Genomic DNA, 56,328 nt, shown 5'->3' on the forward strand with positions numbered 1-56,328 from the left:
AGAGATGACAGACTGGGCACCCAACGGAGCTCCTACCGAACAGTGATCTTGGTCGACACGGTTCTAGCAGGAGCTCCGTCCCATTTCAGGCGACTTGACGCGGCCACCCACGGCTCTATCTACACGGCATTGGGGCTAGCCGAGGACGTTCACGATGCCGCCCAGCAGGTGTTCGAGGGCCGAGCGCAGGGGTAGGACGAGCGGTCCCGCGGCCACGGCCACGGTCAGGGCGACGGCCAGCCGCGGGGTCTCCCGCCAGTGCGGGAGGACGCCGAGCACGAGCACCAGCGAGGCGATCACCAGCGGCGGCCCCAGCGCCACCGCCCAGGCCGGCAGCGGGCCGAGCGTCACCGGGGAACTCCAGGCACGGGACAGACCCAGCCAGCCGACCGAGAGGATCAGGCTGAGGTCGATCAGCCGGGGAACCGCCCGGGGCACCCGGATCCGGCCGTCGAGCCCGCGCCGGAACGAGAACACCATCATCAGCACCATGACGGACAGGACGGCCAGCTCGACGCGCATGACGCCCCGGAAGTCGGGCGGGGGGAAGTGCCCGGTGCTGAAGACCCAGGTGACGGCTGCGGCGGGCACACCGAGCAGCACCGACCAGAGCAGGCACATCCGCAGGACCCGGGCCGGAGCGGGCCGCCAGATGCTGCCCGCCGACGGTGCGGGCCGCTGCTGCGTCCGGGCGAGCAGCGCGGCGATCATCGCGTCCTCGGGCCGGTTCTCCGGGCCGTGTCCCGGTGCCTCGCCGCGCCTGCGGAAGCTGTGCTCCAGAATCTCGCGGCGCCGACGCACGATGTGCGGCCGCTGCTCGTGTCCGCGGCTGACGGCGCTGAGGTAGCCGAACAGGAGGAGGACGGCGCCGACCGCCGCCGCCGCGGGCAGCCGGGCGGTGGGCCCCTCGCCCAGGGGCGGCGCCATCCAGGCGGCGGTGAACGCCACGACGAAGACCGCGATCAGCGCCATGCCCCGGACGGCGTCGAACGGGGCCGTGAGGTCCGAACGGCGGACTCCGGCGGACGCGCCCACCACCAGCCAGAGCGCGGAGAGCAACAGAAACTGGGTCGCGACGGCCATCGGCAGCAGGTCCGCCAGTTGCCCGGAGAGGAGGTTCCCGACGGCGGCGCCGAACGAGCGGGCCTGCCCTCCCGCTCCGAACGCGTAGGCCAGCAGGAGCAGCAGCAACTGGGCCACGCCGAGCAGGCGGCCGGTGTCGTCCCAGAAGTCCCGGGAGGTGAGGACGCGCGCGATGGGCCGGGCCTGGACACCCACGAGGACGAGCACCAGCAGGACCGGAACGACGATCACCCCGAAGGAGGTGTACGGGTCCCCGGTGGTCAGATGGATGGGGATGCCGAGCGCGTCGGCGACGTGCTGCCCGCCCCGGATCACCCTCCACATCCACTCGGGCGGGGATTCGTCCGACACCGCGGCGGCGCCGATGACCGTGACCGATCTCATCCGTCCCCCTACGCTCGCGCCCGGAGGGTCCCGCCCTACGGGCCCGCTCCGGCGTTCCGCCTTCGCCCGGACGGGTCGTGACGTCCGGGCGCCGGTCCAAGAATGGCGCTGTGAAAGGTAGTTGGGAACGGCGATCGGGATCCGTTCACCGAGCGGGGACCGTCCTGTGACAGAGCCACCGGCACCGGGGCGCGCCCGGTGCCGGTGGTGCCGGTGATGCGGGCCCGGGGCTGCGGCGCTCTCGAACCCGGGCGCCAGGGTCTCGTCCTCCGTCGGCTACGGGGGCCTCCTGCATGCCGGCCGTCAGACCTCGCCGAACTCGCCTGCCCGGAGGGCGGTGAGGAAGGCCGCGAACTCGGCGGCCGGGAAGACGAGGGCCGGGCCCTGCGGGTCCTTGGAGTCGCGGACAGGTATGAAGCTCCGGAAGTCGACCGAGACCTCGATGCACTGCCCTTCCTGGGCGCTGTGGCTCGACTTGCGCCACGTGGCCGCTGTCAGGTCAACCATTCTCAAATCCTCTTCGAACGCGCCGAATGAACTCGATTGAGGACGCCCTCGACAACGCCTCAACCTGTAGTTCATCGTACTCACCGGCCCAAACCGCCAGTGCTGCTGCGTCGCGCTCCAAGTACCCGCGCCGCTGAGTTTCGCCGTACCCCAGCACTGAGCCGTTGGGCATGGTCAGCAAGGTGATCGGGTGAGCGAAGGGCCGGTCCTCGCCGAGCGTGAACGGCGATACCTGCACAATGATTTGAGGGTGAGCGGCCAGTGTCTCCAGGTGGCGGAGCTGCTCGGCCATGACTGTGGGGCCTCCGACGACGCGGTGCAGGCAGCCCTCGTCTATCACGGCGTGGACGCGCGGCCCGGTCTCGGTGATGCGCTTCTGGCGCTGCAGCAGTAGTTCGATTCGGTCCTCGGCTTGTTGCTGCGTCGCGCGACCTCGGCGCACGCGGGCGTTCTGATAGGCCTCGGCGTACGTCGGCGTCTGGAAGAGACTGGGCACGACGTTGATCTCGAACAGCCTCAGCGCGACCGAGTCCGCCTCGCTTCGCAGGAACTCGGTGAAGCCTTCGAGCAGCACAGATCTGCCTGCCTTGCGCCACTCCCGTTCGAAGTGACCTCGCGTCCCGAATGCTTGATCAAGTCTTCTCGCAAAAGCTTCGGTTGAAGGCTTGCGGCCAGTTTCCACGGCGGACACGTGCACGGCCGAGTAGCCGGTGAGGTGCGCCACGTGCTGCTGCGTCAACCCGCGCTCCTCGCGCCGCCTGCGGAGTTCTGCGCCGAACGCGGCAGCAGGGGATTGCGTCGGGTCAAGCTCCTTGCGATTCATGGTTGATGGCATCTCTTCCTTCGGAGCCGACATGTTGAAGGTATCGCCGACTGTACGTCAGTGTTGACCACCCCAGGTAGTGAACCGACTACAGAAGGGAGTGGCCGCTATGCCGCGAATGAAGTCGACCTCGGCGTATCGTCCCCAAATCGGCGAGATCGTCCGCGACTTGGCCAAGCGAGGGCTGGGAGGCGAGCCGGTGGAGGGCGTCTGCATGGACTGCCTGGCCGGGCTCTACTACCTCCGCTCCGAGCACGGTGGCTGCGAGTGGACCACCAGACCGGAGAGCGTCCAGCGGCTGGACGCCCCCCGCTTCGTCAACGTGCAGCACCCGAGCCCGCCGCGTTCGGTGGCCCCGATCGGAGAGGTCACGTGAAACCCCGACTCGGGGTGATGGCGCCGCTGGTGTACGCCGTCGTCGTGGCGCTCAGCGCACTCGCCGCCCTGGCGGTCGGCTGGCCGATCAGGCACGGACCCCTCGGCCCGTGGCTCCTGGTCGTCGGGCTCGTCTTCGCGACCGGAGTGATCGGTGCACTGCCGGCCCCGGACGGCTGGGTTCCCCGCCACGACGACACGGTGCCGCCGGAAGACACCGGTCGAGATCGCCGCCGCTTCCGCCACGTCCAGAGCCGCGGGCAGTCAGCCTGAGCTCGGATCCCTCCCCGCAACCTACTCCGCTGGAGAACCCGTGATGACCTCCCTGCCCAGGATCCTGACCGACCCGCCGGGCCGGCGCCTCGGCCACCAGGCCCTCATCCTCAACCGGGACGGTGCCGTGCTCCTGATCGGCACCGCCTACAAGAACGGCCTGATGCTCCCCGGCGGCAGCGCCGAGCGCAACGAACTCCCGCACCTCGCCGCCCGACGCCACACCGAGACCGAGACCGGCCTCGCCCTCCCGCTCGCCCGCGTCCTCGCCGTGGACTACGTGAGCATGCAACTCCTGCCCGAGGGCGTGAACTTCGTCTACTGGGGCGGCAGACTCGTGCCGACCCAGGAGGAGATCGTGAGACGCCACCGGCCGCCGGCGGAGATCGTCGAACTCCGCTGGGCCCACCGCGCCGAACTCGGCGACCTGATGGAAGCCGACCAGCACCGCCGGCTGGAACAGGCCCTCGACGCCCTCGGCCGGGGCGCCCACCTGCCCATGCTCCTCCGGGGTGTCCCGGCGGCGTAGGAGTGGTGAACGCATCTGCCCGCCTGGCATGGTGCGCCGGGCGGGCAGATGGCCGTCGATCGCTACGCGTCGGTGGCGGGGTGACCCGGCCCCCGGGGGGTAGTTGTCGGTCCTCTCGGACGAGGAGCTGGCACGGCGGGCCAGGGACGGGCGGAGGCCCGCCCTTGGGACGCCGCGCTCGTGGCGGTCGACGAGCTCCGGCGGCGCTGACCGTCTGCCGGGCGGAGCCCGGTGGGCGAATGCCGTCCGGGCGGTCCGGCGGAAGCTCCGTCACCCCCTCAAGGCGCGCGGGCGCGTGCGCTGACCCTGCGGGGTGCGCGGGGTGCTGGGCGTCGTCGTCGGGCGGGGTGTCCGGGGGGCGGTCAGGACGGGCGTAGGGCGGTGGCGCGCTGGATGAGGTGGTCGACGGCCGGACGGCGTCGGTGGGGGAGGAGGAGGCGGGGGAGCCGGGCCCTGGCCGCGTGGATCCGGCGGGAGGACAACAGCGGGTAGACGTCGAGGAACGCGTGCCAGGAGGCGCACGCGCCCTCGACGTGCCCGGCGGCCAGCTGCCACTCGGCGAGCCGGCCGAGGACGACGGCGCGGGAGCGGGGTTCCGCCCGGGGCCGGCGGGCGGCGGACGTCTCCAGGGACCTGATCGCCCCGGCGGGGTCGCCGAGTTCGGCGCGCACCAGGGCGCGCTGGTGGTCCCAGGACGCGCGGTGGTAGTCGCCGATCGGCGGTGGCGGGCCCACGATCTGCGGGAGGAGGTCGTGGGCGTCGCGGAGATGGCGGAGCGACGCCGCGCCGTCGCCCGACGCGGCCTCGGCGAGGGCGAGTTGCCCCAGCACCGAGGCGCGGAGCCGTGGTGGCGCCGCGCCGATCGGGCAGGCCGCGGCGGCCCGGGCGAGCCGCAGGCTCTGGCGGTGGCGGCCGAGTTCGTACGCCTGGGTGCTCATGGCCCTGAGCACCATGGCCTGGGCGGCGGTGTCGCCGGCGCGGCGGGCGAGGGCGAGGCCGATCCGGTAGTACCAGCCGGCCAGGCCGTTGAGTTCGTCGTCGACGTGCATGAACGCGCACAGGTAGCTGAGCCGGGCGGCGTCGCCCAGCAGGCGCGTGTGCCGCACGGGACCGCAGGGCCGGCCGAGCATCGGGGCCACCGTGGTGCCGAGCAGCCCGGCGAGCGCGGTGCGGGCCTGGCCGCCGCCCTGGGTGCGGTCGACGGTGGCGAAGACGGTCAGCACCTGCCGGAGCACGTCCGGGTCGGTGTCCGGTTCGGCTTTCGGTGAGTGGTCGGACAGGTGGTGCGGGGCGCCGTCCCTCGTCGGACGGACGAGGGCGCTGACGTACTCCTCGGCCGTGAGCGGGCGGTAGGGGAGGAGCTCGCCGTGCCGGTCCGGAACGGCCACCGCCGCGGCGAGGCTGCGGAGCGCCTCCTGGTCGGACACCTCCGTCGGATCCTCCGCCCCGGCTCCGGTGAATCCCGCGTCGGCGAGGGTGACGGTACGCCCGAGGCGCCGGGTCAGGGCGGCGCAGACGAAGTGCGCCGCAGGTCTGCGGGGCGCCGCGCCGGTGAGCCACTGGTGGACGGACGCGCGCCGGTAGGCCAGGCTCGTCCCGGCCTCGGCGGCGGCCCGGTTGACGGCTCGGGCCAACTCCTCACCGCTCCAGCGGGATTCCCCGAGCAGTTCGCGAAGACGGGTGTTGGGAATGCGGCGGCCGGTCATGTCTCCCCCTGGGAGGTCCCGTGGGCCGGACGCGGGGATCCCCGACGGGGAAGGCCCCTGCGCTCACTGGCCATGCTAGCCAGCCCGGCCTCAAGGTTCTTGACAACAAAGAAAATTGACGGCCCCCAAGTCTTGACGGGCCGGAGGCCGCCGGGGGCTCGGTGCGACCGGTGATCGGCGACACCATCGGGGGTACCGGCGGGTCCTTCCCGGAGCGCCCCGATGTGTGGAGGCGGCGCCCGTGATCACCGGCCCGAAGAGTTCCGCGGCGCCCGGCGGGGTGGTCCACATGTTCCCCGGTCAGGGGGACTTCAGCCTGACCCCGCTGCTGCGGATCCTTCCCCGTGTCCCGGCGCTGGCGCGGGCGGTCGTCGAGGTCTTCGACGAAGCCGACACGGTCGCCGCCGAGTTCGGCGTGACGCCGATCGGTCCGCGGCTCGCGGGTGGGCGGGTGCTCAGCGCGGGCGTACTGGCGGGCGAACCGCCCGGAACCGTCCAACTCGCCCTGTTCGGCGTGTCGATGGCGGTGCACCGGGCGTTCGAAGCGGACGGGTTCCGGGCCGACCGGATCCTCGCGGTCAGCTTCGGCGAGATACCCGCGCTCGCCGCTGCGGGGTCCTGCTCGATCCCCGACGGGGCCCGTCTGGCCTGCCGGCTCGGGCAGTTGCTGACCGGGGCGGGCGGCGGCATGACGCTGCTGGGCGCGGCGGAGCACCGGGCCCGCAGACTGATGGCCGAGGCCGGACCCGGGGCGGGATCGGTCGTGGTGGCCTGCGTCAACCATGCCGGGGAGACGGTGCTTTCCGGCAGCCCGGACGGTCTCGCCGCGGTCGAGTCGTCGGCCAGGCGCCGGGGCGTGGTCGTCCACCGGCTGCGGCTGCCGTTCATGAGCCACCACCCGGCGCTCGCCCGGGAGGCCGGCGCGTTCGCCCACTACGCACGGCAGTTGCACCTGGGCCCGCCGCAGCGGCCGGTCTACTCGGCGGTCGCCGGGCGGTTCCACCGGCGGGACACGGACCTGCCGCGGGCGCTGTCCGCCTGCCTGGTCCGCGCCTTCGCGCTGCCCGAGGTGATCGGCCCGGCGCTGGTCGGAGCCTCACAGGTGCTCGAAGCCGGCACCGGCCGGACGCTCACCACCAGCGTGCGGCTCGCCATGCCGCACGTGGTGGCCCTGGCGCCGGTCTTCGACGGCGGGTGGCCCACCGCCGGGACGGGAGGGCACGCGGGCGACCGGGGGCGTCCGTCCCCGCCGGACCTCGCCCGGCGCGGGCCGGGCGGGCAGAGGGGAGAAGGCGTCGTGAACACCGGACAGCGGGACGGGCACCGGCGCGGGGCCGCGGACGTCGTGGCGCGCCTGACGTCACTCCTTCCACCGGGACGGGGGGACGAGCTCGGGAAGGTGCTGGCGGAGGATCCGATCCGGGACGAGCCGGAGAGGCGGGACACGGAGCCGGGATTCACGGAGCAGGGAGGTGCAGAGCCGGGAGGTGAGGAGCCGGGAGGGCCGGCGCGGGGCGGTCCCGCCGACCTGCGGACGGACACCCGCGCCCACCGACGGTTGACCAGGCTGGCCGCCCTGCTGCCGCCCGCCGCCGAGGTGGTCGCCGATGCCGAACTCCTGGCCGCCCTCGGCGAGGCGACGGTCCTCGCCGATCCGCCGCTCTACCAGACGTTCCTCTCCCACTACACGCTGTGCGTCGGATCGCTGGTCCTCCTGGGCGGGGAGGAGGCCGACCCGTCCGGGGCGCTGGCACACGCCCGGACCAAGGGTTCCTTCCTGGTCACCGAGATCGGCGAGGCAGGCAGCCACCTCGGCATCCGTACCGAGGCACGTTTCGACGTGGCGCGCCGCGCGTTCGTCCTCCGCACCCCGGACGAGCGCGCCGCGAAGTTCTCCTCGGTGGCCGCGGCGGGGCTGCCCCAGCAGGCGGTGGTGTGCGCGCGGTTGCTGACACAGGGCCGGGACGGCGGGGTGTTCTCGTTCCTCGTCGACATCACCGGTGCCGAGGGCCGGCCCGCGCCGGGCGTCTCGATCTCGGCCCCGGTCGCCGTGGACGCCCTTCCGCTGCCCTACGGCCTGGTCCGCTTCGACGGCGTGCGCGTGCCCGTCGACCGCTGGCTCGCGGACGGTGCCACGATCGACGACGCCGGAGTGCTGCACGACCCGTCGGCCGGTCCCGACGCCCGCCTCCGACGGACCCTGAGCTGCGGGCAGGGTCTGTGGGCCACCCTGCCCTCGGCCATGGCGGCCATGGCGGGCCGCAGCGCGGCCATGGCCTGGCGGTTCAGCGCCGGCCGTCGGACCCACGGCCGGCTGGCTCCGGGGGTACCCGTCCTGGAGTACCGCACCCAGCAGCACGCCGTGATCGGCGGGTTGGCGGAGGCGTACGCGCTGCGCTGCACCGCACGGGCGGCCCTGGCCGCGTGGGCGGCCGGGCGCGCCGCAGGGCCGGCCGACCGGCCGGAGACGGCGATGACCTTCTCCCCGTGGGCGGGCGTCGACCGGGTGCTCGCCCTCTACAAGGCGTACAGCACGCGGTCGGTGGCCGAACTGATCGACGGCTTGCAGCACCGGTGCGGTGTGTCCGGCTTCTTCGACGGCAACCGGTTCGCGGGGTACCTCGGCTTCGCCCGCGCCTTCGACAACGCGGGCGGGGACAACACCCTCATCCTCCTCGACGCCGGGCGGGCCCTCGTCGAGGAGCGCCCGGTCCGTCCGGCGGACGCGGCCCGCGAGCCGAGCGATCTGAACGACCTGAACGACCTGGGCGATCCGAACGATCTGAGCGAGCCCCTGCACGTGGCGTGGTGGCCGCACGTCGTCGCGACCCTGCAGGACCGGCTCGCCGACGACCTCGCGGCAGCGCACGCGGCCGGCGTCGCGGCCGGGCGCCGGGCGCTGGACCTCTGGAACCCACTGCTGGCGGATGCCCTGGACCTGGGGGACGTCCTGGCCTGCCGGCTGGCGGCCGACGCGGCGGCGGGTGGTGTCGTGGCGGCCGGCGCGGACGGTCCGGGGTGGACCGTGCCCCTGGCCGACGACCTCGCGGCGCTCGCGGGACTCCGCCGGGCCCGGCGGCTGGCCGGGCCGCTGCTGGCGGCCGGCGTGCTCGCACCCGCGACCGTGCGCGCGTTCCCGGCCGCGACGGACGCCCTCTGCGACCGGCTGCGACCCGTCCTCCCGGACATCGTGGACGCCCTCGACCCCGGTCGGGGCCTCGCCCTCTCCGCACTCGACCGGACCGACCACCCCGCCGCACTGCTCGACGCCCACGGCCCCCGTGACGTCGACGGCTGCACCCTCGACACCGGCCCGTGATGCCCCGTGCTGCCCCGTGCTGCCCCCGGTGATCCCCACGGCCCCGTTCCGGGTCCCGTACGGCCACCCGTTCCACACCCCGTTCCGGCCCCCCGGGCCGACCAGAGAAGGAGCACACCGTGAGACCGGACAAGGAGCCCGTGGCGGCCGGGAGGACCTCCTCCGCGATCGGCGTGCTGGGGATGGGCACGTACCTGCCCGCGGAGGTGCGCGGCAACGACGAGATCGGCCGGCTCGCGGGGGTGTCCGCCGAGTGGATCCTCGAACGCACCGGAGTGGTCGAACGGCACGTGGCCGCGAGCGGTGAGGCCGCGTCCGACCTCGCGGCCGCCGCCGTGCTGGCCGCGTGCGAGGCCGCCGGCATCCCGCCGGACCTGCTCGACGTCGTCGTCGCGGCCACCTCCACGCCGGACGAGCTCGGACCGGCGACCGCCTGCCGCGTCCAGGCCCTGACCGGTGCCGTGAACGCGGTGGCGCTGGACGTCAGCGCGGCCTGTTCCGGCTGGCTCTTCGGAGCCAAGGTCGCCCACGACTGGCTCTCCACGACCCCGGGCATCCGGTACGCGGCGGTCGTCGGCGTCGAGGCCTACTCGAAGTTCGTCGACCCCTCCCACCGGGGCACCGCCGTGCTCTTCGCGGACGGCGCCGCCGCCGCGGTGCTGGGCCCGGTGCCCGGGGACGGGGGCTTCCACGGCTTCCGCCTCCGCTCCGACGGCCGCGGCGCGCACCACGTGCTCATCCCGGGCGGCGGGAGCCGGATACCGGCCGGCACCCGGAGCCTGGCGGACGGGCTGCACCACATCCACATGGACGGCCGGGCCGTGCGCGACTTCATCATCGAGGTCTTCCCGCGCATGGTCGAGGAGACGCTCGCCGAGCACGGCCTCGACCTCAAGGACATCGACGCCTTCATCACCCACCAACCCAACCCGCTGCTCCTGCGCACCGTCGCGGCCGGTACCGGCATCCCGCCCGAGCGACTCCACATCACCGGGCATCTCACCGGCAACATCGGCGCGGCCTCCGCCCCGTTCGCGCTGGCCGACGCCGCAGCCCGCGGCCTGCTGCCCGACCGCGCCCGCCTCCTCGTCTGCGTCCTCGGCGCCGGCCTCACCTGGGGCAGCGCCCTGCTCACCTGGACCGGTGCGCCCGCCCTGCGCGCCCCCGCCTCCTGAGGCGTCCGGCGCCCCCGATCCCTCCGGATCCCGACCCTCCGGCCCCCGGCCCCCAACCCCGACCCTCCCGCGCGTCCCGGCGGCGCGTCAGCATCTGAGGAGCCCCGTCATGACCGTCCTCGACCGGTTCCGGCTCGACGGCCGACGCGCACTGGTGACCGGCGCCTCGCGCGGCATCGGACAGGCCGTCGCCGTCGCGTTCGCCCAGGCCGGCGCGCGGCTCGCGCTGTCCGCCCGCACCGCCGCCGCGCTCAAGCACACCGCCGAGCTGGTCGCCGAGTACGGCGACAGCCCCGTGCTCGCCCCGGGCGACCTCGCCGACACCGGGCAGGCAGTACTCGTCGACCACGCCGCCGAGGCCCTGGGCGGCCTCGACGTCGTCGTCCACAACGCCGGGATCCTGCCCGCCGAGCCCGACGGCAGCGCGCTCCTCGCGCCGTTGCAACTCCTCCCGCAGCCGGTGTGGGACGAGGTGGTCGCGGTCAACCTCAACGCCACCGCGGCGGTCTGCCGGCACGCCCACCCGTACCTGGCACGGTCCGACGGCGCCGGCGTCGTGCTGATGTCCTCGGTGGCCGGTCTGGTGGGTACGCCGCTGATGGAGGTGTACGCCGCCACCAAGGCGGCCCAGGTGTCGCTGGCCCGCAGCCTCGCGGTGGGGTGGGCCCGTTCGGGCATCCGGGTCAACGCGCTGTGTCCGGGCTGGGTCCGGACCGACATGACGGCCGCCGTCCACGCCGACGCCGCACTCAGCGACTGGCTGCTCGCCCACGTGCCCCTGGGACGCTGGGCCGAGCCGGAGGAGGTCGCCTCGGCCGCGCTCTTCCTGGCCTCGCCCGCCTCCGCCTTCCTCACCGGGCAGGCCGTCGTCCTGGACGGGGGGCTGTCCGTCCCCGACGGCGGTCTCGCGGGCATCCCGAAGCCGCCGTCCCCGTTCCTCGCGCGATGACGCCCCCGCGCGGCGCCGCGGGCGGGCCCCCGGGCGGTGTGTCCCCGGGCGGCGCGACCACGGACCGGAGCGCGGGCCGGACGGCGCATCGGACGGTGCGTCGGCCGGCGGCGGTGATCGGGGGGATCGGCACCAGCCTCCCGCCGCCGGTGGTGACCAACCGACAGGTCATCGAGCGCGGCGGCCTCGACACCACCGACGAGTGGATCGTCAGCCGCACCGGCATCCACCGCCGGCGGGTGGCCGGGCCCGGTGTGAGCACCGGCGACCTGGCCACCGCCGCGGCCCGCGCCGCGATCGCCTCGGCCGGGCCCGCCGGACCGCGGCCGGACCTGGTCCTGCTGGCCACCACCACACCGGACCGGCCCTGTCCGGCCACCGCGCCGGAGGTCGCGCACCGCCTCGGCCTGGGGACCGTGCCCGCGTTCGACCTCGCGGCCGTCTGCTCCGGTTTCCTCTACGCCCTGACGACGGCCGCCGCCCTGCTCCGCAGCGGGACCTGCCGGGCGCCCCTGGTCGTCGCGGCCGAGAAGTACTCGGCGATCACCGATCCGCTCGACCGCGACACGGCACCGCTCTTCGGCGACGCGGCGGCAGCGGTGCTGCTCCGCCCCGGCGACGTCGCCGAGCCCGGGGCGCTGCTGGAGACCGACTGGGGGAGCGACGGCGGCGGGTGCGACCTGATCGCCGTCGCCGGGGGCGGGGCGCGGCTCCCCGCCCCCGGCGACGGCCTCGGGCGCGAGGAGCGCTACTTCCGGATGCGCGGCCGGCAGGTCTACGCGCACGCGGTGCGCCGGATGGCCGCATCCTCCGCCGCCGTCCTGGGCGCGACCGGATGGCGGCCCGGGGACGTCAGGGCCTTCATCGGGCACCAGGCCAACCAGCGGATCCTGGACGCCGTCGCCGACCGGCTGGGCATCGCGGCGCAGCACCGCTTCGGGAACATCCGCGACGTGGGCAACACGGCCGGTGCCTCCGTGCCGCTCGCGCTGGCGGACGCCGCCGCCCGGGGCGTCTGCGCGCCGGGCGCGCCGACCCTGCTCACCGCCTTCGGCGGCGGCCTCACCTGGGCCTCCGCCACTCTGCTCTGGCCCGACGTCCCCGTGCGGAGTTCCGCCCCGGAGGCCCGCCCACGCCCCCTCGACGGCCGGCCCGACGCAGGGCCCGGCTCCCGGCCGGGCACCCCGTCGCCCGACACCTCGTCGCCCGCCGGCCCACCACCCGCCGGCCCACCACCCGACACCCAGCCCGACGGCGAGCCCGGGAACGAGCTCGCCGACAAGGAGGTCAGTGCCCCGTGAACCCCGTACGCGAACACCTGGTCGCCCTGCTCGTCGGACAGTTCGAGGTCCCCCGGGACGCGATCGGCGACGACGCCGCCCTCGGCGAGCTGGACCTCGACTCGCTCGCCCGCGTCGAACTGGTCGTCAACCTCCAGGAGCACTGGGGCGTCGGCCTCGACGACGACGGCGACTCCGCGGCCGACGTGACGGTGGGCCGGCTCGTCGACCGCGTCCACGAGCTGCTCGCCGAGTCGACCGCGCAGCCCGGGGCACCGGAGTGAGTGCGGCCCGCCCGCCGCTCGCCGTCACCGGGATCGGCCTGGTGACCCCGGCAGGCGCCGGGGCCGGTCCGACCTGGCAGGGCGTCCTCGACGCCCGCGCCACGGCCGCCCCGGACCCGGCGCTCACCGGACTGCCGGTCGGCATCTCCTGCCGGGTCCCGGGGTTCGACGCCAGGGCGCTGATCGGAGGCCGCGACTCCTGGCGGCTGGACCGCGCGACCCACTTCGCGCTCGTCGCCGCGCGGGAGGCGGTCGCCGACGCGGGGCTGAGCCCCGCCGACTGGGACGGCGCCCGGGTCGCCGTGGTCCTCGGGTCGGCCGCCGGGGGCGTGGGCAGCTACGAGCGGGCGACGGAACGGTTCGGTGCGAAGGGGCCGTCCGGCGTCTCCGCGCTGGCGCTGCCCGCCTTCCTGCCGAACATGGCGGCAGGCCAGCTCGCCATCGACCTGGGCGTGACCGGCCCGGTGCTGCACACCGCGACCGCCTGTGCCTCCGGCGCCGCGGCCGTCCACACTGCCGCGCTGCTGCTGCACGCCGGGGCCTGCGACATCGCCCTGGCCGGCGGGACCGACGCGATGGTCACCCCGGTCTGCGTCGCCGCGTTCGCCCGGATGCGGGCGCTCTCCCGCAACCCCGACCCCTCCCGTGCCTCGCGTCCGTTCGACGCGGGCCGTGACGGTTTCGTCCTCGGGGAGGGAGCCGGCTTCACGGTCCTGGAACGCCGGGCCGACGCGGTGGACCGGCGGGCGCCCGTCCGGGCCCTGCTGGTGGGAGTCGGGACGGCGGCCGACGCCCACCACCCCGTGGCACCGCACCCGCGGGCCCGCGGCCTCGAAGCGGCCGTCCGGAACGCGCTGGCCGAGGCGGGCGCGGGCCCGGACGACGTCGACCACGTCAACGCGCACGGCACCGGTACCCGGCTCAACGACAGCGCGGAGGCGGGCCTGATCGAGCGCCTCTTCGCCCGCCGCCCCCCGTCCGTCACGTCCGCCAAGGGGGTCCTGGGCCACACCATGGGCGCGGCCGGTGCCGTCGAGGCCGCCCTGACCGTGCTCACCCTCCAGCACCAGACGGTGCCCGGCACCGCGGGCTTCGCGGTGCCGGACCGGGACACCGCCCGGATCGACGTCGTCCACGGCCGGCCGCGGCGGCAGCGACTGCGCCTGGCGCTCAGCATCTCGGCAGGATTCGGCGGCCACAACACGGCGTTGGCCTTCGTGCCCGCGGGCCCGCGGAGGCCCTGAGCACCCCGGATCGGCCGATCCCCGGACCGGCCGATCCCCTGGGCGGTCATCGGCCTCTGGGGGCGGCGGTCGCGATCCTGGCGCGGTTCGCGACGGGCCTGGACGAGGCCGAGTCCGACAGGGTCGCGGACTACCTGCCTGCCGGTGCCGGATCGACCACCGGCGCGGCCCTGGAGGACCGGCTCCCCGGGGGCGGGCTCAGGCCCTGCGGCCGTCGCCGTCGTCGGGGTCGTCGTCGGGGCCCTTACGGCGGGTGGCGGCGCGGCGGAGCACCAGCTGGGGCAGGACGAGCCAGGTGGTGGTGAACCACAGCAGGACGGCGGCGCTGAGAGCCCAGGCGACGGTGGTGTCACCCAGCGCGGTGCGCAGCAGCAGGAGCAGGGCCGCGGCCATGGTCAGGGCCAGGGTGACCAGGCCGACGGCGATGAGGCGGCCGGCGATGTGGATCAGTTCGGGCTTCAGGCCGCGGCCGGCGAGGAAGCGGTGGAAGGCCACGGGGGCGACGAGTGCGCCGGTGGAGACGGCGCCGAGGAGGACGGTGGCCACGTAGAGGTTGCGGTCGAAGTCGGGCAGGGCGGCGAAGCGGGGGGTGAAGGCGACGCCGATGAGGAAGCCGAAGAGGATCTGGGCGCCGGTCTGTGTGACGCGCACCTCCTGGAGCATGTCGGTCCAGAGGCGGTCCGCCCGCTCTGCGGGCGTCTCGTCTCGGCCGGAGCGCGGGGCGGCGGTGTCGCGGTCCGTGGTCACGGGGGGCCTCTCCGGCGCTGCCGGATGTTCCGGCCCGGCCTTGTTCATGCGGGGTGCCCCGCGTCGATGTCCTGCACGTCGCGGAAGGAGAGCGCCCGCGGGTCGCCGCCGGCTCCGGCACCGGCGGTGAGGGGGTCGAGGAGGAACCCGACGTGGTCGCCCCAGTCGGCCCGGTCGCGGATGCGCCCCGCGAACCAGGCGGCGGCGTCCGCGAGGACGGGGACGCCGCCCGGGCCGGGGGTCCAGGCGACGGAGGCGAACTTGTCGACCTCGTCGCCGGTACGGCCGCCGAAGAGCTCGGCGAGGTCGTGACGCCGCCGCGGCAGCGCGTGGACCGCCAGGACGGTGGCGCGCGACGCGACGGCGTAGGTGTGGTTCGCCTTGGAGATCCACACGGTGAACCGGGGCGGCTCGATCGAGCACTGTCCGGCGAAGCCGACCAGGCAGCCCGCCCGGTCCTTGCCGGCCGCCGCGGTGACGACGTGGACCGGGTAGTCGAGCAGCGCGGTGAACGCGTCGAACCCGCTCATGGTGCCGTCTCCTCTCGCGGTGGTGATGCCCGCGTCGCGCGCCCGGGATTCCTCCCGGCGGGCCCGGACCAGGCCGCGCCCGGTTCGGCGCCCCGGTTCGGAGCCCCGGCTCAGCGCGGCGCCCGCCGGCCCCCGCGCCGGAACCGGACCGCGGCGACGATCAGGGCCACGGCCAGCACCGCGATGCCGGCGAACAGCAGGTAGAGCAGCCCGTCGGCGACCACGCCGACGAGTCCGAGCACGATCGCGACGATGATCAGGAAGAGTACGAGCGCCACGGCCGGCCTCCTTCGGTTCCGTGCGGTGTCCGGCCCGCCGCGCGGTCAGCGCGTCAGGGGCGTCCCGGGGGCCGGTGCGGGCGGCGGCACCGGGTCGGGGCCTGGTCCGGGGATCGGAGGCGACGGCACCGGGGGCACCGGGTCCGGCGGCGCCGGGAACGGCCGGGGACCGCCCGGGGTCGGATCACCCGGTCCGGGCAGCGGGGGCCCCGGCGCCGGGGGGTGGGTGTCCGGGCCGGGCGGGACGGGGACGGTCATGGTCTCTGGTTCCCTTCAGGACGTCCATCGGCGGGTCGCCGATGGCCGGGGCTCCACGTCTACCCGGGGTGCGCCGGTCGACACGGCCCCGCGCCGTCGGGTTCGGTCCCGGCCCGGCGGACGAGCGCCCTGCCGGACCCTGCCGGACCCTGCCGGACCCCGGCGGGCCTCGGTCGGGCGGCTGTCCGGTTGGGCAGGCCGATCCTGGGCAGGCGCGCGGCATGCTGCTGCTCAGACCACCCGGTGTGTACCCGGCCCAGGGCGATACCGCCCTGTTGGCGGAGAGCCTCGCCCGCGAGGGACCGCTGCGCGGAGCACGCTGCCTCGACCTGGGGACCGGCACCGGGGCCCTCGCGCTCGCGGCGGCCGACCGGGGCGCCCGGGTGACGGCGGTGGACGTGTCCTGGCTGGCCCTGGCGACCGCGGGCGTGAACGCCTGGCTCCACCGGCACCGGATCCGGCTGCGCCACGGGGACCTCACCGGACCCGTCCGGGGGCGGCGGTTCGACCTGGTGCTCAGCAATCCCCCGTACGTGCCCGCCGAGCGGGCCGGGAGCCCCCGGCGGGGCATCGCGCGGGCCTGGGACGCCGGTCCGGACGGGCGCCTGCTGCTCGACCGGATCTGCCGGGAGGCCCCCGGCCTGCTGGCGCGCGACGGGGTGCTGCTCCTGGTGCAGTCCTCGCTCGCCGACGTCCCGGAGACCCTACGCGCCCTCGGGCGGTCCGGGCTGTCGGCCGAGGTGGTGGCCCGGCGGCGCCAGGTCTTCGGGCCGGTGATGACCGGGCGGGCGGCGTGGTTCGAGAGCCGCGGCCTGATCGACCCGGGCGACCGGGAGGAGGAGCTGGTGGTGATCCGCGGTGCGTGGCCGGCCTGAGCGGCCCGGACCGCCGGAGCCGGCGGGGACCGGCGGGACGGTTCCTCCGGCCCCGCAGGCCCGGTCGGACCGGGTGCGGCAGGTGCGGCCCGTCGAGCGCGGACCGGTGCTGATCGAGGGCCCGGTGGAGATCGTGCTGCCGGACGGCGCCACGGTCCGCTCCGACCGCCCGTTGGTGGCCCTCTGTACGTGTGGGCGCAGCCGCCGCTACCCGTTCTGCGACACCAGCCACCGCCGCCACCGTCCCGGCGGCTCACCCGCTCCCGTCGAGGGGCCCCCGGCGCACCCCCCGGAGCGGTGACCCCCGGAGGGGTGAGCGGCTCACCCCTCCGGCAGCGGCCCGCCGCGGAGGGAGCTGCGCCCCTCGGCCCACGCCTCCGTCAGGTGGGCGGAGAGCCGGTCCTCGGCGAGCGAACCCGCGGCGATCCCGAAGGCGACGTCGCCGGCCAGCCCCGGCTCCGCCGCGAGCAGCGGGGCGATCACGCCGTGCCGGACCAGCTGCTCGTGCACGGCGTCGGCCTCCACGTGCTCCTCGTAGAACCGGGTGCCGGCCGGTCCCGCGCCGAGCCGCCCGAAAGCCTGCGCGAGGCGCGCGGACCCGGGTGAGGAGGTGATCTCCACGGCGGCGAACTGTCCGACCAGTGCACCCCTGAGCGCCCGGTGGAGGCCGAACAGCGACATCAGGTTGACCACCGCCAGCGCCGGGCCGGCCGCCGCGTCGACGTAGCGGCCGTAGGTGGGGTCCAGACCGAAGTCCGCCATCATCTCGGCGAAGAGCCGGGAGTGGGCCCGGTCCGGGTGTCCGGCGCCGTACTCGTCGTACTCGACGGCCAGGAAGGCCACCTGCGCCGCCCCGCCCAGCCGGGGCGCCGCCCACAGCTGCGGGTCGGCCTCCTTGAGGTGGTAGAGCGAGCGGTGCACCAGGTACTCGCGGGCCTGCCGGCGCTCGCCGCGGGCGAGCAGGAAGTGGGAGGGGCCGGTGCCGGTGCGCGGTTCGGTGAGCAGCAGGTCGAGCAGGTCGTCCAGCGGGGGCGGCTCGCCGGTCTCCTCCCGTACGGCGGTGAGGAAGTGGCGTTCCAGCTCGCGGCGCAGCCGCAGCAGTTCGGGGTCCCACTCCCAGTCGGGGTCGACGCCCTCGAAGCCGCGGTAGTGCAGCTCGTAGCAGACGTAGAGGGCCAGGTGCAGGTCCTCGCCCCACGGGTCGTCCGTGCGGTCCGGGGGCGGCCGGAGCCGGTCCGTCCCGCTGGGCCGGCCGGAGGAGAGGGCGGTCAGAACGGCTTCGGAGAGCGGGCCGCGCGCGGCGGGCGGGCCGGGCGGTCGGGGTGTCTCGATCACGGTGACCTCCTTCGGACGCGGGCGGCGGTCAGGCCGCGTCGGTGCGGGTGGTGCCGGGCGGGGTCGCGTCGGTGCGCGTGCGGTCGGTGCGGGTTCCGTCCGGGCGGGTGCGGACCGGCCGGGCGCCGCCGTCGCGGGCGCCGTCCGGCCGGTCCGCTTCGAGTTCCAGGGTGCAGCACTTGGCTCCGCCCCCGGCCCCGCGGAACTCCGACATGTCGACCCCGACCGGGTCGAAGCCCCGTCCGGAGAGGTGGGCGGCCAGCCGGTCCGCGGTGGAGGGGAGCACGACGTGACGGCCGTCGCTGAAGGCGTTCAGCTCGAAGCGCCCGGCCTCCTCCCGGGTGGCGAGCAGGGCGTCCGGGAAGAGCGACTCCAGGGCCGCCCGGCCCGCCCGGTCGAACGCGCCGGGGTAGTAGGCCGCCTCGGTGTCGCTGAGCACGCACAGCGCGGTGTCGAGGTGGTAGAAGCGCGGGTCCGTCAGCCGCAGGGTGATCACGGGCCGGCCCAGGCGGCGGCGGACCTCGTCGTGCGCCGCGGGCTCGGTGCGGAAGCCGGTCCCGGCGAGCAGGACGCGGCCTGCGGCGAGGATGTCGCCCTGTCCCTCGTTGATGTGCGAGGCCGTGGTGACCTCGGTGAACGCGCGGCCGGTGAACCAGCTCAGGAACGCGGACGCCTCCGGTGCCCGCTCGGGGTGGCGGAAGCGGGAGACCAGCACCCGGCCGTCCACCACCGTCGCCGCGTTGGCGCTGAAGACCATGTCGGGCAGTCCGGGTACGGGGTCGGCGAACTCCACCCGGTGCCCCAGCGAGCGGTACACGCCCACCAGCGCCTCCCACTGGCGGACCGCCCGCGGCCGGTCGACCGGCTGCCCGGGGACCATCCACGGGTTGATCGCGTAGTCCACCGAGAAGTACGTGGGCGGGCACATCAGCAGCCGGCGCCGGCGCGGGGTACGTACGCGGTCGGACATGATGGTCACTCCTCCGGGCTCGACGGCCCCTCGACGGCCCCCGGGCGAGCGTCTGCCCACGGCGGGCGTGTCCAGTCGGACGGGGACGGTGTCGGCCGGGACGGACCGAGACGGTGCCGGTCGGACGGTTTCAGGTCCGCGGACGGGAGCAGACGCCCAGGGACGCCGGCGTGACCAGGGCCGGCCCGACCACGGAGGAGCGACACCATGAGCGCCGGCAAGAAGATGAAGAACGTCGCCGAGAAGGCGAAGGGCAAGGCGAAGGAAGCGGTCGGCAACGCGACCGACGACCCGGGCCTGAAGGCCGAGGGCCGGGCCACCCAGGCGAAGAGTGACGTCAAGCAGTCCGCCGAGAAGCTCAAGGACGCCACCAAGCACTGACCGCCCCTGCGGGTCGTCGGGGTGCCCGTCCCGGGTCACCGGGTGCGGGCCCCCGGCCGCAGGAAGGACAGGAGTACGCGCCCGTCCTACGCTGGAATCTCCACGCGGTGCCTCGCACCGCGCCCCGGCCGCCCGCGCGCGGACCGGGGCCTCGGCAGATCGGACCAGCGGGACGCGGATGTCGGAACCGGAGAGCGAGAGCGCCCGGCTGAGGGCCACCATCGACCGGCTGCGCGGTGAGGTGGAGGGCCAGCGCCGTGCCATGCGCACGCGCGCCGTCATCGAGCAGGCCAAGGGCATCCTGATCGAGCGGATCTCGTGCTCCCCGGACGCGGCGTTCGGCCACCTGGTCCGACTCTCCCAGGACAGCAACCGCAAGCTCGCCGACCTCGCCGCCGACCTCGTCGGCAGCGTCGCGCCGCCGGACCACGACGAGCACGTCCCGGACGCCGGCGGGCACACCTCAGACGGGCACACCTCTGACGGGCACACCACCGGCGCCGCGCCGCCGCCGACGGCCGGGCCGCCCCCGGCCGGGCCGTCGGCCCCGCCGGAGAGGCCCGGCCCGGCCCCGGCCCCGGCCCGGCCCGGGGCTCCCGCGGTCCGAGGCGACTTCGCCGCCCGGTACCACATGGCCGCCTCCGCGCTCGCCTCGGCCGAGTCGCCCGACGAGCTCGCCGCCCTGCTCACCGAGGTGGCCCTCGCCCCGCTGGGCGTCGGTGCGGTCGCCCTCACCGTGCTGGAGCCCGACGGCGCGCTGCGGCTGGTGGCCAGCCACGGGGTCCCCTCCCACCAGCTCAGCCAGTGGCAGCGCATCCCCCCGCAGACGTCCCTGCCGCTGACCGACGCCGCGCGCGGCGGGACCACCGTCTGGGTGAGGCGTTCCGAGTTCGGCGCGCGGTACCCCGACCTGAAGGGAGAGGACCTCGTCCCCGGCGACACCGTCTGCGCCCTGCCGCTGCGCACCGGCGAGCGGCTGATCGGCGCGATGAAGCTCGGCTGGCCCGGGACGTTCCGCGCGGACCGGGCCACCGAGCACCACCTGTCCGCGCTGGCCCGGCTGTGCGCCGCCCAGTTGCTGCGGGTGCTCGTCCCCGGCGGGGAGGGAGCGCCGGTGCCCGCCGGGGAGCCGTGGTTCCGGGCGGTGCTGGACGCCCTTCTCGATCCGGTCCTGATCCTGCACACCGTCCGCGCGCCCGAGGGGAAGGTCACCGACCTGCGCGTCGTGCACGCCAACGCCGCCACCGTCGACCTGGCCGGCCGCACCGGCCAGGACATCACCGGCCGGTTGCTCGGCGAGCTCTACCCGGGCATGGTCGCCTCCGGTGCCTTCCAGCACCTGCTCGACGTCGCGGCCTCCGGTGTGCCCTACCGCAGGGAGGCGGAGCAGTACGTCGAGATCGTCGGCGGCGCCGTCCACGGCTCCACGATGACGCTGCACGCCACGCCGTTCCTCGACGGGATCCTGGTCAGCTGGCGCACCCACGACGAGCAGGAACGCCGGGAGCAGCAGCTGGCCCAGGCCCAGCGGCTGGCCGGCCTCGGCACCTGGCAGTGGGAGGTCTCCCCGGCGCGGCTCGACTGCTCGGCCGAGGTCTTCCGGCTGCTCGGCCTGCCGGAGCGGCCCGCGCCCGGCACGCTGGCCCCGGCCGAGGCGGAGGCCGCCGTCGCGCCGGCCGACCGCGCCGCCGTCCGGCTCCTCGCGGAACGCCTGCTGGGCGGGCTCGCCTCCGCCGCGTTCGAGTTCCGGGTGATCCGTGCCGACGGCGTCGTCCGGACGGTCCGGGCGATCGCCGAGACCGTCCCCGGGAGCCGGGACGGCGACGTGCTCGCCGTGCGCGGCGTCATCCAGGACGTGACCGCCTGGCGGCACACCGAGTGGGCGCTCGCCGACACCCGGGCCAGGCTCGCCGAGCAGGTCCGCCGGACGGCCGTCGAGCACCGCGCCGTCCGGGCGCTCCGGCACGCGCTCACGGACGTTCCCGGCGGCCCGCCCGCGCGCAACCTCGACGTGGCGGCGCGCTACGTGCCGGCCGGGAGCGACCCCCAGGTCGGCGGCGACTGGTACGACGTCCTCACCCTCCCCGACGGGACGGTCCTCACCGTGGTCGGCGACGTCTCCGGGCACGGCCTGCCGGCCGCCGCGGGCATGGCGCAGCTGCGCGACGCCCTGCGCGGCCTGGCCTTCACCGACGCCGGACCGGACCGGCTGCTCCAGCTCCTCAACCGGATGCTCTGCCACCTCGGCGGCGGTTTCGTCGCCACCGCCGTCTGCGGCCGGCTCGACCCCGCCGCCCGCACCCTGACCTGGGCCAGGGCCGGGCACCTGCCGCCCCTGCTGGTCCACGACGGCGTCGCCCGCTACCTCGACCCGCCGCCGGGACCGCTGCTCGGGTCCGACCCGGCCGCCGTCCACCGCAGCACCGTGCTGACGCTCGAACCGGACGACCTGGTGCTGCTCTTCACCGACGGACTGGTCGAGCGGCGCGACGAGGGCCTCGACCGAGGACTCGGGCGGTTGCTCGGGGCGGTCGAGGAGTACCGGGCGCCGGGGCTCCAGGGCTGCCTCGACCACGTGCTGCGCCGGCTCCGGGCCCCCAACCCGGACGACGACATCTGCGTCGTCGGCGTCCGGCTGACCTGAGCGCCCACCCGGGGGGCGGCGCCCGCCCGCCCGGCCGGACCCGGCGGGCGCCGCCGCCCCGCAACCGGTGGCGGGATCGCCGATTGAAGGGCCGGGATCGGGAAAGGCGCAGGGTGGGCCTCCGCACCGGCGGAGAGCGACAACGTGGGGGGTGGAACGGAGACCGTCGTGATCGTCCTCGGAGTCATCCTCCTCGTCATCGGGTTCGTCACCGGTGTTTCCATCCTGTGGACCATCGGCCTCGTCCTGGTTCTCATCGGTGTGGTCCTCTGGATCATGGGCGCAGTCGGCCACGAGGTCGGCGGACGCCGTCACTACTGGTAACGGGGGAGCTGTATCGAGGAGGGCCGCAGCGGTCGGGGCGAGGGGCACCGCCCCGACCGGGAACCGAAGCTCCCGTCCGACCTCGCAGCACCGTGACCGTCCTGCCCGGCGACCGTGCCGGGCGGGACGGCCGTGCCGCGGCCGAGACCGTCCGCCGGTCCTCCTTCGGCGCGGGCCGGCGCGAGGCCGAGCACCACGACGGCCACTACGGACCGGACTTCGCCCGGACCGGCGGCTGGACCTTCTGGGCCTACGGCACCATCCCCGACAACACCCGCTTCCGGGTCGCGATCGACGACCAGCCCGCCAACCCCTGGAACGGACCCCCGTCCGGTGCCCCGGCCGCCGCGCGACCTCACGTCGCGCGGCGGCCGGGGTATACCGGTCGTGCACCGTCGGGTGGCCGCGTACCCTGTCGCGGATGGAGATCCGTATCGCCTCCGACGAGGACTGGCCGACCATCTATCCGTTCTACTCCGCGATCATGGCCGAGGGCCGGTCGTACGCGTTCCCCGAGCGGCAGAGCCTGGAGGAGGCGAGGCCGTGGTGGATGGAGCCGCCGCCGGGGCGGACGGTGGTGGCCGTGGTGGACGGGGTGGTCGCGGGTTCGGCGAAGATGGGGCCGAACAAGCCCGGGCGGGGCGCGCACATCGGGACCGGCTCGTTCCTGGTCGACCCGGCGTACCAGGGGCGGGGGATCGGCCGGGCGCTCGGCGAGTACGTCGTCGCCTGGCACCGCGCGCAGGGGTTCCGCGGGATCCAGTTCAACGCGGTCGTGGAGGTCAACGAGCCCGCGGTGCACCTCTGGACGTCGCTGGGGTTCGAGGTGGTCGGCACCGTCCCGGGGACCTTCGACCACCCCGAACACGGGCTGGTCGGCCAGCATGTGATGTTCCGTCGGCTCTGACGGCCGGGCGCGCCCCGGGCGGCTCCGGAGCGACGCGGCGGGAACCGGGCCGACCGGCCCGGTTCCCGTTCACGGCTTCGCGGCGGGTGCCGCCCGGTCAGCGGCGCAGCGGGCCCTCGCAGGTGTAGTCGGTGGTGCCGGCCCGGCCGGTGGGCCAGACGTCGACCTTGCCGAACCAGCAGTTCATGTCGGCCAGGTTGTTGGCCGCGCCGCCACCGCGGGCGAGGAGGTAGTAGTCGATGGTCCCGGACATGTCCTTGCGGGTCTGCCCGGCGTCGGCGGGGTTGGTGAGGTTGGCGGTGATCCGGCCGGAGCAGGTGAACCGCATGGTGTTGTTCCAGTCGGCGTTGTCCTTGCAGACCGGCGCGTTCTGGGTCGACCGGGTGAAGGCGTCCCGCACCTCGGAGGCCCAGGCGTAGCTGAGTTGGCCGTTGGAGGTGTAGGTGGTGACGGGCACGTACAGGCCGGGGAGGCGCCCGATGGCGGCGTCGAGGTAGGCGGTGTAGTCGCGCTGGAGGCCGGTGTCCCGGCCGAGGCGGTCGCGCCAGGCGTTGTAGCCGGCGAGGTCGTCGGCGCGCAGCAGGCGGTACATCTCGGCGAGCTGGTCGGAGTGCCGTTCGCCGAGCATGTTGAAGAAGGTGGCCGCGTACGGGTAGGCGCGGAACTGGTACCCGGACCAGGTGGCGTGCAGGATCTGGTCGACCGTCAGGCGTGTCAGGCCGCCCCGGTCCTCGGCGGCGATCTGGTCGACCATGGTCCGCCGGGCCCTGACGCCGTCCTTGGAGGTCGAGCCGGCGAAGTACTCGGCGGTGCCCTCGTTCATCGTGAAGGTGGCGTCGGAGGGCCAGCGGTCGGTGTAGCCGGTCTCCGGGATGGCCCAGCGGGCGTTGAGGTAGTGGGTGTACTCGTGGCGGAACAGCTCCTCCAGGCTGAAGGTCGACTCCAGGGAGGTCCGCTGGTAGGTGTAGAAGGTCGAGGGGGCCTCCAGGAACATGCCGCCGTTCTCGACGTCGCTGATCCCGAAGAGCAGGTACTGCAGGGACTTGTAGTTGGCCTTGGTGTCGTACAGGCGCACCGTGAGGACCGGGTGGTCGTCGTCGGCGAGCGGCCGGTCGGTGCCGATCACCCGGAAGAACTGCGCCTTGACCTGCTTGGTCGCGTAGTAGAGCTGGTCGGCGGTGGCGCGGTCGAGGGGGGTGCGGACGATCAGGGTGCCGTTGTCGTAGCTGTAGGTGTGGGGGAAGACCTCCCGTTCGAGGTCGGCCCGGCAGGCGTCGTGCCCGCCGCAGATGCCGGTGTCGTTGACGAGGACGGCGATGTTGTTCCACGGGGCGCTGAGCCGGCCGAAGGTGTTCCGGAGGCTGGTGATCATCGCACCGGCGCTGGCCTTCAGTTCGGGCCTGATCGACTCGACGGCGTGGAGCCGGGAGTACTCCGACATCGCGTCGCGGACGGCCCACTCGCTCTCGGTGCCCTTGAGGTGGGTGTAGCCGGCGTACGCGCGGAGGGCCTCCCGGAAGGAGGGGGCGGCGGCCACGGCGGCCCGGTAGCGGCCCTGGTCCTCGACGACGTTGTTGATGCCCTGGAAGTTGATCTGGAGGGCGCTCTGCACCGCCCAGTTCCAGCCGCGGTCGCCGACGGCGGGGCCGCCGGGGGCGAAGGACTTCAGGACCCGCTCGGTCAGCGGCAGGCGCCCGGGGCGCAGCCTGGGTGCGGTGGAGGTCTGGAGCAGCTCGCCCATGGCGAGGCCGTTCGCGGTGGTCGGCTCGAAGACCCGCGGGTTGGCGGTGTAGGCGGCGATCGCCCGCTCGATCGCGGTGGTGGTGGTGTCGTCGTTGAAGTCGAGTTCGTCGTGGCCGTAGTCGAAGAGGACCGCGACGTGCAGGTAGTACCAGAGCCCTTGCTGGTTCAGGTTGTTGGCGGCGTCGAAGCGCGGCGCGAGGGTGCTGATCCGGTCGGCGACCGCGCGGACGTGCGCGGTGGTGAAGACCTTGGCGAGCTCCGGACGCCAGCCGCCCAGCAGCGGGCGCAGGCAGTCGTCGTAGCCGTGGGAGGGGTCGGCGAGGAAGTCCGCCAGGGCGGCCGGGCCGAGCGAGGCGAAGGCGGCCGGGGAGCAGGCCGCGCCCTGGTCGGCGGCGAGGGGGGTGGGGGCGCTCGCAGGGTCGGCGACCGGCTGCCCGGCGGTCGTCGTCGGCTGCATCGCGGCGGTGCCCGGAGCGCCCTCCGGGCCGGGGGCGCCCGGCGAAGCCTGGCCGGGTGCGTGCGCGACCTCTCCGTGGGGGCCGGTGGCCGGCTGCGGCGCCGGGGCCGCGGCGGGCGCGGGGAGGGCGGTGGTCGAGGGGGTGGCGGCCCGGGCGCTCTGGATGAGCGGGGCCGCGAGGGTGACGGCGAGTGCCGCGGAGAGCAGGACCGTGCGCAGACGTGGAGCGGTGGGGGTCACCGGGACTCCTGAAGGTGTGAGGGCGTGCTGATGGGGTGGTGCCGTGGGGTGCGCGAACCACCGCGCAGGGCCGGGGGATGGGGGAGGCGGCCGTGCACATACCCGTGCGGGCCGGTCGGTGGCGGTCGGCGGAGCCGTGCCGGAACCGGGGCGCAGCGGGGTCCGAGGTGGGGGTGAAGGAAGCCGGCGTTGGGGCGTCGACTCATCGATAAGTAAAATAGTAATGTCAAATTGCATTGCGCAAGTAGGTGTTGTGAGGAGTTCGGGCGCAGGGTAACGAGAGGGTCTCGGACTGCGGGTTCGTCGCGCAAAGGTCTTGACGCGGACTCCACGGCGGGCGTTTGCTGGCACCCGCTCAACCAGAACTGATTGGTTCTGTTTGTTTGTGTGTATTTGAACGTTCAAATCGAGGGTGAGGCCATGACGGTGCTGGTTGTGCCGGAGTATCTGCGGCAGTTCGCCGAGCCGTCCGGCTACGTCGACTTCGCGAGGTTCGGGCCGGTCTCGGCCCGGGTCGCCGAGGTGCTGGCCCGAACCGCGGGGCGGCTCCACCGCGAGGGCTGGGAGGTCCTGGAGGGCCTCGACGCGCAGACGGAGGCGGCGGCGCGGACGGCGGGCGAGGTGCTCGGCTGTGCGCCGCACGAGATCGCGTTCGTCAGCTCGACCTCGCACGGCATGTTCGCCGCCGCCCACGCGCTCGGCGCCGCCGGGCCGGCCGGCGGCACGGTGCTGATGAGCCGGTCCGACTTCCCCGGCGCGCTCTACCCCTGGCTGCGCGCGGAGGGCAACGGTGGGCTGGCGGTCCGTCAGCTGGACGGCCCGCTGACGGCGGACATCGTCCGGGCCGCCCTGGACGAGCGGGTGCACGCGGTCTCGGTCTGCGCGGTCGACGCCGCCACCGGGATCCGGGCGCCGCTTGCCGCGATCAAGGAGGCGATCGGCCCGCACCGCGTCCTGGTCGTGGACGCCATCCAGGCGCTCGGTGCCGTCGAGTTCGCTGCCGACGCGGCGGACGTGCTGGTGGCGGGTGGTCAGAAATGGCTGCGGGCCGGCTGGGGCGCCGCCGTCCTGATGGTCCGCGACCGGGTGGCCGGGCGGCTGGCCCCGGGGCTCGGCGGATGGTCCGGCGTCGTCGACCCGATCGAGGCCCCCGGTCACCCCTGCCCCGCGCGGCCGGGAGCCGTCGCGCACACCGTCACCAACCCGGACGGCCCCGCCGTCGCGGCCCTGGGCGAGGCCCTCGCCCTGGTTCGGGACGTCGGCGTCGGCCGGATCAACGCGCTGATCGGCGAGGCGCTCGACGAGCTGCTCGGCGCCGCCCGCGCCGTCGGCGCCGAGACCCTCGGCGGCGAGCGGACGGGCGGCGAGATGCCCGGCGTGAGCGGGATCGCGCGGGTCCGGCTGCCCGGCGCCGACCCCGCGGCCGTCCACCGCACACTCGCGGAGGCCGGCCTCTCGGCCACCCTGCGCGGCGGCTGGATCCGGCTGTCGCCGCACGCCAGCACCGGCCCGGCGGCGGCCGGGCTGCTGGGCGACGCGCTGCGGTCCGCCCGCACCCGCCTGACCGCCTGACCGCCTGACCGCGTGACCGTCGGCACCTGCCTGACCGCCTGACCGCCGGTATCGCCGGCACCCGCCCGACCGCCCGACCGCCCGACCGCGTGACCGTCGGCACCGTCCGACCGCGTCCGTCCACCCCCGGCGCCGCCCCCCACCCCGGGCCGGGCCTCGCGCCGCCTGCACCGCCCGTTCCGCCCGACCGGCGAACGGCCGTCGCGCCACCCGACTCGCGGACGATCCGTGCCGCCGGACCGGGTGGGGCGCCCCCACCCCGGCTCTCCGCCCACCCCACCCGCTGTTCCCGCTCGATGCCGTTCCCCCCTCCTGAAAGGCATGCCATGTCACACCTCTCCCGTCGTGACCTCCTGCGGGCCTCCGGCGCGGGCCTGCTGGCCCTCTCCGCCGGTGGCGCCCTGTCCGCCTGCGGAGGCTCCGACTCCGGCTCCTCCGGCGGGGACGCCGCCACCGGAACCATCACCGTCTGGTCCTGGACGACGGCGGCCGAGGCGCTGCGCGGTGTGGTCCCCGCGTTCGAGAAGGACAACCCCGGCATCAAGGTCGACGTCCAGGACGTCGGCAACCCGGCGATCTGGGACAAGATCACGGTCGGCCTCGCGGCCGGCGGCCAGGGCCTCGCCGACGTCCTCCACATCGGTTGCGACTACCTGCCCGGCTACCTGGAGAAGTTCCCCGGCGGCCTGGCCGACCTGTCGGCCCTCGGCGCCGACGGCTACAAGGACAAGTTCGCCCAGGGCCTCTGGCCGGCCGTCGCCGACAAGGAGGGCCGCACCCGTGCGCTCCCCTGGGAGGTCAACGCGCAGGGCTTCTTCTACCGCAACGACATGTTCGACCGGGCCGGCATCGACCCGACCACGTTCCAGACCTGGGACGACGTGCTCGCCGTGGCCGAAAAGTTCAAGGCCGCCAACCCCGGCGTCGCCCTGATCGGCATCAACAAGTCCGGCACCCCCTCCTCCGACCTCGACTTCCTGCAGTCGCTGATGCAGCAGCAGGGCGCCTTCTACTTCGACCTCAAGGGCGACATCACCGTCTCCTCGCCGGAGGCGGTCCGGGCGCTGACCCTGCTCAAGCGCCTCGACGACGCCGGCCTGATCCTCGACTCCGCCAGCGCCACCATCTGGCGCAGCCAGATCAAGGAGGGCAAGATCGGCGCCAACCCGCTGGCGTCCTGGGGCGCGCACTGGATCGAGACCAAGTTCCCCGAGCAGAGCGGCAACTGGCGCCTCACCCGGCCGCCGGCGGTCACCCCCGGCGGCAAGCGCACCGCCATCGTCAACTCCACCCACCTGGCCGTCTCCGCGACCAGCCCCCGGCGCACCGCGGCCTGGAAGTTCGTCGAGTACGCCCTCACCCGGCCGGCCTCGGTCAACTCGATGTTCTCCGCCGGCGGCGTCTTCCCCGCGCTCACCGCGGCCTACCAGGACCCGATCTACACCGCGCCCAACGCCTACTACGGCGGCCAGCCCGTCCTCAAGACCTTCACCGACCTGCTCGGCGAGGGCGGCGACGCCACCAACTACTCCGGCGACTTCGCCCGCGCCCTCAAGCTCGTCAACGACGCCCAGGCCAAGGTGCTCACCAAGGGCGCCGACCCGGCCGCGGCCCTCCAGGACGCCGCCAAGCAGCTCGCCCAGCAGACCGGACGCAAGATCAAGTGACGACCGCCCTCCGCCCCGCCGCCCCGCCCCGGGCCGCGGCGCCGCCGCCCTCCCGGCGCCGCGCGATGCTCCGCCGCCGGGCCCTGCCCTACCTGCTCCTCGCCCCCGCGCTGGTCACGTTCGGGGTGTTCAAGGCCTACCCGATCGTCTCCTCGCTGCTGCTGTCGCTGACCACCGGATCCGGCGCGAACACCCGCAACGCCGGGCTGGCCAACTACCGCAAGCTGCTGGACGATCCGCTGTTCTGGACGGCACTGGGCAACACCGCCCGGATCCTCGTCGTGCAGGTCCCGTTGATGCTCGCGCTCGCGCTCGGGCTCTCGGTCGCCCTTCACGCGGCGCTCGTCCGCTTCCGCACCGTCTGGCGGCTGGGCATCTTCATGCCGGCCGTGACGGGCCTGGTCGCCACCGGTGTGGTGTTCGCCTTCCTCCTCGACAGCGACCGCGGCGCCGTCAACAGCCTGCTCGAAGCCGTCGGCCTGTCCGGCGTCGACTGGCTCGGCGACGGCTTCTGGGCCCGGATGGCCGTCGTCATGGTCCTCACCTGGCACTACACCGGCTACAACGCCGTCATCTACCTGGCCGGCCTGCAGGGCATCCCGAAGGAGCTGTACGAGGCCGCCATGGTGGACGGCGCCGGCCCGCTGCGCCGGTTCCTCTCGATCACCGTGCCGGCGCTGCGGCCCGTCCTGCTGTTCACCGTGGTGCTCTCCACCATCGGCACCCTCCAGCTGTTCGACGAGCCGTACGTCCTCACCCGCGGCGGCCCCGACAACGCCACCCTCACCGTCTCCATGTACCTGTACGACAACGGCTTCCGCTACTTCGACTTCGGCTACGCCTCCGCCATCGCCTACGCGCTCACCCTGCTCGTCTCGGTGCTCGGCGCGGTCCAGATGCGCCTGATGGGAGAACGTGAATGACCCTGACGACGCGAGCGACCCGCGTGGCGCCCCCGGCCCCGGCGGCATCGGGGAAGGGGCTCCGCGACCGGATGCGCGGCTGGCCCACGACCCTTCTCCTGGCCGCCGTCACCGGAGTGTCCGTCGCCCCCTTCTACTGGCTGGTGATCTCCGCCACCCACAGCGACGCCGACATCTTCTCCTGGCCGCCCAAGCTGCTGCCCGGCTCCCACCTCGGCGAGAACCTCTCGCACCTGAACGCGAAGATCGGCCTCGGCCGGGTCCTCCTCAACTCCCTGCTCGTCGCCGGTGTGCAGACCCTCGGCGCGCTCGTGGTCGCGCTGCTCGCCGGCTACGCCTTCGCCAAGTTCCGGTTCCCCGGCCGGACGGTGCTGTTCGTCGTCCTGCTCTCCACCCTGGTGGTGCCGGACCAGGTGCTGCTGGTTCCGCTCTTCAAGATGATGATGTCGTTCGGCCTGATGGACAGCTACCAGGCCCTCATCCTGCCCGGCCTCTGCGTGCCCTTCGCGATCTTCCTGATGCGGCAGGCCCTGGCCGGCATGCCGGACGAACTCCTCGACGCCGCCCGGGTGGACGGCGCTGGCGAACTCCGGGTGCTGTTCGGGGTGGTCGTCCCGGTCATGCGCCCCGTCCTGGCCGCGCTGGGCATCTTCCTCTTCCTCGGTTCGTGGAACAGCTTCGTCTGGCCGCTGATCGCCCTGCGCAGCTCCGACATGCACACCCTGCCGGTCGCCCTGGCGACGCTCCACGGCATGAAGAGCAACACCGACTACGGCCTGATCCTCGCCGGGACCGCACTGTCCACCCTGCCCATGATGGTCCTCTTCCTGGCCCTTCAGCGGCAGTTCATCTCCGGCCTGCTGGCCGGCGCCACGAAAGGCTGACCATGGAACCGCCCACGAGCGAGCAGACCGAGACGACCGAGCAGACCGACCACGAGGAGATCTGGGAGCCGCACGCCCCCGCCACCACCGCCCGTCCCCGCCGGGTGGCCGCCGACGGCATCGACCTGCTGGTCACCGGCGAGGCGAGCGTCCGCACGGTGGACGAGGGCGTCATCGAGGTCACCGCCGAGGACCTCGGCGAGGTCCGGATCGAATGGCGCACGCCCTGCGTCGACGCCACCGCCTTCTGGACCCCCGAGGCCCGCGGCACCGGCTGGCTGCCCGCCGCCTGGAGCGCCCCGCGCCGGGTCACCCTCTCCCGTGGCGCCCCCGTCGCCGCCCTGATCGGCACCGGTGACACCGCGGTCTGCGCCTTCGCCGCCGACCGGGAGGACGTCCTGGCCGGCGCCGGAGTCGTGGAGGAGACCGGGGAGTTCCGGTACTGGGTCCAGGCCACCGGCCGGCTGACCGTCCGGATCGACACCTCCGGCCGGCACTACGCCCGCTGCCTGGCCGCCATCGCCGGCTGGTGGTGGTCCGGCCGGACCGCGAACGTCCCCGACGTCGCCCGCCGCCCCGCCTACTCCACCTGGTACTCGCTGCACCAGAACATCACCCCGGAGGCGGTCGAACGGCAGGCCGCCCTCGGCAAGGAACTCGGCCTCGACACGATCATCGTCGACGACGGCTGGATGACCACCGACCGCACCCGCGGCTACGCCCACTGCGGGGACTGGGAACCCCACTCCCTGCCCGACACCGCCGCCCACGTCGGCCGCGTCCACGACCTCGGCGTCCGTTACCTGCTCTGGTACGCGCTCCCGTTCATCGGCAAGGACAGCGCCGTCTGGGACGCCCTCTCCGGCTACGCGCTCACCAGCGCCGACCACATGGGTGCCGTCGTCGCGGACCCCCGCTACCCGAAGGTCCGCCGGCACCTCGCCGACAGCCTCGCCCGCGCCGTCGAGGAGTGGGGGATGGACGGGCTGAAGGTCGACTTCGTCGACTGGTTCGGCGTCCAGGACCCGCCGGCCGCCGGACCCGAGGCGGACTGCACGACCGTCGACGAGGGCCTCCACCTGCTGCTCGCCGAGATCCGCCGGCGGGTCGACGCGGCCTGCTCCGAGGGCATGATCGAGCACCGCCAGCCGTACGTCAGCCCCGGGCTCTGGCCCTACGCCACCATGATCCGGGCCACCGACTGCCCGCTCAGCCCGCAGGAGAACCGCCAGCGCACCATCGACACCCGGCTGATCGCCGGACCGCTCGCCGTCCACGCCGACATGCTGATGTGGCACCCCGCCGAGCCCCCCGAGCAGCTCGCCGTCCACCTCATCAACGTCCTCTTCGCCGTCCCGCAGATCTCCGTCGACCTCGCCGTCCAGACGCCCGCCCAGCGGGAGGCCCTCGCCTTCTGGCTCGGTGTCGTCCGCGAGCACGTCGGCACCCTGCAGCTCGGCGACCTGCGGCCGGCCCGGCCCGACCTCGGCTACCCGATGGTCACCGCGACCGGCTCCGGGACGGGCACCACCGTCGTCGCCCGCTACGCGCCGCTGCCGGTCGACGCGGGCGCCGGTGCCGGTCCGTGGCGTAGCCTGCTGGTCGCCAATGCCGACGCCGACCCCGACGTGCGCCTCGTCGGCGGCCGGGGCACGGCCGAGGCCACCGTCCAGGACGCCCGCGGGCGGACCGTCCACCAGGGGACCGTCGACCTCGTGGAGGGCGGGGTCACGGTCGTCGTCCCCCGGGGCGGACTGCTGACGCTGCGCCGCCCGGCGCAGGACCCGCACGGCGACCACTGATCCAGCGACCGGAGCACCGATGACCGAGGGAACACGCCCCGCGCGCCGCGCCACCACCATCGCGGACGTCGCCCGCGCGGCCGGCGTGTCCCGGCAGACCGTCTCCAACGCGCTCAACGCCCCGCACCGCGTCCACCCGGACACGCTCGCCCGGGTCACTGCGGCCATCGACCGGTTCGGCTACCGGCCGGACCAGTCGGCCCGCTCGCTGCGGACCGGCGAACGGCGCACCATCGGCTACCTCGCGCCGGTGGACGACCCGTTCGACCCGAACCCGCTGATGGCGGGTTTCCTGGAAGCCCTGGTGGACGCGGCCGGCGCGGAGGGTCACCGGGTCCTGCTGGTCCGCGCGGCACCGGGGGAGACGCAGACCCGGGCCGCGATCGACGACCTGGTGGCGGCCCGCCAGGTGGACGGGCTGGTCCTCGCGGACGTGCTCCCCGAGGACGCCCGGGTCGCCCACGCGGCCCGGGTCGGCGTCCCGTTCGCCTCCTTCGGCCGCACCGCGCCGGGGCTGCCCCAGCACTGGGTGGACATCGACAACGCGGCGGCCACGGCGGAGATCGCCCGCCACCTCGCGGAGCGCGGCCACCGGCGGGTCGGCTTCGTCGGCTCGGTGGTGCGGACACCCGGGGGGCCGGCCGACGGGCCGGCCGACGGGGCCGGGTCGTCCCCGCGTCCGCAGGCGGGCCCGGACGCGGGTCCGGGGTCCGTGGCGGGGGCGCCGGCGGAGCTGCCGTGGCTGGTGGCGCGCCGTGCGGGCTTCCACCGGGAGGCGCGCCGGCTCGGCCTGGAGGTCGTGCCGGTGCCGGAGGCCGGGTCGCTCCGCACCCTGCTGCGGGGCCGGGACCGGCCCACCGCCCTCGCCGCCGACAACGACCTGGCGGCCCTCGACGTCTACGAGGCCGCCCGGGCCGAGGGCCTGCTGGTCGGCCGTGACCTCGCGGTCACCGGCTTCCACGACACTCCGCTCGGCCGGCACCTGTTTCCGCCGCTCACCTCGGTCCGGCTGCCGCTGCGCGGCATCGCGGCCGCGCTGGTGGGGCTGCTCCTGGCCCAGGTGCGGGGCGAACCGGTGACCGGAGCCGGGCTCGAACTGCCCACCGAACTCGTCGTGCGGGCGAGTTCGGGCTGAGCCCGGCCCCCGGGCGGGACCCCGGCCCCGTGTGGGACCGGGCCGGGGTGGTCCCCGGGTCCGGTGTGGACCGGACCCGGGGCCGACCGCAGACCGGTCCGGCCGCACCGCCCTGCCCGCCTGGCCCTGCCGGGGCCGGAGAGCTGGACCGAGGTCAACGGCCGTGCTCGGCACCGCCGTTGACCTGGATGATCTGGGCGGTCACATGGCCGGCGGACGGCGCGGCCAGCCAGCGGGCGGTCTCCGCGACGTCGGCCGGGCGCCCGGCCCGGCGGGTGTCGGCCTGGGCGACCAGGGTCGTCTCGCGCTCGGCGGAGAGCTCGCCGCGGAAGAACTCCGTGTCGGCGACGTAGCCGGGGGCGATCACGTTCACCGTGATGCCCCGGGGGCCCAACTGGGCGGACAGGTCGTAGGCGTACGGGTGGAGGGCGGCCTTGGCGGCGCCGTAGGAGCCCGAGCCGGATCCCCGGTACGCGGCGATCGAACCGATCAGGAGGACCCGGCCGCCGGGTGCCGCGAGCCGTTCCCTGAGCGCCTCGGTGAGCAGCACGGCGGTGAGGGTGTTGGCGCGGAAGTTCTCCTGCCACTCCCGGGCCGCCCCGGCGAGAGCGTCCGGCCGGTCGGCCGGTGAGCCCAGAGCCGCGTTGCCCCCCGCGGCGTTGACCAGCACGTCGACCCGCTCCCACCGCTCGCCGATGCTCCGCGCCACCCGCCCGGCCCCGTCCGGGTCGGACAGGTCGGCCGTCAGCCCGACCGGCACCGGTGCGCCGGGATGTGCGGCGCGCAGCCGGTCGACGGCCCGGTCGAGCACCTCGGTGCGCCGTCCGACCAGGACCACCTGCTCGCCGTCGCCCGCGAAGGCCCCCGCGACGGCGTACCCGATCCCGGTGCCTCCGCCGCTCACCACCACCACCCGAGTCATCCGCCGGGCCTCCCTCGTCGTCGACGGGGACCGGTTGCCCGGTCCGGTGTCCGTGCGCGCCCGCTCGGCGCGCCCGGTCCCGCCAGCGTACTGATCACCGGCGCGGGCGCGGCGCGGTGTGCGGCGGTCTGCGGAGGATCGACACGGAGCGGTCATCCCGGTTCTCGGGAGCACGAGTTGACGTAGTGTGGACGTCACGCGGTGGACATCGAGGACCGGAGGACGCCATGCGCCGGATCGCGATCGCCGGAGCGGGTCAGGCGGGCCTCCAGCTCGCGCTGGGCCTGCTCGCGGCAGGCGGGTACGAGGTCACGGTGGTGTCGGCCCGGACGCCCGGGCAGCTGCGCGGCGGTCCGGTGCTCTCGACGCAGGCGATGTTCGGTCCGGCGCTGCGGATCGAACGGGCGGCCGGACTGGACCTGTAGGCCGGAGCGGCCCCGGCCGTCCGGAGCGTGGACGCCGTACTGGTGCCCGAACCGGCTGTTCGCGCCCTGGAGTTCACCATGACGCTGACCGAGCCCGCGCAGTCGGTCGACCAGCGGCTGAAGATGGCGCGCTGGCTGGAGCTGGTCGCCGAGCGCGGCGGCCGGGTCGAGTACCGGAGCCTGGACCGGCCCGGTCTGCGGCGGGTGGCCGAGGCGCACGAGCTGACGGTCGTCGCCGTCGGCCGGGGCGGACTGTCCGGGATCTTCGCGCCGGACACCGCCCGCTCGCCGTTCGACGCGCCGCAGCGCACGCTGGCCGCGCTGTACGCGCACGGGGTCGGCACACCCGATCCGTCGGCCGGGCCGAGGGCGCGGATGCACGCCGTCCCCGGCGTCGGGGAGCTGTACCTCCAGCCGGCGCTGACCCTGTCGGGCCCGTGCGACATCCTGCTCTGGGAGGCCGTCCCCGGCAGCCCGACCGTCCCGCCCGTCAGTTGCCGTCGCCGACCCGCAGCTCGGTGGCGATCTGGCGGCGCCCGGCGACCAGGGCCTCGGCGAGGACCCCGGCCGCGACCAGCGCGGCGAGGCCGAGCGTCGGCGGCACCACGGCCCAGCCGCTCACCGGCAGGCCCGGCGGCACGCGGGTGCCGAGCAGGGCGGAGAGGTCGAAGACCGGCCCGAGCACGGCGACGGCGGTCAGCGCCGCCAGTGCGCCGCCGGCCGCGGCGAGCAGCGTCTGGGGCAGCGTCTCGGTGAGGATGAGGGCCATCCCCTGCCGGGGACGCAGGCCCATGGTGCGCAGCCGGGCCAGCGACGCGGCGCGGTCGGGGGCGGCCCGGAGCAGGGTGAGCAGCACGGCGAGCAGGGCGAACGCCCCGGCCCCGGCCGTGGCGGCCCGGAAGATCCGCGAGGCGGCGTGCTGGAGGGGGTCGGTGGTGAGCTCGGCGACGAACTCCTCACTGGTGTACATCAGGTACCCCTCGGGGAGGGAGTCGGCGTTCGGTCCGGCGGGCCGGATGCCGGTGAGCCTCGCCGTGTCGGCGACGATCTCGGTCACCGGCAGCTGGTGCGCCAGCCGCCGCACGGCGTCCGCGTCGATGTCGCCGACGGCGTACCAGTAGGTGCGGCGGGCGAGTTCGGGCAGCAGGGCGACGGCCGGTCCGGCCGGGAGGACCACGAACGGGCGGGTCGAGTCGCGCAGCGCGGGGGTGGCGTCGACGGTGGCGGTCCGGGCGGCGGAGATCTCGCCGTTGCTGCCGAAGCGGAGCCGGCGGGCGTCGGCGTCGCCGCCGAGCGCGGCGACCAGGCCGGCGGAGTACAGCGCGGGGACGGGGGTGTCCGGTGGGCCGGACGGCTCGGGGACCCCGCCCGCAGGGGCCGCCGCCGCGGCGCCGCCGAGCCTCTCCGGGTCGAAGACCCCCCGGCCGAGCGAGCGCGAGATGGCGGCGTAGGCGACCGGGTCGACCACCACGGCGGTGATCGTGAGCGGGCGGTCGCCGGGCCGGAGCACGACGGCGTCGGTCTCCAGGAAGACGGCGGTGGCGGCCGTGACCCCGGGCAGGGCGCCGGCGGCGGCGGTGAAGGAGTCCGGCAGGGTGACGCCGGTCGGTCCGCTCAGCATGACGTCGCCGCCGACGGCGACGCGCGAGCTGCGCACCCGGCCGGAGTCGACCGCGTCGATCATGTCGGCCCCGAAGCCGGCCGTGGTGACGGCGAGCAGCAGGGCGAACACCGGGAGGACGGTGGGGCGCGGGCGGTCGCCGGTGCCGCGCGCGGCGCGGGCCAGGCCGAGGAAGCCGACGACGCCGCGCCGCCGTCCGACCAGCCGGGCCAGCGAGCCGACCAGCAGCGGCTGGATGCGCGCGATCAGCAGACCGGCGGCGAGCGCGATCAGCAGCGGGGTGGTGACCACCAGCGGATCGAGGCCGCTGCCGGCCGGGGTGACGCCGCGCCGCCTGACCTCGGCGACGGCCGCCACCGTGACGGCCAGTACGGCGAGTTCGCCGACCAGCCGGCGCCGGCCGTCGGTCGGGCGGGGGCCGGAGAGCAGCATCGCGGCGCGCAGCGGGAAGGCGACCAGGGAGACCAGCGCCACGGTCGTGCCGGCCAGCACGGAGGCGCCCCAGCGCGGGGTCGGCAGCAGCAGGAGGGCGAGCGCCAGGCCCAGGCCGGCGGCGGGGAGCACCGTCACGGCGCCCTCGCCGAGCAGCCGGCGCAGCACGCCGCCCTGCGAGCCGCCGCGGGCCCGGAGCAGCCGGATCTCCGCGGTGCGCCGGTCGGCGGCCAGTGCGGCGGCCAGGAGGAGCACCACCGCGACGACCCCGGCGAGCCCGGCCGGGCCGATCGCCGCCAGCGGGGCGGCGGCCTCCCGGCGTTCGCTGGCCAGGGTGAACAGCTGGGGCAGCAGGGAGACGGTGCGCAGGTCGGGCCGGCCGGTGGTGGTCATCAGGCCGGCGGCGGTCGGCCCGGTCAGGTAGGAGTTGATCTCGGTCTCGGCCCGGGGGAGCCGGTCCACGCGCAGCGAGTCCGGGTCGACCGGTTGCCGCCAGAAGGCGTGCCCGCCCCGGGCCCACTCGACGAGCCGGGTCAGCGACTCGTCGCCGACGACGCCGGTGGTCTGCCAGGCGCGCAGCTTCTCGTTGGTGAGGGGGAGTTCCAGGCAGCCGCGGGTCACGCAGCCAAGGTCGGTCCAGTACGGGTCGGCCTCGTCGTGGGCGGAGTAGAAACCGACGACCTCGACACCCAGCTCCGGCGCGGGGTTGCCGAACTCCTCGGTGAGCACGTCGCCCAGGTGGATGCTCAGCTTCTCGGCGGCGTGCGCCGAGACCGCGATCGGCAGCGGCCGGTCGCGCGGGGCGCCGGTCGGCCACCGGCCGGCGACCAGGGTGGTGTGCTCGGAGATCTTCGCCAGGTTGAGCAGCCGCAGCGACGGCGAGAGGCCGTCGGGGCGGGCGAGGCCCGGGTTGCCGAGGGGCGTGGGTTTGGCGCCGAACACGCCGTAGACCGGGCCGCTGTCGGCGATGCGGAACTCTCCGCCGGTCCGGGAGGCGAGGTCGGCGGCGACCGCGGCCAGGGCGGCGGTGTCGTCGCCGTCCCGGATCTCGGAGGTGGTGTACAGGCTGGTCCCGCTCGCGTTGCGGGAGTGCAGGAAGTCGCGCAGGGCCGCGTCCGCGCCGAGGTCCACGGCCCGGGGCAGCGCCGCGGTGAGGAACACGGCGGCGAGGACCAGGACGGCGTTGAGGACGGCCGTGGACCGTGCGGACCGCAGCCGGGTGCGGACCCACGGCGCGGGCAGGTGCTCGACGCGGACCGGTTCGAGGGTCTGGCCTTGCATCCCGCGTCTCCTGCCCCCGTACGCCCCGCTCCCGTGCACGGACGCCACACCGATTCCGGTGTCGGACCACCGGATAGCGGACGATGCTGTCAGATCCGTGTACGGAACGGAAGGTCCGTTCGGGCAGGAAGACCGGCCCCTCCGGTCGGGCTGTCGGAGGCGTCCTCTAGGTTCTGGGGTGTCGAGGGGCGGACCGCCGTAGGCCGCCGCACCGACCGCGCGGCCTCGCGCGGGACCGCGCCACACCGCGCCCGGAAGGGGCCCACGCCATGCCAGCCACCGCCGCCGAGCAGTCGACCTACCTGGAGCTGTCCGAGGACACCGGCAGCGCCCACAAGTTCTACGAGGTCCGGGTCGCGGGGGTGGACGTGACCGTCACCTACGGCCGGATCGGCGAGGGCGGCCAGACCAAGACCACCGCCTACCCGTCGCCGGAGAAGGCCGCGGCGGCCGCCGCCAAGAAGATCGGGGAGAAGGTCCGCAAGGGCTACGCCCCGGCGGTGCGCGGGGTGCGCCAGGCCCGGGCGGTGACGCGGCGGGCGATCGTCAGCTCCCGCTCGACGGCCACTCAGGCGCCGGTGCTGTGGCGGTTCCGCTCCGGCGCGGCAGCGTTCGGCATCTTCGTCGGCGAGGAGCACGCCTGGGTGGGCAACGAGCGCGGCGACGTCTACACGCTGACCCACGACGGCCGGGTGACCGGCCGCTACGGGCTGCCCGACGGGGTCAAGTGCATCGTGGCGGACGACTGGTGGATCTACGCGGGCTGCGACGACGGCAAGGTGTACGACCTCGGCGGCAAGGTGCCGCGGGTGGCGTACGAGATAGCCGAGGACGTCGACATCTACTGGCTGGACATCCACGACGGCGTGCTCGGCGTGGCCGACGCGCGCGGCGGGATCACCACCGTCGACCACGAGGACGAGTTCCAGTGGCGGCGCAAGGCCGAGGGCACCGACGGCTGGATGGTGCGCTGCGACGCGGACGGCGTCTACCACGGGCACTCGCGCGGGGTGGCCCGGTACGCGGCGCGCGGCGGGGAGCCGGTCTGGCACGCCCGCACCGACGGCGCCGTGCTGTTCGGCTGGCAGGAGCCGGACGAGGTGTTCGCCGGGACGTCGCGCGGCTCGGTCCACCGGCTGCGGAAGGCGGACGGCTCCGAGGTCGCCCGCTACCGCTGCGACGCGGCCGTGTTCTCCTGCGCCGCTTCGCCCGACGGCCGGTACGTCTTCGCGGGGGACAACCACTCCTCGGTGTACTGCTTCGCGGCCGACGGCACCCGGCTGTGGAAGCTGGGCACCGGCTGCGGTTCGGCGTACAGCATGCAGTACCGCGACGGCCGGCTGTACCTGGTGACCACGGACGGCTCGCTGGTCTGCCTGGACGCGAGCGAGACGGCGGTGCGCGAGGCGGAGGAGGGCCGGCTGCCGCACGCCGCCGAGGTGGACGGCGACGGCTGGACGGCCGCGGTGGCCGGGGCGGAGATCGAGGCGGTGACCGCCGGATCGGCGGGCGCGGCCGGCGGCGTCGAGGTGGAGTGCGTGCAGGACGGTGTCCGGCTGCGGGTGCGGGTGGTCTCGGCGGGCTTCGACCCGAGCCGGCGGGTGCAGTTCCCGAAGGACATCCGGGTGCCGGGCGCGCGCTACCTGGTGGCCGAGGTGCTGGAGTCGGGCAACGGCGCGTTCTACCGGGCGCGCGGAGACATCAAGCGTCTGCTCTGACGTGGATTCCGTTCATCCGGCGGACCGTTGACAGCCCGTCGCGGGCCTCGGTGTAATGCGGTGGCCGGGTGTGTGCCGGGTGTGTGCCGGGTGCGCGTCACGAGGGCTGCCACGTGGCTGCGCGGCACACCGACCGCTTCGGGCTCGCCCGGGGGGAAGGCAGGATGTCATGGGTGCGGAGACTGCGGTGGCGGCGGGATCCGTCGGACTGAACTCCCGGATGGCCGCGCTGTACGAGCGGGACCTGACCTGCCGGTCGCTGGGCATCACGCTGGACGAGGTGGCCACCGGGCGGGCGCTGATGCGGATGACGGTGGCCCCGGCCATGGTCAACGGCCACGGGACCGCCCACGGCGGCTACCTCTTCCTGCTCGCCGACGCGGCGTTCTCCTACGCCTGCAACAGCTACGGACCGGTGACGGTGGCGCAGGCCGCGCAGGTGACCTTCCTGGCGCCGGCCGCGGTCGGCGACGAGCTGGTCGCCGAGGCGCTCGAACGGGCCCGGTCCGGGCGCACCGGCGTCTACGACGTGACGGTGCGGACCTCGGCCGGGAGGACCGTCGCGGAGTTCCGCGGCCAGAGCGTGATGCTGGCCGGGAAGCCGCTGACGGGCTGACGGCGCACGGGCCGACCTGGCGGGGGGACCGCCCGGCCGGCCTGGCCGGGCGTCAGGCCGGCGGGCGCTCGTCCACCACCTGCTGGAGCTTGCCGGTGCGCGGGTTGGTGACCAGCTCGGCGCGCGGCACCCACTCGACGGTGAGGTGGTGGATCGCGCCGTCCGCCACGTCGTGCGGGTAGAGCGGGCGGGCCGCGTACACGGCGCCGATGAGCCGCTCGCCCAGCTCGGCCGGGGGGAGCTCCTCGGTGTAGCCGAGCCGGAGGATCAGGCCGTCCTTGCCGTCCCACCGGCGCTGCACCAGCTGGATGCCGGAGATCACCTGGTCCGGGTCGGCGGCGACCAGCACCGCGCGGATCTCCTCGGTCGGCATCGCGACGGTGCCGATCCGGGCGCCCTCGACCGACCGGCCGACCAGCCGGAACCGTCCGCGCTCCGGGTCGACCCACTCGGCACGGTCACCGGTGGGGTAGCGCAGGATCGGCATCAGGGTGCGGAACAGGTTGGTGACCACCACCCGGCCGGGCACCCCCGGGGCGGTGATCGGCTCGCCGGTCACGTCGTCGACCAGCTCGACGACCGTGCGGTTCGGGAACGCCTCGTGCACCCGGACGTCGTCGCCCGGCACCGGCGCGCCGACCAGCCCGGCGTCCACCGAGGCGTAGCCGATCGAGGCGACGGCCGCCTTGGGGAAGGCCCGGGAGAGGATCGGCCGCAGGTCGGCGAAGAGCAGGTCGCCGCCGAAGAGCAGTAGTTCGACGCGCTCGGCGACCTGTCCGTGCTTCACCAGGTACTCGGCGACCGAGCTGAGCTTCATCGGCTCGCCCGCCAGCACGTCGACGCCGAAGTCCTCGATCAGTCCGGCCACGTACGCGTCCGGTGCGGCGCCGACGGGCAGCCGGACGTTGTCCACCGGGGCGTGGTGCAGGGCGTTCTCGATGTAGAGGAAGCCGCCGTAGAGCTCGCCGGCCCAGAACAGGTTGGCGACCCGGTGGCCGGGCTTGAGGCCGGCCTGGACCAGGCCCGCGCCGAAGGCGGTGACGGAGTCGGCGTGCTCGGTGCGCGACCAGGGCGAGAACTTGGGGACGCCGGTGGTGCCGCCGGTCTTGTAGACGCCCGCGTCGAGCAGCGGACCGGTCAGCAGGCGGTTCTCCGGCCACGAGTTGGCGGCCCAGAAGGCGGTCTGCTCGATGACGGGGAGCTGCGTGAGGTGCTCGATGCGGTCCGGCAGACCGCGGTACAGCTCCGCGTAGAAGGGGGAGTTCCTCCGGGCGAAGTCGACCAGGTCGGGCAGCGGTTTGGCGGGCACGGTACTTCTCCTGACTGCGGGGGGCGGGATCATTGCCGGGGGCCGGGGGCCGGGGGCCGGGGGCCGGGGACCGGGGCGGGCGGGGCCTCAGTCGGCGCCGGGCAGGCCGATCCACGTGCGGGCGAGGGTCTGGACGGCGGCGCCGTCCCGGTCGGCGAGCTTCTGCGCCAGGTACGCGGCGGCCCAGTCGTTGGTGGGGACGCGGAAGGCGGGGCGCTCGGCGCTCAGGGTCCGCACGACCACCTCGGCGACCTCCCGGGCCGGTTGCCCGGCCGCCTCCCAGCCCTGGCCGCCCACCCAGGCGAGGTAGTCGGCGAAGGTGGGCGCGTACGGGCCGGAGGCGGCCTGGATGGTGGTGCGGTCGATGTCCGGGAAGATCCCGAACCGGGTGTCCGGCACGAAGCCGGGGACGACGACGGAGACCCTTACGCCGTGCGCCCCGGCGACCGGGGCCAGGCTCTCCATGAACCCCTCGACAGCGAACTTGGCCGCGCAGTAAGCCTCGTTGAACGGCTGACCGACCACCCCGTGCACGCTGCCGACGGTGACCAACCGGCCGCCGGACGCGCGCAGCAGCGGCATCGCGGCCCGGCTCACCTCGACGACGCCGAAGAAGTTCACCTCCAGGTTGGCCCGCAGCGCCGCCGTCGTCGACATCTCCAGCGTCGGGTCGGAGTTGGAGACCCCGGCGTTGTTGACCACCGCGTCCAGCCGCCCGTACGTCCCGGCCACGCCGTCGAGGCAGGCGGCGACGGAGGCGGCGTCGGTGACGTCGAGCCGGCGGACGTCCAGGGCGACGCCTGCCCGGCCTGCCGCCTCCGAGAGCTCCCCGGCACGGTCCGGGTCGCGCAGGGTCGCGACCGCGGCGTACCCCGCGCGGGCCGCGGCGACGGCGGTGGCCAGGCCGATGCCGGAGGAGGTGCCGGTGATCAGCACGACGGGCCCGGTCATGACGCCGTCTCCGTCAGCTCGGGTGCGGCGTCGCCGGTGCCGCCCGCGTCCCCGGTGCCGCCGGTGCCGGCCGCGCCCCCCGCGTCCCCGGTCCGCTTCTTCTCCCGGGCGGCCGCGTCGAGCAACGGCTGGATGCCGAGCGCGGGAAGGAAGGAGCAGGCGGCCAGCAGGGTGCCGCCGGCCATCACCCAGCGTGCCGCGTCCCGGATCCCCAGCGGGTCGGTGAGCGCGGAGACGGCCAGGCCGCCGACCAGCGCGGCCAGCGGGATCACCCCCCAGGTGACGGTCCGGAACGCCGCGTGCATCACGCCCTGGTGCTCGGCGGACATCCGGGCCTGCCGGGTCGGGGCGCTGCACACGTTGATGCAGGACATGAAGAAGCCGTAGCAGCCCATCGTCACGGCGATCACCGGCCCCGGCGGCAGGGCCGGCGCGGCCAGCACGCCGAGCCCGACCAGGCAGTGCAGCAGCAGCGACCAGGCCAGGGTCCGGCCCAGGCCGAGCCGCTCGCTGATCCGCGGCGCGACCACGGCGCCGGCCAGCGCGCCGACGGCGCCGACCGACATGGCCGCACCGAAGACACCGACCGAGATGCCCAGCCCCCGGTAGGCGAGGACCGGCAGCACGGTGACGAAGATCGGCCCGCCCGCGTTGAGGGTGACGGCAGCCAGCACCACCCGGCGCAGCACCGGATCCGCCCAGTTCAGCCGGAAGCCGGCCGTCAGCCGCTCCCAGACCGTGCCCTCGACGACCGTCCGGCCGCCCCAGGGCTTCATGGAGCGGAAGCAGGCCGCGGAGACCAGGTAGCTGGCCGCGTCCACCAGCAGGGCGGCCACGCCGAGCGCGCTGTACAGACCGGCCGCGATCGAGGGACCGGCCACCTCGGAGACCGAACTGCTGCCCTCCAGCCGGGAGTAGGCGCGGACCATCCGGTCCTTCTCCACCACGGCGGGGACGGCGATCAGGTAGCCGACGTTGAAGAAGATGGTGGCGCCGCTGATCGCCGCCACGCAGCCGAACAGCAGCGCCGTGGACAGGAAGTCCAGCCAGTACGCCAGCGGGATCACCAGGACCGCCACCAGCCGGACCAGGTCGCAGACGAGCATCGTCCGGCGTTTGTCCCACCGGTCGACCAGCACACCGGCCACCGGCCCGAGCAGCGGGATGCCCAGGTACTGCGCCATCGCCACCACGCCGACCTGGAGCGCGGAGGCGTGCAGCACGAAGATCATCAGGGTGGGGACGACGAAGACGGTGATCCGGTCACCGACCACGCTGACCGTCTGGCCCGCCCAGAAGAGGTTGAAGCCGCGGCCCAGGCCGCCCGGCCGCTGCGGGCTCACGAGCCCTCCCGGACGGCGAAGGTGGCCGTCTTGCCGGTGCGGTCGTTGCTGACCAGCTCGTCGACCGGCCGGACCCGGAAGTTCTCCGGGTCGTGCTGGAAGGCGGTGCTGAGCGTGAACGTCGCGGAGAGGAGCTCGGCGCGCAGCCCCTCGGCGTCCACCGCCGCACCCGGGTCGGTCAGCAGCAGGACGTCCACGCCGGTGGCGCGCCCGCCGTTCTCGGTGATCACGACCTGGGCCCGGGAGACGCCCGGTTCCCGCTCCACCCGGGCGACCAGCTCGTCCACGTGCAGGCCGAGGCCGCGTACCTGGACCACGCTGTCCCGCCGCCCCAGGACCCGCATCGCCCGGCCCGGCCGGCCGCACGGGCACGCGGTCAACTCGCCCGCGTCGCCGGTGCGGTAGCGCAGTACGGGGTTGAGCATCTCCGGGTCGAGCGTGGTGAAGTCGAGCAGCCCGTCCGGGCCGGCGTGCACCAGCTGCGCGGGCAGCGGGTGGAAGGTGTCGGCCGGGCAGTCCGGGGTGTTGGTGCCGACCACCCAGGTCTCGGTGGAGCCGAACATGCCCCAGCGGCGGGCGTCCGGTGCGACGGCCGCCATGTCCTCCTCCAGCTGCGGCTGCCAGGCCTCGCCGAGCCAGAGCACCTTGCGCAGGGTGGGCAGCTTGATCCCGGCCGCGCGGGCGTGGGCGAACCAGAGCCGCAGCACGCTCGGCGTGCCGCCGATCGCGGTCACCCGGCGGTCCGCGAGGAAGGCCAGCCAGTCCGGGTACTCCTCCCGGGTGACCGAGCCGAGCGCGATGATCCGGCAGCCGGACAGGTCGGCGAGTCCGGCGGCGAGGAAGTGCGCGCCCCACATCCGCCCGGCGCCCCAGGCGTTGACGAAGACGTCCTCGCGGTCGAGCGGCTGCCAGTGCGCGTGGACGCCGGCCATGTAGAAGCCGGTGGGCGCGTAGCCGACCTTGGGGGCGCCGGTCGAGCCGCCGCTCTGGAACAGCCAGGTGGCGCCGGACTCGGAGCGCGGGTCCAGGTGGGCCAGGGCGGTGTTCAGGTCGTCCTTGACCAGCGGGGGCAGCGCGGCCAGCTCGTCCAGGGTGCGGACGCTGCCCGGGTGGTCCGCGTAGCGCGGTGCCAGCGCGGGGACGGTCCGCAGCCGGTCGAGGGTCCGGCCGGCGACGGTCAGGTGCGGCTCGGCCGCCTCGGGCGGCAGGGAGAACGCGGCGGTCATCGGGGGTCCGTTCGGGGGGTCGTGGTCGGCGTCGGCGTAGGTGTTGTGATCGGGGCCGTGGTGGCCGTGGTGGCCCTGCCGGTCGGGGCCGTGGCGTTGGCGAGCCACTTGGCGTGTGCGTCGCGGTAGGCGGTGAACCGGGCTCGGGTGACGTCCCGTTGCAGGGTGCGGCCCGGGTCGGACCAGTCCGGGGCGATCACCCCGTCCGGCTCCAGCTCGGAGAACCAGTACCGCTCGCCGTCGTACAGGAAGTCGACGCAGAAGAACGGGATCTGCAGTTTCTCGGCGAAGTACGCCGTGGCGGCCGCCAGTTCGTCCGGCACCGGTGGGAACTCCATTGCCCCGCCCCGGCTGGCGTTGGCCACCGGCGAGCCGGGCTCCGGGATCCGCTTCATCACCGCGTACGGCTCGCCGCCGACCACGTAGACCCGGTAGTCGACGGTGCCGTCGCCGAGGTACGGCTGGGCGACGAGCGTGGTGTCGCCGCCCTGGGCGAGGCTGGCCAGGCCCCGGATGTCCTCCGGACCGCGGGCCAGGTTGATCCCCCCGCCGCCGCACCAGCCGGCCGGCTTCACGATGGCCGGGTAGGTGAGGCCGCCCAGCGCCACCTCGTACAGGTGCTTGCTGATGTCCCGGCCGGTGCCGATCCGGACCGACGGGATCGCCGGCACGGGGGAGTCGGCGAAGTGCAGGACGGTGGCGACCTTGTCGTTGCCGATCAGCGAGACGTGCGGCGGGAACGGCAGGTAGAAGCCGGCCTGTTCGAGCACCGCGTACAGCGCGTACTGGTTGAAGACGTCCATCGACTGGTAGGGCAGCGAGTAGAGCGCGGTGATGAACAGGGTGTCCTGCGGGGTCACCGGCTCCTCGTCCACGTAGACCAGCGGACGGGCGGGGTCGGAGGCGTCCACGGTCACCGCGTCGGGCGAGTGCCGGCACCAGGTGAGGCCGAGCTCCTCGGCGATCTCCGCGTAGAGGTCCCAGAAGAAGTGGTGCCAGGTCGCGGACATCCGGCTCGACTCGCGGTCGGGGAAGATCCAGCACATCCGGCGCAGCGGGCCGGAGCCGTCCGCGGAACCGGGGGCGTGCGCGGGGCCTGCGGGGTGCACGGTGTCTGTGGGGTGTGCGGGGCCGGTGGGGTTCACCGTGCTCCTTCCGGGGTCGTCGGGTGCCCGGCGTGCCCGGCCCACCAGCGGCGGCCGGGCTCCGGGAGGGTGTCCACCGGGTCGTAGTACGGGTGGCGCCGGTCGAGCGGGTCGTCGCCGTCCGGGCCGCCCTCGCGGACCTCCAGCTCGGTGCGGTAGTTCTTGGTCCAGTACGAGATGCCGCGCTCGCGGTCGTACCCCACCGCCTGGTGCACCCAGCGCTTGCCGAGGTCCGGCACGTCGCAGACCAGGCGGGGGGTGGCGTAGCCGGGGAGGTAGCCCATGATCGCCTCCTGGAGCCGCTGCGCCTCGTGCACCGAGGTCCGCCAGTGCTCGGCGTTCGGGATCATGTCGCAGAGGTAGAAGTAGTACGGCAGGATGTTCGCCTCTCCCTGGAGGGCGAAGCAGAGGTCCAGCAGGTCGCCGGGGGTGGCGTTGACGCCGCGCATCAGCACGCCCTGGTTGCGGACGTCGCGGACGCCCGCGTCCAGCAGCCCCCGGGCCGCCTCGGCCACCAGCGGGGTCACCGACCGGACGTGGTTGGCGTGGGTGTGGACGGCCAGGTTCACCGCGCGGCGCGCGGCGACGGCGGCCACCCGGGCCACGCCCTCCCGGATCTGCGGCTGGAGCCAGTGCTGGGGCAGTCCCACCACCGCCTTGCTGGCGAGCCGGATGTCGCGGACCGACTCCAGTTCCAGCAGCCGCAGCAGGAACGACTCCAGCTGCGGCCAGGGCACGTTGGCGAGGTCGCCGCCGGAGACCACCACGTCGCGCACGGCCGGGGTGCGCTTGAGGTAGTCGAGCATCTGCTCCTGCCGGTGGGCGGGCCGGAGCACCAGCCGCTTCTTGGCGACCTGGGCCGTGGAGGTGCCGACCAGGTCCATCCGGGTGCAGTGCCCGCAGTACTGCGGGCAGGTGGAGACCAGCTCGGCCAGCACCTTGGTGGGGTAGCGGTGGGTCAGGCCCTCGACCACCCACATCTCGGCCTCGTGCAGCGAGTCGCGCTCGGCCCGGGGATGGCTGGGCCACCGGGGGTGCCGGTCGGAGCGGACCGGCAGCATGTACCGGCGGACCGGGTCGGCGAGGAACGCCTCGGTGAACGCCTCCGGCACGGTCGGGGCGCGCGGGGCCACGGTGTTGAGCATCTGCGGCGGGATCAGGAGTGGCATCGTCGCGAACTCGGCCTGGTCGGAGAGGAGTTCCTCGTAGAACCGGTCGGTCAGCAGGTCGCCGACGACGGCCCGCAGCTGCCGGACGTTCTTCACGCAGTGCGCCCGCTGCCACTGGGCGTCCCGCCACTGGCCCTCGGTGACGTCGCGCCAGCCCGGCAGTCTCCGCCAGTCCGGTTCGACCAGCGGGGTCCGGACGTACTGGTACGGCTGCCCCGTCACGGGGTGTGCGGGGGGTACGGGGCGGTCCATCCGGCACTACCGGCCGGTGAAGAGCGTCGCGAGGCGGGTCCGCAGCTCGCGCTTGAGCACCTTGCCGGTCGGCCCGAGCGGGAACTCCTCGGCGGTGCGCGCGATCCGGACGGCGGCGAGGGCGGACAGTCCGGCCCCGGCCAGCGCCTTGTTGGCGGCCTCCTGGACCTCCTCGGCGCCCACCTGACCGGCTTCGTGCTGCAACTGAACCACTGCGACGGGGAGTTGACCCTTCCCGGCGCCGCCGGGCACGCCGATCACCGAACAGTCCCGCACCAGCTCGGCGCAGTCGGCCAGCAGTACCTCCTCGATCGGCAGGCTGTAGACCGGCCCCGCCACGGTGTCGACGACGTCCACCGTGCGGTCGAGGTGGTAGAAGGAGCCGTCCGCGTCCCGCCGGGCGACGTCCCCGGTGAGCCAGTAGCCGTTCAGCTCGAAGCTGCCGGTCAGCCTGGCGTTGTTCCAGTAGCCGGGTGTCCGGGACGGCGTGACCACGCCGAGCAGCCCGACCGTGCCGTTCGGGACCTCGGCGCCGTCCTGGTCCAGCACGGCCGCCTTGAGCACCACTTCGAGCGGCTTGCCGACGCACCGGTCGTTGCGCGTGCTCTCCGGCGTCGTCACCTGGCCGAACAGCGCCATGCCCATCTCGGACGATCCCAGGCCGTCGACGAACTGCGAACCGGGCAGGGCGGGTTGCTCGGCCTTCTCGCTCGGCAGCAGCCAGGGCCGGATCAGCCCGGCGGGCCGTTCGCCCAGCCCGACCAGCCGGCGGATGTGCCCGTAGTGCGCGCTGTCGCCGGTGTTGAACCAGGAGTGGACCCGGGCTGCGCCCGCCACCGGCAGCTCCCCGGTGGCGAGTTCGACGAACGTGCGCGGGAAGGAGGCCACCATGGTCGGCAGGAACGCCTCCATCACCGGCTCCACCACCGCGCGCCGCCAGTCGGACATGACGACCGTCGGCAGACCGAGCAGGGTGGCGGTGAGGAAGTAGCTCAGCCCGCCGGCGTGGGTGTGCGGCATCAGCGACATCAGCCGGTCGTACGGCTCGGCGGGGAACCGGACCATCCGCGGCTGCTTGCCGTCCCAGAACTGGCGGTGCGCCAGCATGGTCGACTTGGGCGTGCCGGTGGTGCCGGAGGAGTGGATCAGCCCGACCACGTCGTCCGCCGCGTGCCGGTACGGGTACGCCTCGGGGAGTCCGCCGGACGCGGCGGCGTCGAAGGCCTGGATCTCGGCGGCGAGCGCGAGGAAGCGGGGCCGGCTCTGCGGGTCCCCACGGTAGGCGGCGGCCAGCCGGGTGGTGTCGTCGGCGACCACGCCGACCACGCCGACGTGGTGGAGGTAGCGGACCATCACGTCGTGCCGCATGGCGTCGTTGACCAGGGCCGGGACGGCGCCCAGCGCGGTGAGCGCGAGAAAGTGCAGCAGCGGCTCCAGACCCTCGCCGACCACCACGGCGACCGGCTCGCCCGGGCGCACGCCGTTGGCGTGGTACCAGGCGGCGTACCGGTCGCGCAGGGCGGCGAGGTCCAGCAGACTGTGGCCGCGCAGCACCACGGCGCCGCGGTGGTCGGTGTGGTGGCTGAACGCGAACGGGACCGCGCGGTTGGGGTTCACCGCGATGGCGTGTTCGAGGAAGTTGCCGGCCCCGAGCTCCGGCTCGGTCATCAGCCGCTCCCGGGCGGCGAGGGGCGCGACGGGGCTCTCGCCGGCGGGGTGGATGGAACTCTGGTCGCTCATGGCGTCTCCTGAGGGGGTGGCCCGCCGCGGTTCTTGTGGAACACACGGGGCGGGCCGACGGGGGGTGGGAGAACTGGTGCTCGACGGACGGGTTCGTGCGGTGGTGCGGGTCCTGTGCGCCGGTGGTGCGTTCGTCCGGTCGGGCTCTCCGCGGCAGGTGGTCCCCTCCGCCGGCGGGGTGGCGCGGCGGTGGTGCGGGGCGGAGCGGGGATCGCGGTGGTACGGGGAAGCGCGGCGGTGCGGGGTGGTCCGGGGTGGTGGGGTGGGTACGGGGCGGTTCGGGGTGGTCCGGGTGCGGCGGGCCGCGGCTCAGCGGTGGTCGCCGAGGATCTCCCCGACCACGCGGTGGCCGGAGCGGATCGCCCCCTCCATCAGCCCGAAGAACTCCGTACTGGTCTCGGTGCCGGCCCAGTGCACCCGGCCGTGCGGTGCGGTCAGTGCCGGGCCCTGCCCGAGCCAGTCGCCGGGACCGAACAGCGCGGCGTAACAGCCCCTGCTGTAGGGCTCGTTCACCCAGTCGGTGACATGGAACCCGATCGGCTCCGGGAGCATCGGGAAGAGCCGGGCGGCCTGCGCGACCGCGATGGCCCGCTGCTGCTCCGGGTTGCGCGCGGCGAACCGGTGCGCCTCGGCGCCGGTCACGAAACCGGTCAGGACCCCGACCCCGTCGGCCGTCGGCGAGTCGTCGACGGTCGAGAGCAGCGGGCCTTCCGCGTTGACCGACCACCCGGAGAGTCCGTGGTCGCGCCAACCGGGCGACGGATAGACCAGGTTGACCTTCACCGCGCAGCCGCGCCCGGTACGCGCGCCGGCTCGGGGTCCGGGCGGGGCGGGCCGGTGGTCGAGGCCGTCGGCCAGCACCGGGGGCAGCGCGACCACCGCCGCGTCCGCCCGGTGGACGCCCCGCCCGGTGCGGACGGTGACCCCGTCGGCGTCCTGGTGGACCGCCACGGCGGGTTCGCCGAGCCGCAGCCGCGCGTCCGGTCGCTCGGACAGCCGTTCGGCGAGCCGCTCGCACAGCAGGTGGGCGCCGCCCGCGACGCGGTCCTGCTGGGCGCCGCCCTCGAAGGCGTTGAGATAGCGCAGACCGCCGCCCGACCGGAGGTAGAAGGCCATGTGCAGGACGGAGAGTTCGGCCGGGTCGGCGGCCATCATCTCGCCGAGGAAGAGCGGGAAGAAGAGCCGGGCGTCCGGGTGGGTCAGGTGCCGGTCGGCCCACTCGGCCGCGGTGAGGGTGTCCAGGCGCTCCGCGTCGGGGGTGAGCCACGGCGCGTCGGGCCTCACCGCTGCGGCGAGTTCGGCCAGCCGGTCGAAGAGGTCGCCGAGTGCCACGGCGTTGAGGGGTGGGAATCGCCCGTCGCGGGTGGCGTGTTCGGGTCCGCCGAGCGCGAAGCGGCTGGCGCCGAGCATCGTGGTCGGCGTGGTGTCGAGGCCCGACTCCTTGAGCAGGGCGAGGAGTTCGGTGTGCCGGTCGCCCAGGTAGGCGGCGCCGGCGTCGACCCAGGAACCCGGGGCCACCTCGTGGCCGTGGATCCGGCCGCCGACCCGCTCGCGTGCTTCGAGCACGGTGACCTCGACCCCGCGGGACGCGAGCCCGTTCGCGGCGGTCAGGCCGGCGAGGCCGGCGCCGACGACGACGGCGGAGCGGACGCCCGCCGGGCCGGAGCCCTGCGGGGCGTCGTGCTGTCTCCCGGAGTCCTGGGGGGCTTCGTCCTGCCCGGCGGCGGTGTCCCGGCCGCTCATCCCGCTGCCGCGATCAGCTCGGCGAGGCCCTCGGGGGTGGGTGCGAGCACGAAGTCCTCGAAGGACAGCTCGACGCCGTACGTCCGGGCGACCGCGCTCAGTACGCGGGTGGCGATGAGCGAGTCACCGCCGAGGAGGAAGAAGTCCGAGTCCGCGGCGACGTCGGTGGTCTCCAGGACGCGGCGGAAGATCGCCACCACGTCCTCGGCGTCGGCGGAGGTGGTGTCAACGCTCATCGAGGCTCTCCTTTTCATGGACCGGCAGGTGCCGCCTGTCGGCGCACCTGGTGGGGTGTCGGTGAGGGGCCCGGCGAGGGGCCTCGGGACGGGTCCTGCCCGGGGATCTGCCCGGGGCCCGCCCCGCGTGCGGGGTGTGTCCGTGTGCGGGGGTGCGCCTGGGTGCCCGCGGTTCTGCGGGCCCGCCCGCCGGCGCGTCGGCGCGTCTAGTGCGGGGAAGGCGTCGCGCGTGCCGCCCGGAGCGGCTGCGCCGGGTACACCGGATGCGGTGGATGCGCCGGGGCGGCCGAGTGGCGGCGGTGGGAGCCCGCCCGGTCGACCTTGCCGCTGGCGGTGAGCACCAGCTCGGGCACGACGGTGATCCGGCTGGGCACGAGGTGGCCTGGAACCCGACTGCTCAGGTAGGCCCGGACGTCGGCGCCCAGCGTCCCCGCCACCGCTCCGGCGCGCGGCACCAGGTACGCGACCAGGGCGGACCGGCCGGCCACCGTCGCCCCGGCCACCGCCACCGCGCTCACCCCCGGGTGGCCGGCGATGTGCGCCTCGACCTCGGCCGGGTCGACCCGGATGCCGCGCACCTTGATCTCGCCGTCCAGCCGGCCCCGGTGGGTGAGCACGCCGTCCGGCGCGCGGCTCACCCGGTCGCCGGTGCGGAACCAGCGCTCGCCGTCGACGACGGTGAACCGGGCCGCAGTGGCCTCCGGCAGCCCGTGGTAGCCCGCCGCGACGGCCGGGCCGCCGATGACCAACTCACCCTCCGCGCTGATCTGTTCGACGACGTGCGGCAGTGCCCGCCCGATCGGCGCGGGCTCGCCGGCCGTCCAGTCCGGGCCGGACGAGGGTGCTCCTGGTCCGTGCAGGTCGACGGCGTGGGTGATCAGCGTGGTCTCGGTGCAGCCGTAGGTGTTGAGCAGGCGGATCCGCCCGGTGTCGAGGCGGCTCCAGTCGGCGAGCCTGGCCGGGTTGGCCGCCTCGCCGCCGATGACCAGCAGCCGGACCGAGTCGGGCAGGCCGGCCTGCTCCTCGGTGAGGTGGAGGACCAGTTCGTGCCAGAACGCGGTGGGCAGGTCGAGGACGGTGATCCGCTCGCGCCCGACCATCCGCAGGAACCGGGGGAACGACCCCGAGTGCGCCTCGTCGTCGAGGACGAGGGCGGCGCCGGTGGTGAGCGCCGGGAGGATCTCCTCGAAACAGGTGTCCCAGTTCAGCGACGCGAACTGCAGCACCCGGTCGTCGGCCGTGAGGCCGAACAGTCCGCGCAGCGCGTGCACGGTGGCGGAGATCGCCCGGCGGGGCGTCACGACGGGTTTCGGCTGCCCGGTCGAACCCGACGTGAAGAGGAGGTAGGCCGGCTGCTCGGGGTCGGCCGGTCGCGGCCGTTCGGGCGGCGACGGAGCCGGCGGACGCGGGGGACCCGCCGGCGCTGCGGGCCCCGACCGACCGCGCGGATCCGCCTGAGCCGCCTGATCGGCCTGATCGGCCTGACCCGGCGCGGCTGCGTCGGGTGCGGCTAATCGCGGCAGGTCGACGATCTCCGGCCCCGACGGCCCCGACGGCCCGGACGACCCCGGCGACCCCGACGGCCCGGATCGGGCGTCGGGGTCGGTGACCGGCGCCGCGAGCCCGGTGCGACACCCCACCGCCGACAGCATCGCCTGTTGGCGCTGCGGCGGAAAGGCCGGATCGACCGGGCAGTACACGCCGCCGGCCGCGAGCACACCGAGCAGTCCGACGACCGTCTCCGGCGCATGGACCGCCGGGACGGCGACCACACCGGGCCCGGCCCCCAGCCGGACGGCCAAACTGCTTGCCAACTCGTCGAGTTGGCGATAACTAAGGACGCGTCCGTGGTGGACGATCGCCGGCCGTTCGGGAAATCGCCCGACGGTTTCCGTGAACGCGTCAATCAGGTCGGAAGTGGCCCCGTTGATGTTGCGGTTATTTGTCATGCCCGCCCCAAAGAATGCCGTGCGAGCACTTGTCGGTGCTCGGCGGAGCGGGACTCTACCTTCGAACATGCGTGGCCACAATGCTTGTTGAGGATGTCGCTTCAAGGATGTGTGGTTGACATGTGAACGTGACGCGGTCCACCTGGGCGGGTTGCTGGGGTCCGAGTGGCTTCGAGTGGTAGTCGTCCGGATGCGGGGAGTGTTCGGCGCTCCGGCGGTGGAACGCTCCAGTGCGCACACGATCCGAACCGCCCTCCGTTTCGCGTGGGGTGCCCGGTCCGGATTCCTGATGGATCGTCAAAAGCATGGTCCGTACAGGAACATGTCGGGTGTTCCGGCCGGTCGTGGCCGGGGGGACGGGGTTGCGGCCCCGCCGCGGCCGAAGGTCCGGGGAAAATCCGGCACGGGTGCTGGATTTCACGGAAGAACGCCGACGGACCGTCGGGCGGGCGGCTGTCGGCGGCGAGCGGTGTCCCAGACCTCGCTCGACCCGAAGTGGACGTCGTACCGGTCCTGCAAGGGCGTCAGCCGGTCGAACGGCTGACGCCCCCAGGCCGCTTCCGCGAGTTCGCGGAAGTACCCGAAGCGCTCGACCCCCGGCGACGCGACGACCAGGAGGTCGGTCGGGCTGCCGGCCGCCGCCCCGAAGGCGTGCGGCAGCAGCGTCGGTACCGACACCACCCCGCCCGCGGCCACGGTCACCAGGGAGTCGCCGAGCAGGAACTCCGCCACGCCGTCGAGGACGTAGAACAGCTCCCAGGACACCGCGTGGTGGTGCGGCCGGGCGCCGTCGGCCCCGACGCCGAGCGTCAGCCGGTTGGCGCCGTACGAACCGCCGGTCGCGTCCGCGTCGACCAGCAGGCCGAACGCGCCGCCCGCCGGCAGCGCGAGGCGCTCCGCCTCCTGCGACCGGACGACCAGGGCGCGTGGTTGATCCGCGGTCATGGCTCTCCCCTCTCCCCTCGGGACCACGTGTACGGCACCATTCGACCCGGGGAGCGACCACCGGACCAGAAGCAGTCGGAGCGGGCGGTGATCACCGATCGAGATGAGTGGGGGTCCGCGCATGGAGCTCAGGCAACTGCAGTACTTCGTCGCCGTGGCCGAGGAGGGCGGGTTCGGCCGGGCCGCCGAACGGCTGACCATCGTGCAGTCCGCCGTGAGCCAGCAGGTCCGCCGCCTGGAGCGCGAACTCGGGGTGGTGCTCCTCGACCGGTCCACCCGGGGGACCCGCCTGTCCGCCGCCGGTGAGCGCCTCCTCCCCCAGGCCCGCGCCGCACTCGCCGCCGCCGAGCAGGTCCGGCGCACGGCGGCCGGCATCCGCGCGGGAGTCGACGGCGTCCTCCGCCTCGGCGCCGTCCAGACCCCGGGGACCCGCCTGGACGACGCCCTGGCGCGGCTCGCCGACCGCGCGCCCGGCCTCCGGGTGCGACTGCGGCAGGGCCCGCCCGCCGAGCGGCTGGAGGCCCTGCGGACGGGCGGGCTGGACGCCGCCCTGTTCCGCGCGGTCACCGCGCTCCCGGACCTCGACCTGGTCCCCGTCTGGCGCGACCCCCTCCACGTCGCGCTCCCGGCGGACCACCCCCTGGCGGCCGAGGACGAGCTCCGCCTCGACCGGCTCGCCCACCTGCCCCTGCGGCTCGCCGCCCGCGACCGCAACCCCGCCTTCCACGCCCTCGTCACCGACGCCTGCCGCGGAGCCGGCATCGACCCGCCGCCCGGCGAACCCTTCACCACCCTCCGCGAGACCCTCGCCGAGATCGGCTCCGCCACCACCCCCTCCTGGACCGTCTTCTACGAGGTCAACGGCCTCCCCGACCTCCCCCGGGTGGCCGTCCGCCGGCTGGCCGGGCCGACCGTCACCACCTCCCTCGCCCGCCCGGCCGGTCGCCCCGCGCCGGCCCTCCGCCATCTCCTCCACGCCCTCGGCGCGCCCCGCGCAGCCCACGCGCCCCACCCGTGATCCCGGCGGGCACCGCCGGGGCGTTCCCGGGCCGCGGCGGCCGGCGGTCCCCGCGCGCCGTCGGCGCAGGCCCGTCCGCACCGTCGGCCCGGACGTGACCCGGATCACGTCCGGGAGAAAACCCGCAGGCCCGACGGGGCGTCTAGTAGGTGTGAAACGGGTTGGGGCGGCGGCGCCGCAGGAACTGGACGAGGAACACCTCCTACGACGGGTGGCCCGGGGCGACCGGGCCGCCTTCGAGGAGCTGTACCGGCGCACGTCGCCGTGGCTGGCCGTGCGGTTGAACCGCCGCTGCACGGATCAGCAGATCGTCGCCGAGGTCATGCAGGAGACGTACCTGGCGGTGTGGCGCGCGGCGGGCTCCTTCGCCGGGAGCCGGACCGGAGGGACGGCCGTCGGCTGGCTGTGGACGATCGCGGCCCGCCGCCTCGTCGACGCGTTCCGGCGCAGGGCCCACCACGCGGAGCCCCCGCCCGCCGCGGCCCCGCACCCCGTGGCGCCCGCGGCCGAGGAGGAGGCCCTGGTGGCCACCGTCGGCGGCGACGTCGGGGACGCGCTGCGGCGCCTCGCACCGGAACTCCGGGAGGTACTGCAGGCCATGGTGCTCGACGGGCTGTCCGTCCGGGAGACCGCCGTCGTCCTCGGACTGCCCGAGGGAACGGTCAAGACCCGCGCCCGCCGGGC

General features: G+C 74.8%; 49 protein-coding genes and 1 pseudogene (1 of these 50 only partly in view). 27 read left to right on the forward strand and 23 right to left on the reverse strand.

What is annotated here, in order from left to right:
• Positions 1-135: 135 nt before the first annotated feature.
• The 3 genes from PUR61_RS10460 to PUR61_RS10470 all read right to left on the reverse strand — a co-directional run bounded on the left by PUR61_RS10460 (position 136) and on the right by PUR61_RS10470 (position 2,797).
• Positions 136-1,467, reverse strand: a complete 1,332-nt coding sequence (locus PUR61_RS10460; protein WP_329878095.1) for a hypothetical protein — start codon at positions 1,465-1,467, stop codon at positions 136-138.
• A 303-nt stretch (positions 1,468-1,770) separates the two neighbouring features.
• The gene (locus tag PUR61_RS10465; protein WP_329878097.1) at positions 1,771-1,980 is read right to left on the reverse strand and encodes a DUF397 domain-containing protein; all 210 of its coding nucleotides are present in this window, start codon (positions 1,978-1,980) and stop codon (positions 1,771-1,773) included.
• Positions 1,967-2,797 carry a helix-turn-helix domain-containing protein gene (locus tag PUR61_RS10470; protein ID WP_329878099.1) on the reverse strand — a complete coding sequence of 277 codons (831 nt, stop codon included), beginning with the start codon at positions 2,795-2,797 and terminating at the stop codon, positions 1,967-1,969. Before PUR61_RS10470 ends, PUR61_RS10465 begins: the two co-directional genes overlap by 14 nt.
• A 109-nt stretch (positions 2,798-2,906) precedes the next feature.
• Between PUR61_RS10470 and PUR61_RS10475 the strand changes: the two genes are divergently transcribed.
• The 3 genes from PUR61_RS10475 to PUR61_RS10485 are packed head-to-tail and all read left to right on the forward strand — an operon-like array spanning position 2,907 to position 3,974.
• Positions 2,907-3,173, forward strand: a complete 267-nt coding sequence (locus PUR61_RS10475; RefSeq protein WP_329878101.1) for a hypothetical protein — start codon at positions 2,907-2,909, stop codon at positions 3,171-3,173.
• On the forward strand, positions 3,170-3,445 hold the full coding sequence (locus PUR61_RS10480; protein ID WP_329878103.1) for a hypothetical protein: 276 nt from the start codon (positions 3,170-3,172) through the stop codon (positions 3,443-3,445). Before PUR61_RS10475 ends, PUR61_RS10480 begins: the two co-directional genes overlap by 4 nt.
• Before the next feature lie 43 nt (positions 3,446-3,488).
• On the forward strand, positions 3,489-3,974 hold the full coding sequence (locus tag PUR61_RS10485) for an NUDIX hydrolase (RefSeq protein WP_329878105.1): 486 nt from the start codon (positions 3,489-3,491) through the stop codon (positions 3,972-3,974).
• Between the two features lie 362 nt (positions 3,975-4,336).
• Here PUR61_RS10485 and PUR61_RS10490 read toward each other — a convergent pair whose 3' ends face one another.
• A complete protein-coding gene (locus PUR61_RS10490) occupies positions 4,337-5,680 on the reverse strand; it encodes a tetratricopeptide repeat protein (RefSeq protein ID WP_329878107.1) in 1,344 nt (447 codons plus the stop codon).
• A gap of 241 nt (positions 5,681-5,921) precedes the next feature.
• Here PUR61_RS10490 and PUR61_RS10495 point away from each other — a divergent pair, with 241 nt between their 5' ends.
• From PUR61_RS10495 to PUR61_RS10520, 6 genes are all read left to right on the forward strand, one after another.
• Positions 5,922-8,999 carry an acyl-CoA dehydrogenase family protein gene (locus tag PUR61_RS10495; RefSeq protein WP_329878109.1) on the forward strand — a complete coding sequence of 1,026 codons (3,078 nt, stop codon included), beginning with the start codon at positions 5,922-5,924 and terminating at the stop codon, positions 8,997-8,999.
• A 182-nt stretch (positions 9,000-9,181) separates the two neighbouring features.
• A complete protein-coding gene (locus PUR61_RS10500) occupies positions 9,182-10,174 on the forward strand; it encodes a 3-oxoacyl-ACP synthase III family protein (protein ID WP_443035149.1) in 993 nt (330 codons plus the stop codon).
• 109 nt (positions 10,175-10,283) lie between these two features.
• On the forward strand, positions 10,284-11,123 hold the full coding sequence (locus PUR61_RS10505) for an SDR family NAD(P)-dependent oxidoreductase (protein ID WP_329878113.1): 840 nt from the start codon (positions 10,284-10,286) through the stop codon (positions 11,121-11,123).
• Between the two features lie 152 nt (positions 11,124-11,275).
• Positions 11,276-12,424 carry a beta-ketoacyl-ACP synthase 3 gene (locus tag PUR61_RS10510; RefSeq protein ID WP_443035147.1) on the forward strand — a complete coding sequence of 383 codons (1,149 nt, stop codon included), beginning with the start codon at positions 11,276-11,278 and terminating at the stop codon, positions 12,422-12,424.
• Complete coding sequence (locus tag PUR61_RS10515; RefSeq protein ID WP_329878117.1) at positions 12,421-12,687, forward strand: acyl carrier protein; 267 nt, start codon at positions 12,421-12,423, stop codon at positions 12,685-12,687. The genes PUR61_RS10510 and PUR61_RS10515 overlap by 4 nt, the downstream gene beginning before the upstream one ends.
• Positions 12,684-13,931 carry a beta-ketoacyl-[acyl-carrier-protein] synthase family protein gene (locus PUR61_RS10520; protein WP_329878119.1) on the forward strand — a complete coding sequence of 416 codons (1,248 nt, stop codon included), beginning with the start codon at positions 12,684-12,686 and terminating at the stop codon, positions 13,929-13,931. The genes PUR61_RS10515 and PUR61_RS10520 overlap by 4 nt, the downstream gene beginning before the upstream one ends.
• A gap of 198 nt (positions 13,932-14,129) precedes the next feature.
• On the opposite strand, the gene PUR61_RS10525 is transcribed toward PUR61_RS10520, so the two are convergent.
• From PUR61_RS10525 to PUR61_RS10535, 3 genes are all read right to left on the reverse strand, one after another.
• Positions 14,130-14,678, reverse strand: a complete 549-nt coding sequence (locus PUR61_RS10525) for a DUF6328 family protein (RefSeq protein ID WP_329878121.1) — start codon at positions 14,676-14,678, stop codon at positions 14,130-14,132.
• A 44-nt stretch (positions 14,679-14,722) separates the two neighbouring features.
• Positions 14,723-15,208, reverse strand: coding sequence for a flavin reductase family protein (locus PUR61_RS10530; RefSeq protein WP_329878123.1), 486 nt, complete (start codon positions 15,206-15,208; stop codon positions 14,723-14,725).
• Positions 15,209-15,318: 110 nt separating this feature from the next.
• Positions 15,319-15,486: a hypothetical protein gene (locus tag PUR61_RS10535; RefSeq protein ID WP_329878125.1), complete on the reverse strand. Its 168-nt coding sequence runs from the start codon at positions 15,484-15,486 to the stop codon at positions 15,319-15,321.
• A 479-nt stretch (positions 15,487-15,965) separates the two neighbouring features.
• On the opposite strand from PUR61_RS10535, the gene PUR61_RS10540 reads away from it, so the two are divergent.
• Positions 15,966-16,619: a HemK2/MTQ2 family protein methyltransferase gene (locus PUR61_RS10540; protein WP_329878127.1), complete on the forward strand. Its 654-nt coding sequence runs from the start codon at positions 15,966-15,968 to the stop codon at positions 16,617-16,619.
• An 82-nt stretch (positions 16,620-16,701) separates the two neighbouring features.
• On the forward strand, positions 16,702-16,920 hold the full coding sequence (locus PUR61_RS10545) for a CDGSH iron-sulfur domain-containing protein (protein ID WP_329878129.1): 219 nt from the start codon (positions 16,702-16,704) through the stop codon (positions 16,918-16,920).
• Positions 16,921-16,940: 20 nt separating this feature from the next.
• Here PUR61_RS10545 and PUR61_RS10550 read toward each other — a convergent pair whose 3' ends face one another.
• Both PUR61_RS10550 and ddaH read right to left on the reverse strand, forming a co-directional pair.
• Positions 16,941-17,954: an iron-containing redox enzyme family protein gene (locus tag PUR61_RS10550; protein ID WP_329878130.1), complete on the reverse strand. Its 1,014-nt coding sequence runs from the start codon at positions 17,952-17,954 to the stop codon at positions 16,941-16,943.
• 28 nt (positions 17,955-17,982) lie between these two features.
• Positions 17,983-18,924, reverse strand: coding sequence for a dimethylargininase (gene ddaH, locus PUR61_RS10555; protein WP_329878131.1), 942 nt, complete (start codon positions 18,922-18,924; stop codon positions 17,983-17,985).
• 207 nt (positions 18,925-19,131) lie between these two features.
• Between ddaH and PUR61_RS10560 the strand changes: the two genes are divergently transcribed.
• The 4 genes from PUR61_RS10560 (at position 19,132) to PUR61_RS10575 (ending at position 23,180) form a co-directional block, all read left to right on the forward strand.
• A complete protein-coding gene (locus PUR61_RS10560) occupies positions 19,132-19,305 on the forward strand; it encodes a CsbD family protein (RefSeq protein WP_329878132.1) in 174 nt (57 codons plus the stop codon).
• Between the two features lie 178 nt (positions 19,306-19,483).
• Positions 19,484-21,949 (forward strand): SpoIIE family protein phosphatase, encoded by a 2,466-nt coding sequence (locus PUR61_RS10565; protein ID WP_329878133.1) that lies wholly within the window; start codon positions 19,484-19,486, stop codon positions 21,947-21,949.
• Positions 21,950-22,117: 168 nt separating this feature from the next.
• Positions 22,118-22,273: a DUF6131 family protein gene (locus tag PUR61_RS10570; protein WP_329878134.1), complete on the forward strand. Its 156-nt coding sequence runs from the start codon at positions 22,118-22,120 to the stop codon at positions 22,271-22,273.
• A 421-nt stretch (positions 22,274-22,694) separates the two neighbouring features.
• Positions 22,695-23,180 (forward strand): GNAT family N-acetyltransferase, encoded by a 486-nt coding sequence (locus PUR61_RS10575; protein WP_329878135.1) that lies wholly within the window; start codon positions 22,695-22,697, stop codon positions 23,178-23,180.
• 97 nt (positions 23,181-23,277) lie between these two features.
• On the opposite strand, the gene PUR61_RS10580 is transcribed toward PUR61_RS10575, so the two are convergent.
• Positions 23,278-25,620, reverse strand: a complete 2,343-nt coding sequence (locus tag PUR61_RS10580) for a collagenase (protein ID WP_329878137.1) — start codon at positions 25,618-25,620, stop codon at positions 23,278-23,280.
• Positions 25,621-26,040: 420 nt separating this feature from the next.
• On the opposite strand from PUR61_RS10580, the gene PUR61_RS10585 reads away from it, so the two are divergent.
• From PUR61_RS10585 to PUR61_RS10610, 6 genes are all read left to right on the forward strand, one after another.
• A complete protein-coding gene (locus PUR61_RS10585; protein WP_329878139.1) occupies positions 26,041-27,192 on the forward strand; it encodes an aminotransferase class V-fold PLP-dependent enzyme in 1,152 nt (383 codons plus the stop codon).
• A gap of 326 nt (positions 27,193-27,518) precedes the next feature.
• Positions 27,519-28,859, forward strand: coding sequence for an ABC transporter substrate-binding protein (locus PUR61_RS10590; RefSeq protein ID WP_329878141.1), 1,341 nt, complete (start codon positions 27,519-27,521; stop codon positions 28,857-28,859).
• Between the two features lie 65 nt (positions 28,860-28,924).
• Complete coding sequence (locus tag PUR61_RS10595) at positions 28,925-29,782, forward strand: carbohydrate ABC transporter permease (RefSeq protein ID WP_380361815.1); 858 nt, start codon at positions 28,925-28,927, stop codon at positions 29,780-29,782.
• A 71-nt stretch (positions 29,783-29,853) separates the two neighbouring features.
• Positions 29,854-30,666, forward strand: a complete 813-nt coding sequence (locus tag PUR61_RS10600; RefSeq protein WP_329878145.1) for a carbohydrate ABC transporter permease — start codon at positions 29,854-29,856, stop codon at positions 30,664-30,666.
• A gap of 2 nt (positions 30,667-30,668) precedes the next feature.
• On the forward strand, positions 30,669-32,468 hold the full coding sequence (locus tag PUR61_RS10605; RefSeq protein ID WP_329878147.1) for a glycoside hydrolase family 36 protein: 1,800 nt from the start codon (positions 30,669-30,671) through the stop codon (positions 32,466-32,468).
• A gap of 19 nt (positions 32,469-32,487) precedes the next feature.
• On the forward strand, positions 32,488-33,603 hold the full coding sequence (locus PUR61_RS10610; RefSeq protein ID WP_329878149.1) for a LacI family DNA-binding transcriptional regulator: 1,116 nt from the start codon (positions 32,488-32,490) through the stop codon (positions 33,601-33,603).
• Positions 33,604-33,757: 154 nt separating this feature from the next.
• On the opposite strand, the gene PUR61_RS10615 is transcribed toward PUR61_RS10610, so the two are convergent.
• The gene (locus PUR61_RS10615; RefSeq protein ID WP_329878152.1) at positions 33,758-34,525 is read right to left on the reverse strand and encodes an SDR family NAD(P)-dependent oxidoreductase; all 768 of its coding nucleotides are present in this window, start codon (positions 34,523-34,525) and stop codon (positions 33,758-33,760) included.
• A gap of 227 nt (positions 34,526-34,752) precedes the next feature.
• Between PUR61_RS10615 and PUR61_RS10620 the strand changes: the two genes are divergently transcribed.
• Together PUR61_RS10620 and PUR61_RS45280 are read left to right on the forward strand one after the other, a co-directional pair.
• Complete coding sequence (locus PUR61_RS10620) at positions 34,753-34,950, forward strand: NAD(P)-binding domain-containing protein (protein WP_329878154.1); 198 nt, start codon at positions 34,753-34,755, stop codon at positions 34,948-34,950.
• A 123-nt stretch (positions 34,951-35,073) separates the two neighbouring features.
• Positions 35,074-35,418: pseudogene (locus tag PUR61_RS45280) on the forward strand (styrene monooxygenase/indole monooxygenase family protein); the annotation flags it as partial.
• Positions 35,419-35,440: 22 nt separating this feature from the next.
• Here PUR61_RS45280 and PUR61_RS10625 read toward each other — a convergent pair.
• Positions 35,441-38,284 (reverse strand): hypothetical protein, encoded by a 2,844-nt coding sequence (locus PUR61_RS10625; RefSeq protein ID WP_329878156.1) that lies wholly within the window; start codon positions 38,282-38,284, stop codon positions 35,441-35,443.
• Positions 38,285-38,553: 269 nt separating this feature from the next.
• Between PUR61_RS10625 and PUR61_RS10630 the strand changes: the two genes are divergently transcribed.
• The gene (locus tag PUR61_RS10630; RefSeq protein ID WP_329878158.1) at positions 38,554-40,002 is read left to right on the forward strand and encodes a WGR domain-containing protein; all 1,449 of its coding nucleotides are present in this window, start codon (positions 38,554-38,556) and stop codon (positions 40,000-40,002) included.
• Positions 40,003-40,171: 169 nt separating this feature from the next.
• A complete protein-coding gene (gene paaI, locus PUR61_RS10635) occupies positions 40,172-40,618 on the forward strand; it encodes a hydroxyphenylacetyl-CoA thioesterase PaaI (protein ID WP_443035148.1) in 447 nt (148 codons plus the stop codon).
• 52 nt (positions 40,619-40,670) lie between these two features.
• Here paaI and PUR61_RS10640 read toward each other — a convergent pair whose 3' ends face one another.
• From PUR61_RS10640 to PUR61_RS10690, 11 genes are all read right to left on the reverse strand, one after another.
• Positions 40,671-41,927 (reverse strand): phenylacetate--CoA ligase family protein, encoded by a 1,257-nt coding sequence (locus PUR61_RS10640; protein ID WP_329878160.1) that lies wholly within the window; start codon positions 41,925-41,927, stop codon positions 40,671-40,673.
• 87 nt (positions 41,928-42,014) lie between these two features.
• A complete protein-coding gene (locus PUR61_RS10645; RefSeq protein WP_329878162.1) occupies positions 42,015-42,878 on the reverse strand; it encodes an SDR family NAD(P)-dependent oxidoreductase in 864 nt (287 codons plus the stop codon).
• Positions 42,875-44,221 carry an MFS transporter gene (locus PUR61_RS10650; protein ID WP_329878164.1) on the reverse strand — a complete coding sequence of 449 codons (1,347 nt, stop codon included), beginning with the start codon at positions 44,219-44,221 and terminating at the stop codon, positions 42,875-42,877. The genes PUR61_RS10645 and PUR61_RS10650 overlap by 4 nt, the downstream gene beginning before the upstream one ends.
• Positions 44,218-45,447, reverse strand: coding sequence for a phenylacetate--CoA ligase family protein (locus PUR61_RS10655; protein ID WP_329878166.1), 1,230 nt, complete (start codon positions 45,445-45,447; stop codon positions 44,218-44,220). Before PUR61_RS10655 ends, PUR61_RS10650 begins: the two co-directional genes overlap by 4 nt.
• Positions 45,444-46,592: an ATP-grasp domain-containing protein gene (locus tag PUR61_RS10660; RefSeq protein ID WP_329878168.1), complete on the reverse strand. Its 1,149-nt coding sequence runs from the start codon at positions 46,590-46,592 to the stop codon at positions 45,444-45,446. Before PUR61_RS10660 ends, PUR61_RS10655 begins: the two co-directional genes overlap by 4 nt.
• Complete coding sequence (locus PUR61_RS10665) at positions 46,589-47,983, reverse strand: KamA family radical SAM protein (protein ID WP_329878169.1); 1,395 nt, start codon at positions 47,981-47,983, stop codon at positions 46,589-46,591. The genes PUR61_RS10660 and PUR61_RS10665 overlap by 4 nt, the downstream gene beginning before the upstream one ends.
• Positions 47,984-48,019: 36 nt before the next feature.
• Positions 48,020-49,753 (reverse strand): class I adenylate-forming enzyme family protein, encoded by a 1,734-nt coding sequence (locus tag PUR61_RS10670; protein WP_329878170.1) that lies wholly within the window; start codon positions 49,751-49,753, stop codon positions 48,020-48,022.
• Positions 49,754-50,062: 309 nt separating this feature from the next.
• On the reverse strand, positions 50,063-51,496 hold the full coding sequence (locus PUR61_RS10675) for a flavin monoamine oxidase family protein (protein WP_329878172.1): 1,434 nt from the start codon (positions 51,494-51,496) through the stop codon (positions 50,063-50,065).
• Complete coding sequence (locus PUR61_RS10680) at positions 51,493-51,732, reverse strand: phosphopantetheine-binding protein (protein ID WP_329878174.1); 240 nt, start codon at positions 51,730-51,732, stop codon at positions 51,493-51,495. The genes PUR61_RS10675 and PUR61_RS10680 overlap by 4 nt, the downstream gene beginning before the upstream one ends.
• 206 nt (positions 51,733-51,938) lie before the next feature.
• Positions 51,939-53,750 (reverse strand): AMP-binding protein, encoded by a 1,812-nt coding sequence (locus PUR61_RS10685; RefSeq protein WP_329878176.1) that lies wholly within the window; start codon positions 53,748-53,750, stop codon positions 51,939-51,941.
• Between the two features lie 348 nt (positions 53,751-54,098).
• A complete protein-coding gene (locus PUR61_RS10690; RefSeq protein ID WP_329878178.1) occupies positions 54,099-54,626 on the reverse strand; it encodes a cupin domain-containing protein in 528 nt (175 codons plus the stop codon).
• A 121-nt stretch (positions 54,627-54,747) separates the two neighbouring features.
• Between PUR61_RS10690 and PUR61_RS10695 the strand changes: the two genes are divergently transcribed.
• Both PUR61_RS10695 and PUR61_RS10700 read left to right on the forward strand, forming a co-directional pair.
• Entirely contained in the window at positions 54,748-55,644 is an 897-nt protein-coding gene (locus PUR61_RS10695) for a LysR substrate-binding domain-containing protein (RefSeq protein WP_329878180.1), read from the forward strand.
• 151 nt (positions 55,645-55,795) lie between these two features.
• Positions 55,796-56,328: the 5' portion of an RNA polymerase sigma factor gene (locus PUR61_RS10700; protein ID WP_380361220.1), read on the forward strand. 31 nt of this gene lie beyond the right edge of the window; 533 of the gene's 564 nt are visible here — the first part of the coding sequence; it begins with the start codon at positions 55,796-55,798; the stop codon falls past the right edge of the window.

The organism is Streptomyces sp. BE20, from assembly GCF_036322525.1.
Lineage (GTDB): Bacteria > Actinomycetota > Actinomycetes > Streptomycetales > Streptomycetaceae > Kitasatospora.

Coding starts and splice junctions, on each gene's coding strand:
- PUR61_RS10460 (WP_329878095.1), bottom strand. CDS start 1,467: ATGAGATCGGTCACGGTCATCGGCGCCGCCGCGGTGTCGGACGAATCC.
- PUR61_RS10470 (WP_329878099.1), bottom strand. CDS start 2,797: ATGAATCGCAAGGAGCTTGACCCGACGCAATCCCCTGCTGCCGCGTTC.
- PUR61_RS10475 (WP_329878101.1), top strand. CDS start 2,907: ATGCCGCGAATGAAGTCGACCTCGGCGTATCGTCCCCAAATCGGCGAG.
- PUR61_RS10485 (WP_329878105.1), top strand. CDS start 3,489: ATGACCTCCCTGCCCAGGATCCTGACCGACCCGCCGGGCCGGCGCCTC.
- PUR61_RS10490 (WP_329878107.1), bottom strand. CDS start 5,680: ATGACCGGCCGCCGCATTCCCAACACCCGTCTTCGCGAACTGCTCGGG.
- PUR61_RS10500 (WP_443035149.1), top strand. CDS start 9,182: ATGGGCACGTACCTGCCCGCGGAGGTGCGCGGCAACGACGAGATCGGC.
- PUR61_RS10505 (WP_329878113.1), top strand. CDS start 10,284: ATGACCGTCCTCGACCGGTTCCGGCTCGACGGCCGACGCGCACTGGTG.
- PUR61_RS10530 (WP_329878123.1), bottom strand. CDS start 15,208: ATGAGCGGGTTCGACGCGTTCACCGCGCTGCTCGACTACCCGGTCCAC.
- PUR61_RS10540 (WP_329878127.1), top strand. CDS start 15,966: ATGCTGCTGCTCAGACCACCCGGTGTGTACCCGGCCCAGGGCGATACC.
- ddaH (WP_329878131.1), bottom strand. CDS start 18,924: ATGTCCGACCGCGTACGTACCCCGCGCCGGCGCCGGCTGCTGATGTGC.
- PUR61_RS10560 (WP_329878132.1), top strand. CDS start 19,132: ATGAGCGCCGGCAAGAAGATGAAGAACGTCGCCGAGAAGGCGAAGGGC.
- PUR61_RS10565 (WP_329878133.1), top strand. CDS start 19,484: ATGTCGGAACCGGAGAGCGAGAGCGCCCGGCTGAGGGCCACCATCGAC.
- PUR61_RS10575 (WP_329878135.1), top strand. CDS start 22,695: ATGGAGATCCGTATCGCCTCCGACGAGGACTGGCCGACCATCTATCCG.
- PUR61_RS10585 (WP_329878139.1), top strand. CDS start 26,041: ATGACGGTGCTGGTTGTGCCGGAGTATCTGCGGCAGTTCGCCGAGCCG.
- PUR61_RS10590 (WP_329878141.1), top strand. CDS start 27,519: ATGTCACACCTCTCCCGTCGTGACCTCCTGCGGGCCTCCGGCGCGGGC.
- PUR61_RS10595 (WP_380361815.1), top strand. CDS start 28,925: ATGCTCCGCCGCCGGGCCCTGCCCTACCTGCTCCTCGCCCCCGCGCTG.
- PUR61_RS10600 (WP_329878145.1), top strand. CDS start 29,854: ATGCGCGGCTGGCCCACGACCCTTCTCCTGGCCGCCGTCACCGGAGTG.
- PUR61_RS10605 (WP_329878147.1), top strand. CDS start 30,669: ATGGAACCGCCCACGAGCGAGCAGACCGAGACGACCGAGCAGACCGAC.
- PUR61_RS10610 (WP_329878149.1), top strand. CDS start 32,488: ATGACCGAGGGAACACGCCCCGCGCGCCGCGCCACCACCATCGCGGAC.
- PUR61_RS10615 (WP_329878152.1), bottom strand. CDS start 34,525: ATGACTCGGGTGGTGGTGGTGAGCGGCGGAGGCACCGGGATCGGGTAC.
- PUR61_RS10620 (WP_329878154.1), top strand. CDS start 34,753: ATGCGCCGGATCGCGATCGCCGGAGCGGGTCAGGCGGGCCTCCAGCTC.
- PUR61_RS10625 (WP_329878156.1), bottom strand. CDS start 38,284: ATGCAAGGCCAGACCCTCGAACCGGTCCGCGTCGAGCACCTGCCCGCG.
- PUR61_RS10630 (WP_329878158.1), top strand. CDS start 38,554: ATGCCAGCCACCGCCGCCGAGCAGTCGACCTACCTGGAGCTGTCCGAG.
- paaI (WP_443035148.1), top strand. CDS start 40,172: ATGGGTGCGGAGACTGCGGTGGCGGCGGGATCCGTCGGACTGAACTCC.
- PUR61_RS10645 (WP_329878162.1), bottom strand. CDS start 42,878: ATGACCGGGCCCGTCGTGCTGATCACCGGCACCTCCTCCGGCATCGGC.
- PUR61_RS10655 (WP_329878166.1), bottom strand. CDS start 45,447: ATGACCGCCGCGTTCTCCCTGCCGCCCGAGGCGGCCGAGCCGCACCTG.
- PUR61_RS10670 (WP_329878170.1), bottom strand. CDS start 49,753: ATGAGCGACCAGAGTTCCATCCACCCCGCCGGCGAGAGCCCCGTCGCG.
- PUR61_RS10675 (WP_329878172.1), bottom strand. CDS start 51,496: ATGAGCGGCCGGGACACCGCCGCCGGGCAGGACGAAGCCCCCCAGGAC.
- PUR61_RS10680 (WP_329878174.1), bottom strand. CDS start 51,732: ATGAGCGTTGACACCACCTCCGCCGACGCCGAGGACGTGGTGGCGATC.
- PUR61_RS10685 (WP_329878176.1), bottom strand. CDS start 53,750: ATGTTCGAAGGTAGAGTCCCGCTCCGCCGAGCACCGACAAGTGCTCGC.
- PUR61_RS10690 (WP_329878178.1), bottom strand. CDS start 54,626: ATGACCGCGGATCAACCACGCGCCCTGGTCGTCCGGTCGCAGGAGGCG.
- PUR61_RS10695 (WP_329878180.1), top strand. CDS start 54,748: ATGGAGCTCAGGCAACTGCAGTACTTCGTCGCCGTGGCCGAGGAGGGC.